This window comes from Papillibacter cinnamivorans DSM 12816 (assembly GCF_900176335.1).
Lineage (GTDB): Bacteria > Bacillota > Clostridia > Oscillospirales > Oscillospiraceae > Papillibacter > Papillibacter cinnamivorans.
This window is the reverse complement of sequence record NZ_FWXW01000001.1, coordinates 341,845-398,062: the sequence shown is the minus strand read 5'-3', so window position 1 is coordinate 398,062 and position 56,218 is coordinate 341,845. Positions and strand designations below refer to the sequence as shown.

58 protein-coding genes and 1 riboswitch (2 of these 59 running past the window's edge) are annotated in these 56,218 nt (G+C 56.0%); of the genes, 11 read left to right on the top strand and 47 right to left on the bottom strand.

The features are described 5' to 3' along the window. From B9A13_RS02025 to B9A13_RS02010, 4 genes are all read left to right on the top strand, one after another. On the top strand, positions 1–899 hold the 3' portion of the coding sequence (locus B9A13_RS02025; RefSeq protein WP_159447993.1) for a CPBP family intramembrane glutamic endopeptidase. The gene continues 34 nt to the left of window position 1, outside the view; 899 of the gene's 933 nt are visible here — the last part of the coding sequence; its start codon lies off the left edge, out of view; it ends in the stop codon at positions 897–899. 150 nt (positions 900–1,049) lie between these two features. After that, complete coding sequence (locus tag B9A13_RS02020; protein WP_084233356.1) at positions 1,050–1,358, top strand: AbrB/MazE/SpoVT family DNA-binding domain-containing protein; 309 nt, start codon at positions 1,050–1,052, stop codon at positions 1,356–1,358. Continuing rightward, positions 1,345–2,070 carry an ABC transporter ATP-binding protein gene (locus B9A13_RS02015; RefSeq protein WP_084233355.1) on the top strand — a complete coding sequence of 242 codons (726 nt, stop codon included), beginning with the start codon at positions 1,345–1,347 and terminating at the stop codon, positions 2,068–2,070. Before B9A13_RS02020 ends, B9A13_RS02015 begins: the two co-directional genes overlap by 14 nt. 13 nt (positions 2,071–2,083) lie before the next feature. After that, positions 2,084–2,812, top strand: coding sequence for an ABC transporter permease (locus B9A13_RS02010; RefSeq protein ID WP_341456012.1), 729 nt, complete (start codon positions 2,084–2,086; stop codon positions 2,810–2,812). A gap of 86 nt (positions 2,813–2,898) precedes the next feature. On the opposite strand, the gene B9A13_RS02005 is transcribed toward B9A13_RS02010, so the two are convergent. The 3 genes from B9A13_RS02005 to B9A13_RS01995 all read right to left on the bottom strand — a co-directional run bounded on the left by B9A13_RS02005 (position 2,899) and on the right by B9A13_RS01995 (position 6,441). Beyond that, a complete protein-coding gene (locus tag B9A13_RS02005; protein ID WP_084233353.1) occupies positions 2,899–3,549 on the bottom strand; it encodes a hypothetical protein in 651 nt (216 codons plus the stop codon). A gap of 31 nt (positions 3,550–3,580) precedes the next feature. Next, positions 3,581–4,399 carry an N-acyl homoserine lactonase family protein gene (locus B9A13_RS02000; RefSeq protein WP_084233352.1) on the bottom strand — a complete coding sequence of 273 codons (819 nt, stop codon included), beginning with the start codon at positions 4,397–4,399 and terminating at the stop codon, positions 3,581–3,583. Positions 4,400–5,034: 635 nt separating this feature from the next. Further along, a complete protein-coding gene (locus B9A13_RS01995; protein WP_084233351.1) occupies positions 5,035–6,441 on the bottom strand; it encodes a sigma-54 interaction domain-containing protein in 1,407 nt (468 codons plus the stop codon). Between the two features lie 395 nt (positions 6,442–6,836). Between B9A13_RS01995 and B9A13_RS01990 the strand changes: the two genes are divergently transcribed. Both B9A13_RS01990 and B9A13_RS01985 read left to right on the top strand, forming a co-directional pair. Further along, the gene (locus B9A13_RS01990; RefSeq protein WP_084233350.1) at positions 6,837–7,862 is read left to right on the top strand and encodes a ketopantoate reductase family protein; all 1,026 of its coding nucleotides are present in this window, start codon (positions 6,837–6,839) and stop codon (positions 7,860–7,862) included. Positions 7,863–7,919: 57 nt separating this feature from the next. After that, positions 7,920–8,771, top strand: a complete 852-nt coding sequence (locus B9A13_RS01985) for a beta-keto acid cleavage family enzyme (protein ID WP_084233349.1) — start codon at positions 7,920–7,922, stop codon at positions 8,769–8,771. A 180-nt stretch (positions 8,772–8,951) separates the two neighbouring features. On the opposite strand, the gene B9A13_RS01980 is transcribed toward B9A13_RS01985, so the two are convergent. From B9A13_RS01980 to B9A13_RS14240, 3 genes are all read right to left on the bottom strand, one after another. Continuing rightward, positions 8,952–9,860, bottom strand: a complete 909-nt coding sequence (locus B9A13_RS01980; RefSeq protein WP_200809664.1) for a DMT family transporter — start codon at positions 9,858–9,860, stop codon at positions 8,952–8,954. A gap of 160 nt (positions 9,861–10,020) precedes the next feature. Continuing rightward, positions 10,021–10,737 (bottom strand): SAM-dependent methyltransferase, encoded by a 717-nt coding sequence (locus B9A13_RS01975; RefSeq protein ID WP_084233348.1) that lies wholly within the window; start codon positions 10,735–10,737, stop codon positions 10,021–10,023. A gap of 326 nt (positions 10,738–11,063) precedes the next feature. Beyond that, positions 11,064–11,240: a hypothetical protein gene (locus B9A13_RS14240; protein ID WP_200809663.1), complete on the bottom strand. Its 177-nt coding sequence runs from the start codon at positions 11,238–11,240 to the stop codon at positions 11,064–11,066. 91 nt (positions 11,241–11,331) lie between these two features. On the opposite strand from B9A13_RS14240, the gene B9A13_RS01970 reads away from it, so the two are divergent. Beyond that, entirely contained in the window at positions 11,332–11,550 is a 219-nt protein-coding gene (locus B9A13_RS01970) for a helix-turn-helix domain-containing protein (protein ID WP_084233347.1), read from the top strand. A 72-nt stretch (positions 11,551–11,622) separates the two neighbouring features. Here the strand turns inward: B9A13_RS01970 and abc-f are convergent, their stop codons facing one another. Beyond that, positions 11,623–13,101 (bottom strand): ribosomal protection-like ABC-F family protein, encoded by a 1,479-nt coding sequence (gene abc-f, locus B9A13_RS01965; RefSeq protein ID WP_084233346.1) that lies wholly within the window; start codon positions 13,099–13,101, stop codon positions 11,623–11,625. Positions 13,102–13,537: 436 nt separating this feature from the next. On the opposite strand from abc-f, the gene B9A13_RS01960 reads away from it, so the two are divergent. Continuing rightward, positions 13,538–14,689, top strand: a complete 1,152-nt coding sequence (locus tag B9A13_RS01960) for a S8 family serine peptidase (RefSeq protein WP_084233345.1) — start codon at positions 13,538–13,540, stop codon at positions 14,687–14,689. A gap of 65 nt (positions 14,690–14,754) precedes the next feature. Here the strand turns inward: B9A13_RS01960 and B9A13_RS01955 are convergent, their stop codons facing one another. The 4 genes from B9A13_RS01955 to B9A13_RS01935 form a co-directional block, all read right to left on the bottom strand. Beyond that, complete coding sequence (locus B9A13_RS01955; RefSeq protein WP_242942749.1) at positions 14,755–16,122, bottom strand: glycoside hydrolase family 3 N-terminal domain-containing protein; 1,368 nt, start codon at positions 16,120–16,122, stop codon at positions 14,755–14,757. A 100-nt stretch (positions 16,123–16,222) separates the two neighbouring features. After that, positions 16,223–16,420 (bottom strand): hypothetical protein, encoded by a 198-nt coding sequence (locus B9A13_RS01950; protein ID WP_143806843.1) that lies wholly within the window; start codon positions 16,418–16,420, stop codon positions 16,223–16,225. A 34-nt stretch (positions 16,421–16,454) separates the two neighbouring features. Next, a complete protein-coding gene (locus B9A13_RS01945) occupies positions 16,455–16,949 on the bottom strand; it encodes an HNH endonuclease (protein WP_084233343.1) in 495 nt (164 codons plus the stop codon). Positions 16,950–17,236: 287 nt separating this feature from the next. Continuing rightward, positions 17,237–18,130 (bottom strand): LysR family transcriptional regulator, encoded by an 894-nt coding sequence (locus B9A13_RS01935; protein WP_084233341.1) that lies wholly within the window; start codon positions 18,128–18,130, stop codon positions 17,237–17,239. Between the two features lie 110 nt (positions 18,131–18,240). On the opposite strand from B9A13_RS01935, the gene B9A13_RS01930 reads away from it, so the two are divergent. Further along, positions 18,241–19,224: a YeiH family protein gene (locus B9A13_RS01930; protein ID WP_084233340.1), complete on the top strand. Its 984-nt coding sequence runs from the start codon at positions 18,241–18,243 to the stop codon at positions 19,222–19,224. A 200-nt stretch (positions 19,225–19,424) separates the two neighbouring features. On the opposite strand, the gene B9A13_RS01925 is transcribed toward B9A13_RS01930, so the two are convergent. Both B9A13_RS01925 and B9A13_RS01920 read right to left on the bottom strand, forming a co-directional pair. After that, positions 19,425–19,754, bottom strand: coding sequence for a Rieske (2Fe-2S) protein (locus B9A13_RS01925; RefSeq protein WP_159447992.1), 330 nt, complete (start codon positions 19,752–19,754; stop codon positions 19,425–19,427). 185 nt (positions 19,755–19,939) lie between these two features. Continuing rightward, entirely contained in the window at positions 19,940–20,455 is a 516-nt protein-coding gene (locus B9A13_RS01920; protein ID WP_084233338.1) for a PDDEXK-like family protein, read from the bottom strand. Positions 20,456–20,711: 256 nt separating this feature from the next. On the opposite strand from B9A13_RS01920, the gene B9A13_RS01915 reads away from it, so the two are divergent. Further along, entirely contained in the window at positions 20,712–21,887 is a 1,176-nt protein-coding gene (locus B9A13_RS01915) for an IS110 family RNA-guided transposase (protein WP_084233337.1), read from the top strand. Between the two features lie 261 nt (positions 21,888–22,148). Next, positions 22,149–22,231, bottom strand: a riboswitch (glycine riboswitch). 212 nt (positions 22,232–22,443) lie between these two features. Next, positions 22,444–24,630 carry an ArnT family glycosyltransferase gene (locus B9A13_RS01910; RefSeq protein ID WP_084233336.1) on the top strand — a complete coding sequence of 729 codons (2,187 nt, stop codon included), beginning with the start codon at positions 22,444–22,446 and terminating at the stop codon, positions 24,628–24,630. A gap of 108 nt (positions 24,631–24,738) precedes the next feature. Here B9A13_RS01910 and spoIVA read toward each other — a convergent pair whose 3' ends face one another. The 34 genes from spoIVA to B9A13_RS01750 all read right to left on the bottom strand — a co-directional run. Next, positions 24,739–26,007 carry a stage IV sporulation protein A gene (gene spoIVA, locus B9A13_RS01905; protein WP_084233335.1) on the bottom strand — a complete coding sequence of 423 codons (1,269 nt, stop codon included), beginning with the start codon at positions 26,005–26,007 and terminating at the stop codon, positions 24,739–24,741. Between the two features lie 128 nt (positions 26,008–26,135). Further along, positions 26,136–27,677 (bottom strand): DUF3794 and LysM peptidoglycan-binding domain-containing protein, encoded by a 1,542-nt coding sequence (locus B9A13_RS01900; protein ID WP_159447991.1) that lies wholly within the window; start codon positions 27,675–27,677, stop codon positions 26,136–26,138. Positions 27,678–27,737: 60 nt separating this feature from the next. Then, the gene (gene spoVM, locus B9A13_RS14640; RefSeq protein ID WP_423241257.1) at positions 27,738–27,809 is read right to left on the bottom strand and encodes a stage V sporulation protein SpoVM; all 72 of its coding nucleotides are present in this window, start codon (positions 27,807–27,809) and stop codon (positions 27,738–27,740) included. Between the two features lie 115 nt (positions 27,810–27,924). After that, on the bottom strand, positions 27,925–28,077 hold the full coding sequence (locus tag B9A13_RS14235; protein ID WP_200809662.1) for a hypothetical protein: 153 nt from the start codon (positions 28,075–28,077) through the stop codon (positions 27,925–27,927). A gap of 230 nt (positions 28,078–28,307) precedes the next feature. Continuing rightward, positions 28,308–28,973 (bottom strand): thiamine diphosphokinase, encoded by a 666-nt coding sequence (locus tag B9A13_RS01895; RefSeq protein WP_159447990.1) that lies wholly within the window; start codon positions 28,971–28,973, stop codon positions 28,308–28,310. Then, on the bottom strand, positions 28,970–29,848 hold the full coding sequence (gene rsgA, locus B9A13_RS01890) for a ribosome small subunit-dependent GTPase A (protein ID WP_084233332.1): 879 nt from the start codon (positions 29,846–29,848) through the stop codon (positions 28,970–28,972). The genes B9A13_RS01895 and rsgA overlap by 4 nt, the downstream gene beginning before the upstream one ends. 1 nt (position 29,849) lies before the next feature. After that, entirely contained in the window at positions 29,850–31,796 is a 1,947-nt protein-coding gene (gene pknB / locus B9A13_RS01885; protein WP_084233331.1) for a Stk1 family PASTA domain-containing Ser/Thr kinase, read from the bottom strand. A 33-nt stretch (positions 31,797–31,829) separates the two neighbouring features. Beyond that, positions 31,830–32,564 (bottom strand): Stp1/IreP family PP2C-type Ser/Thr phosphatase, encoded by a 735-nt coding sequence (locus B9A13_RS01880; protein ID WP_084233330.1) that lies wholly within the window; start codon positions 32,562–32,564, stop codon positions 31,830–31,832. A gap of 177 nt (positions 32,565–32,741) precedes the next feature. Next, entirely contained in the window at positions 32,742–33,785 is a 1,044-nt protein-coding gene (gene rlmN, locus B9A13_RS01875; protein ID WP_084233329.1) for a dual-specificity RNA methyltransferase RlmN, read from the bottom strand. Next, positions 33,782–35,113: a 16S rRNA (cytosine(967)-C(5))-methyltransferase RsmB gene (rsmB, locus tag B9A13_RS01870; RefSeq protein WP_084233328.1), complete on the bottom strand. Its 1,332-nt coding sequence runs from the start codon at positions 35,111–35,113 to the stop codon at positions 33,782–33,784. The genes rlmN and rsmB overlap by 4 nt, the downstream gene beginning before the upstream one ends. A gap of 2 nt (positions 35,114–35,115) precedes the next feature. Further along, positions 35,116–35,808: a zinc metallopeptidase gene (locus B9A13_RS01865; RefSeq protein WP_084233327.1), complete on the bottom strand. Its 693-nt coding sequence runs from the start codon at positions 35,806–35,808 to the stop codon at positions 35,116–35,118. Between the two features lie 16 nt (positions 35,809–35,824). Then, positions 35,825–36,766: a methionyl-tRNA formyltransferase gene (gene fmt, locus B9A13_RS01860; RefSeq protein ID WP_084233326.1), complete on the bottom strand. Its 942-nt coding sequence runs from the start codon at positions 36,764–36,766 to the stop codon at positions 35,825–35,827. A gap of 3 nt (positions 36,767–36,769) precedes the next feature. Next, positions 36,770–37,270 (bottom strand): peptide deformylase, encoded by a 501-nt coding sequence (gene def, locus B9A13_RS01855; RefSeq protein WP_084233325.1) that lies wholly within the window; start codon positions 37,268–37,270, stop codon positions 36,770–36,772. A gap of 41 nt (positions 37,271–37,311) precedes the next feature. Then, a complete protein-coding gene (gene priA / locus B9A13_RS01850) occupies positions 37,312–39,786 on the bottom strand; it encodes a replication restart helicase PriA (RefSeq protein WP_084233324.1) in 2,475 nt (824 codons plus the stop codon). Positions 39,787–39,912: 126 nt separating this feature from the next. Continuing rightward, a complete protein-coding gene (gene rpoZ / locus B9A13_RS01845) occupies positions 39,913–40,098 on the bottom strand; it encodes a DNA-directed RNA polymerase subunit omega (RefSeq protein WP_084233323.1) in 186 nt (61 codons plus the stop codon). Between the two features lie 3 nt (positions 40,099–40,101). After that, positions 40,102–40,707, bottom strand: a complete 606-nt coding sequence (gmk, locus tag B9A13_RS01840) for a guanylate kinase (protein WP_084233322.1) — start codon at positions 40,705–40,707, stop codon at positions 40,102–40,104. After that, positions 40,700–40,963, bottom strand: a complete 264-nt coding sequence (gene remA / locus B9A13_RS01835; RefSeq protein ID WP_084233321.1) for an extracellular matrix/biofilm regulator RemA — start codon at positions 40,961–40,963, stop codon at positions 40,700–40,702. Before remA ends, gmk begins: the two co-directional genes overlap by 8 nt. A gap of 99 nt (positions 40,964–41,062) precedes the next feature. Beyond that, complete coding sequence (locus B9A13_RS01830) at positions 41,063–41,953, bottom strand: YicC/YloC family endoribonuclease (protein WP_242942748.1); 891 nt, start codon at positions 41,951–41,953, stop codon at positions 41,063–41,065. 136 nt (positions 41,954–42,089) lie between these two features. Next, positions 42,090–42,626 (bottom strand): hypothetical protein, encoded by a 537-nt coding sequence (locus tag B9A13_RS01825; RefSeq protein ID WP_084233320.1) that lies wholly within the window; start codon positions 42,624–42,626, stop codon positions 42,090–42,092. A gap of 19 nt (positions 42,627–42,645) precedes the next feature. Beyond that, complete coding sequence (locus tag B9A13_RS01820; protein ID WP_084233319.1) at positions 42,646–43,266, bottom strand: J domain-containing protein; 621 nt, start codon at positions 43,264–43,266, stop codon at positions 42,646–42,648. Further along, positions 43,259–44,149 (bottom strand): DUF5685 family protein, encoded by an 891-nt coding sequence (locus B9A13_RS01815; protein WP_084233318.1) that lies wholly within the window; start codon positions 44,147–44,149, stop codon positions 43,259–43,261. The genes B9A13_RS01820 and B9A13_RS01815 overlap by 8 nt, the downstream gene beginning before the upstream one ends. Positions 44,150–44,235: 86 nt before the next feature. Then, positions 44,236–44,652: a SoxR reducing system RseC family protein gene (locus tag B9A13_RS01810; protein WP_084233317.1), complete on the bottom strand. Its 417-nt coding sequence runs from the start codon at positions 44,650–44,652 to the stop codon at positions 44,236–44,238. A gap of 122 nt (positions 44,653–44,774) precedes the next feature. After that, positions 44,775–46,004: a CdaR family protein gene (locus tag B9A13_RS01805; RefSeq protein WP_159447989.1), complete on the bottom strand. Its 1,230-nt coding sequence runs from the start codon at positions 46,002–46,004 to the stop codon at positions 44,775–44,777. Next, positions 45,997–46,869, bottom strand: coding sequence for a diadenylate cyclase CdaA (cdaA, locus tag B9A13_RS01800; RefSeq protein ID WP_084233315.1), 873 nt, complete (start codon positions 46,867–46,869; stop codon positions 45,997–45,999). The genes B9A13_RS01805 and cdaA overlap by 8 nt, the downstream gene beginning before the upstream one ends. Positions 46,870–47,005: 136 nt before the next feature. Beyond that, a complete protein-coding gene (locus B9A13_RS01795) occupies positions 47,006–48,145 on the bottom strand; it encodes an aminotransferase class V-fold PLP-dependent enzyme (RefSeq protein WP_084233314.1) in 1,140 nt (379 codons plus the stop codon). After that, complete coding sequence (locus B9A13_RS01790) at positions 48,142–48,396, bottom strand: putative Se/S carrier protein (protein WP_084233313.1); 255 nt, start codon at positions 48,394–48,396, stop codon at positions 48,142–48,144. The genes B9A13_RS01795 and B9A13_RS01790 overlap by 4 nt, the downstream gene beginning before the upstream one ends. Positions 48,397–48,640: 244 nt before the next feature. After that, the gene (locus B9A13_RS01785) at positions 48,641–49,243 is read right to left on the bottom strand and encodes a TetR/AcrR family transcriptional regulator (protein ID WP_084233312.1); all 603 of its coding nucleotides are present in this window, start codon (positions 49,241–49,243) and stop codon (positions 48,641–48,643) included. A gap of 307 nt (positions 49,244–49,550) precedes the next feature. Next, a complete protein-coding gene (locus B9A13_RS01780; RefSeq protein ID WP_084233311.1) occupies positions 49,551–50,363 on the bottom strand; it encodes an alpha/beta fold hydrolase in 813 nt (270 codons plus the stop codon). 38 nt (positions 50,364–50,401) lie between these two features. Further along, a complete protein-coding gene (locus tag B9A13_RS01775) occupies positions 50,402–51,718 on the bottom strand; it encodes an acetyl-CoA hydrolase/transferase family protein (protein ID WP_084233310.1) in 1,317 nt (438 codons plus the stop codon). Positions 51,719–51,899: 181 nt separating this feature from the next. Beyond that, positions 51,900–53,162, bottom strand: a complete 1,263-nt coding sequence (locus B9A13_RS01770) for an ABC transporter substrate-binding protein (RefSeq protein WP_084233309.1) — start codon at positions 53,160–53,162, stop codon at positions 51,900–51,902. A 200-nt stretch (positions 53,163–53,362) separates the two neighbouring features. Continuing rightward, positions 53,363–54,082, bottom strand: a complete 720-nt coding sequence (locus B9A13_RS01765) for an ABC transporter ATP-binding protein (RefSeq protein WP_084233308.1) — start codon at positions 54,080–54,082, stop codon at positions 53,363–53,365. A gap of 171 nt (positions 54,083–54,253) precedes the next feature. Beyond that, positions 54,254–55,075, bottom strand: coding sequence for an ABC transporter ATP-binding protein (locus B9A13_RS01760; protein WP_084233307.1), 822 nt, complete (start codon positions 55,073–55,075; stop codon positions 54,254–54,256). Beyond that, positions 55,068–56,126, bottom strand: coding sequence for a branched-chain amino acid ABC transporter permease (locus B9A13_RS01755; protein ID WP_084233306.1), 1,059 nt, complete (start codon positions 56,124–56,126; stop codon positions 55,068–55,070). Before B9A13_RS01755 ends, B9A13_RS01760 begins: the two co-directional genes overlap by 8 nt. 11 nt (positions 56,127–56,137) lie before the next feature. Further along, a protein-coding gene (locus tag B9A13_RS01750) for a branched-chain amino acid ABC transporter permease (protein ID WP_084233305.1) crosses the window boundary here: on the bottom strand, positions 56,138–56,218 show its 3' portion. 795 nt of this gene lie beyond the right edge of the window; the window shows 81 of its 876 coding nt (coding positions 796–876); the start codon falls outside the window, past its right edge — the gene reads right to left on this strand; the stop codon is at positions 56,138–56,140.

Below are 56,218 nucleotides of genomic sequence, written 5' to 3'. Positions count from 1 at the left end.
TTTGCCTGTTTCTTGTTCTGACATTCGCCGTCAGCTGGCCGGTGTTCCTGCTGACGCCCATAACCGGACAGAGTTACGGGAGCGCTATGTCCATTGTCTTTACCATGTGCGCCATGTTTGTCCCGTCGCTATGCAACATTCTGACCAGAATCATCACCAAGGAAGGCTTCGGAAAGCTGTGCCTGAGGCCGAATTTCAAGGGGCATGTCAAGGCGTACGTGCTGATCTACTTTCTCCCCGCGGCGCTGCTGCTTATCAGCGGAACGGTCTATTTTCTGGTTTTCCCGGGTTCATTCGACCCGGAACTCACCGCGCTGCAGCAGATAGCCGCTTTAAGCGGAAAAACCGGGTTTACCGCAGACCGTCTGCTGCTCATCTCCATTTTGCAGATTGTTCTGATCGGGCCGGTAATCAACATCATACCGACGCTGGGGGAAGAGCTGGGCTGGAGGGGATATCTGCTTCCCAAGCTGCGGCTGTTTCTGTCAGACAGGGCGGCGCTGACGGTCACGGGGGTTATCTGGGGCCTGTGGCACACTCCGGTGATTGTACTGGGGCACAACTACGGTACCGGGTATCCGGGGTACCCCTGGCTGGGAATCCTGGCCATGATCGTGTTCTGCTTCGGACTAGGCGTTTTGGAAGGGTATATCTCCATCCGGATGAAGAGCGTGATCCCTGCCGCCATGATCCATTCCGCAGTGAACGCGGGGGCGGCGATGCCGGTCTATATGATGAAGGGGTCCTATTATTCCATCCTGGGCCCAGCGCTGACCGGATTTGTCGGCGGTATTCCAATGACGGTACTGGCGGTGATTCTGCTGATAAAAACCGGCAGAGGCGGACTTGGTTTAAACGGCGAAACACGCAGGAAATCCCTGACGACCGAGGAGAAGTAGCAGTTAAGCAAAAAAGAAAGGACAGGAATTCCTGCCCTTTCTTTTTTGCTGCTGAACATTTATAGGGGGTATTGACAAAAAAGCGGAAATAGTATAATTTGTTATACAAGTATAACTAATGCAACTAGTCTTATTGAATGGAGGGGCGGTATGGGCAAGTCAAAAGACGGCAGCAAATATATGAGCTCGGTCCGGGTGGGACCCAAGGGACAGATCGTGATTCCCAAGGAGGTCCGGGACATGTTCAAAATCAAACCCGGCGACACGCTGCTGCTGCTGGCCGACGCGGAAAAGGGAATCGCCATCGAGCGGATGGAGATTTTCAGGAGAATCGCCGACGCCATTCTGGGCGGGAAGGCAAGGGCGGTCTATCCCGAACACAGCGAAGAAGACAGCCTTACCTTTGCAAGGGAAATTCTCAAGGCGGAAGAAAAGGAACCTGAAAATGAAAGCGATTGAGACTTTGGGACTGACAAAGCGATACGGAGCGAAAACCGCGGTGGACGGCCTGAACCTGGAGATCGAGAGGGGCGAGCTGTTCGCTTTGCTGGGGGTAAACGGCGCGGGAAAGACCACCACCATCAAGATGATCTCGGGCCTTACGAAGCCTACCGGCGGCGACGCCCGGATTCTGGGATACAGCATCGTCTCCGAACCCATCCGGGTGAAAGAGAGGATCAACGTCTCGCCGCAGGAGACCGCCACCGCACCCAATCTCACAGTCCGGGAAAACCTGGAGCTCATCGCGGGAATATACGGAGAAAGCCGGGAACGGTCCCGGCGGAAGGCGGAGGAGATGATCTCCGCTTTCGGATTGGGCGAATTTGCCCATGTCAGATCCAAGACCCTGTCGGGAGGGCTCATGCGGCGGCTGAGCATCGCCATGGCTCTGATCTCAGAGCCGGAAGTTCTTTTCCTAGACGAGCCGACCCTGGGGCTGGACGTGATTGCCCGGAGGGAACTCTGGGCCGCCATTGAGAAGCTGAAGGGACGGGTTACGATGATCCTCACCACGCACTACATGGAAGAGGCGGAAGCGCTGTCCGACCGGGTGGGCGTCATGGCGGGAGGGCGGCTGAAGGCGGTGGGCACGGCCGGGGAGCTCACCGAAAGAACGAAGGCAAAGAATTTCGAGGACGCCTTTATCGCGCTGGCGGAAGGGGAGGGGTGAGGCTGTGAAAACGATGGTTTTCGCGTCCCGCAACGCCAAGGAGATTTTGCGGGATTTCCTCAACCTGGCTTTTGGCATCGGGTTTCCGCTGATCGTGCTGCTGCTTCTGAGCGCGATCCAGGCCAACGTCCCCGTAGAGCTGTTTACCATCGGGCGGCTGGCCCCCGGGATCGCGGTATTCGGGCTTTCCTTCGTCTCCCTGTTCTCCGGGATGCTCATCGCAAAGGACAGGACCAGCTCCTTCATGCTGCGCCTGTTTACCTCCCCCATGCAGCCCCGGGACTTTATTTTCGGATATGTCCTGCCCCTGCTGCCCATGGCCGTTGCGCAGACAGCGGTCTGCTTTGCCGCGGCCATTGCCCTGGGGCTTCCCGTCGATGTCCATATTCTGTACTCCATAGCGGCCATCTTCCCCGCGGCGGTTTTGTTTATAGCTATCGGGCTTCTGTGCGGGAGCCTCTTCAACGACAAGCAGGTGGGAGGCGTGTGCGGGGCGCTGCTGACCAACGTGAGCGCGTGGCTCTCCGGGACCTGGTTCGACCTGAACCTGGTGGGCGGCGGATTCAAAAAGGTTGCGGACGCGCTGCCCTTCGTACATGCGGTGGATGCCGGAAGGGCGGCCCTTGCCGGGGATTGGAGCTCTCTGTGGCCGAACCTGTGGTGGGTAATGGGGTACGCGGCGGTAATTTTGGCGATTGCCGTGGCGGTATTCCGCCGGAAGATGAACGGCGACGTCAAATAAATTTGATCAGACGGGAGGAGCCCGCCGGAGCAATTTGCTCCGGCGGGCTCTTTATGCATACAAAAGGATACATAACCGTAAGTAGATTACTTCACTGCGACGGCAGAACTCTTCGGAGCTTCTGGAAGGCTGAAAAACGGTTTGCCTGTAGGAATATTCAAACCGCAAAAACCAAGCATTCCAGACAGGAAAGAGTAAATCCCGACACAACCATCGATAAACAAAAACCATCCTGCAAGCAGGGGAAAGTAAGCGGGGACGGACATTGCACCGGAAAGACCAGCAAACATCACACCTAATCCACCGAACAGGAAAATCAAAAAGTCCACTTTTGAAGCGTAGCGGAGCCCGGGAAGTATGAGCAGAAGACATGCCCCTATAATAGTAAACAATATACCGCATATTGTATAGTCAAATGGGATGCCATGGGTTAGTGAAAGAATCATCAAAACATGGGTCAAGCCTGCGGCACTGCCAAACGCGGTAGCAAAAATTGCAAAGACATTGCCTGCAAAGTCATTTCCCCGTGTAAACAGGATTATCGCACCTATGATGTAAATGGGGAAAACCCCAATTTGTAATACACCGATCGCTAGAATGGAACCTTCCTTCAGATACCCCATATAATTTGCCCAGAATACAAAGCAGAGGATTGAAAATACTAGAGTTACGACCGGAGAGGGATTACCGTTCAATGGCTTTTCTGAGATCTTGACTTGAATTTCTTTCTCATACATATCAGATCTGGTTCCTTTCTATAACTTAAATTTAACCCCAGTATTTTCGGAATATATTTCCCGGCTCATGCGATGTGATAAAGTATTCAGGTTCAGGTTTTTCACCGAGAGACAACTGGAGATAATGGCTGTCATAGGATGCGAAGAAATCATTAGCAAACGCACTCATAAGAAAACGCTGGTTTTTAATGGGGGTGATATTTACTACTCTGCCATCCATAAGAGTCATTTTATCCAAGGTTGGGAATAAACAACAGAGGGAAGCCGGGACATCGCCTGTCAATACATACCGGCCTTTTTCGGTGGGAACAACAATCGTCTGTCCGCCCAGAGAATGCCCTTTTGTAAGATATAGCTCGAGTCCGTTACTCAGTTTGATGTTTCCATCTACTAGAATTAGCTGGCTCAGATTTCTGACCCATTCTTTTGTATCCTCAAAATAATCCGCACGGGCTTGTTGGAAACCATAAGGGTTCATAAGGTTTGCGTACTCGGCTTTTTGAATATAAGTTGGTACGTCCATGAACAGGTGACCGTTTCCGCAATGGTCATAATGCAGGTGCGTATAAATGACCGCATCAATATCTTTTGGAGTCAGCCCTTCCTCCGCAAGACCATCTAAAAGCATCTTTGTGGAGCCTTTCGGTTTACAGTCACCCACTTGCATCCGGTCGGTATATCCGTCCTTCATCCCGGTATCGACCATTATATTTTCTCTCCCATTCCTTAGCAAGAAGCAGGTAAAGGGAAAATCAACAACCAGATCGGTGTCTACGCCCCCGCCCCCCACAATAACCTTAGGAAATGTCAGCTGACCGGCATAAATCGCTTTAATCTTCCAATAATTCATAATAACCTCCCAAATACTATGTTTTAAATAATGTATGATGGTTCGGAATCAGAGCACTTCCAGTAAAAAATCGGAATATATATCAAGGGCTGCGGTTACTTTGTATATTTAAAATTGGATGTTCATGCCGTTATTCAGGGCGGATGGGTATCTCTTATATACGACTTTCTGGAGCAGCCCTTATTTGAAGAAGATTCCATTCTTTTTTCAGCAGAATCCTGATTATTGTAAATACTGCCGTTCAGATAAAAATCATGTCGGGTTTTTGGACCATCTAGCATAATCCCGGAGTATTGATAATTTTTTTTATCAGCGCTTTTAACCAACCATCTAGTAGTAAATCTAATCATTGATGTTTTTCCTTCATAATGAATCTATTAATTTTCTGCGGAGTTCGTTATTGTTTTGTATGTCTCTTATATGTGCAAACGTCATGCCAACTTACACAGTTGAACTGGAAATAGATTTAGGAGGAGATCCGTACCGAAATGCAAGTAACGATAAGCCATGTCTAAATCAATTGCTTGCAGCTTGCAGGAACTTATGAGTCGAAATTGGAAATATGAATCGGGAGCGATTCATATTTTGAGTTGCTCCCGATTCATATTTCCAATTAATGAAGATATTTGCGAAAATCATAAACCATATTTCTTTTTTCTGCGCATAATGAGAGATTGTGTAGTATTTAGTGTTTTCGCTGCCTCACGGGTGCTGCGGGTAGAGTTCAGCACATATTGAAGACAATCACGTTCACATTGCGCCATATAATTGTTCAGCGAGATACCCCTGATCGGCATTTGTGAGTGCCCAGACATGTCAAAAAAAATAGGGGCAGGGTATTTTTGACCGCTTGTATGGCTCTGGTCTGAAGCTATGGACTGAATGTTTCCGATTTCAATATTGTTTCCGGCACTCATTACCACCGCACGTTCAATGAAATTTTTCAATTCCCGTACGTTCCCGGGCCAGTTGTAATTCAGCATGTTTTGGATGGTTTTTTCTGTGAGCACGCGACTTTTACCATATTTTCCACAGTAATATCTGAGAAAATATTCAGCCAACGGAACGATATCTTCTTGCCGGTCCCGGAGGGTAGGGATCGTCATGGGAATGACGTTTAGCCGGTAGAATAGGTCTGCCCTAAATTGCTTCTTTTCTACTAGAACTTGTAATTCCTCGTTAGTGGCTGCAATAGTACGAAAATCTATAAACCGAGTTTTATTAGAGCCAAGACGGATAATCTGTTTTGTTTCAAGGGCACGGAGCAGTTTTCCCTGTAGGTTCAGCGGCAACGAGTTGATTTCATCCAAAAAGAGCGTGCTATGATCCGCGTCCTCAATGATCCCTCTTTTTTCTGCCGCCGCGCCGGTGAAGGCACCTTTTTCATATCCAAACAATTCCGCTTCCAGCAGATTTTCCGGTAGCGAGGCACAGTTTACAATCACCATTTTATTTTTACCGCGCGGGCTGTGGCTGTGAATATAATTGGCGACCACTTCTTTTCCCGTCCCTGATTCACCATAGAGCAGAACTGCGGAATCCGTTTGTGCAATATATTTAGCCATGTCCAGTAGGTTTTTCATTTCAACACTTTCGGAGATAATGGCATCTGAAGTTTTTTCTCCCTCCATATTGTATGAATCGTAGTTGGAAATAACTCCTTGCAGCAACGCGTTACGATAACTGTCATTCATGGTAGTTACGTCTCGGCAGATTGCTAGAATGTTCCTCACATTCCCTTTTTCATCAAATATCGGAGTCGAGATGACAAGCTGCTGATAATGCTTTCCTCCAGAAATGTCTACATTTTGAAGCATATTGACCGTATTTTTATTGCGGTATACGATATCCGAGATGAGCACTTTAATTTGGCCTTCTTTCAAGAAATCATACACATTGTATCTGAGCAGTCGCGTTTTTGAAATCCCTGTCATGTTGACATATTTGCTGTTTACAAAAATATAATTTCCCTTGTCGTCCAGAATGTAAATACCATCTGTCATATTATCCAATATTGTTTCAAAAAACTTGACGTCCTTCATTTTCCATCCTCCATTCTATACAAATTTTAAGTAGCATTACATTTTAATTATATATAAAAAAATACAACAGGAGAATTTTATCGACAATATTTACAAACAAGAATTGGACGGAGTGGCAATACTGGCATAACGATTGCATTGTAATTGGAAATGAGATACGGAAGCACACTGTTTTTAACCGCAATTCTTATGCCAGCATTTTCGACTTCCTTTACATATTAGGGTACACAGATATCGATTTTCCCTGTACAGTCTATCCTAGTGCCTTAATCCGACGTAAAACAAAGGAGCCTATATTGTCAAAAACGGGCTGGCAGTTGGCAGAGTAGCTCCCATATCCAGCCGTAAAACGGCATATTACTTTAACGCCACAAAGTGGCAGAATGGAGACAAGTATGAGAGTGGCAATTCTTGGAGCAGGCGCCATGGGAACCGTTTTGGGAGCATTTATGACAAAGAACGGCTGTAAGGTCGATATGATCGATTCTTATACCGAACATGTCAAAGCGCTCAATGAGAAGGGCGCGAAAATCATCGGGTTTGCAGATATGACCGTCCCAGTAAGTGCCCTTACTCCCTGCCAGATGGAAGGTACCTATGATCTGGTGTTCCTCTTTACAAAACAAACCACAAACGAAGAAGTACTGCGCAATCTTATTCCCCATCTAAATGCTGCCAGTACGGTGTGCACCCTGCAGAACGGTGTGCCCGAAGTGTATGTGGCGGAAAAGGTTGGAGGTGACAGAACCGTAGGCGGCACAGTCCTCTGGGGGGCAACTTTTATTGGACCCGGCGTTTCGGAACTGACGCAGGATATTTCCCGATTGGCCCATCTATTTGAAATTGGAGAAATTGATGGGAAAATCAGTGGGCGGATAAAAAAAGTTGCGGAAATCCTGGGGTATATGGGCCCTGCGGAGATTTCATCGGAACTTATGGATTCCAGATGGACAAAGCTAGTGGCCAACGCATGCATGAGCGGTATGTCTGCAGCTTGCGGCTGTACTTTCGGTGAGGTTTTAGATAACCCGAAGGCAAGAGCCTGCCTGTGCTATATCGGGAATGAAGTAAAAAAAACGTGCGAAGCCGACGGGCATAAGCTCCATACTCTTCTCAACTATGATCTTACCCCGCTTTCGTTTAAAAAGCCGGAAGACTTTGAAGTATCCCAGAAGATGTTTATCAATATTTACAACGGTTTGCGCTCAGCTAAGGCCAGTATGCTGCAGGATCTCGAAAGAGGCAAAAAGACTGAAGTTAACATGCTTAACGGTTTTGTCAGTGACACTGCCAGAAAATATGGAATCGCTACTCCGTTCTGTGATACCGTTGTCAAGGTTATCACAGGCATCGAGAGCAGACATCTGCCGCTGAGTATGGATAACCTAAAGTACTTTAAAGTGCCCGGTTTTCAGGAGTAAATAGAATGTGATTTCTACCTGTTATCGTAAATATATAGAAAATAAGGTCGTGAAATTATGAGTAAAGATTTGGAAAACAGAGTTATTATTACCGCCGCGTTGACGGGCGCCATTACTCCCAAGACTCTTAATGATAGTATCCCAATTACGCCGGAAGAGATTGCGGAAGACGCATACAAGTGCTGGAAAGCCGGAGCAAGTATCGTTCATCTGCACATGCGGAACGAGAACGCCATCGGAACGATGGACAAGGAAAGATTTAAAAAGACGGTCTCGCTTATTCGAGCGAAGGCCGACTGCGACATTGTGATCAACTGCACGACCTCCGGCGATCCTGACGCAAACGATGGAACCCGTATGGCGCACATCAGAGAAATCAAAGAAATGGAGCTTGCTTCTTACGATGCGGGTACCTTTAATTGGATGCCCAGTTTTGTTTTCTACAACGGACCTGAGTTCCTTGAAAAACTAGGAATTACTATGAAAGAATATAACGTGAAACCGGAAGTTGAAATATTTGACATGGGTATGCTCAACAATGCAAAATACTATCTGAAGAAGGGCGTTCTAAATACTCCTATGTACTGCCAGCTTGTAATGGGCGTCGGCGGAGCCATGGAAGCCACTGTGGAGAATCTTCAATATTTAGTCAGACATCTTCCCGAAGGCACAGTCTGGTCGGCCTTTGGCGTCGGATCCGCACACCTTCCTATTATGTACGCGGCATTGGCTTTAGGTGGACACATCAGAGTCGGACTGGAGGATAATGTTTATTATGCCAAAGGGGTAAAGGCTACCAATCCTCAGCTGGTAGAGCGCGCGGTGCGCATTGTGAAAGAATTTGGCAAGGAGCCGGCATCTCCTGCCGAAGCGCGCGAGATTCTCGGTTTAAAACCCCTTGTCAGATAAGCCACGGGGATAAACCGTGACGGTACTGGTAGCCATCCCTGCGGTGTTCACGTGAAGTATGAGCGGCAAATACAAATAGTTTCAGGGAAACCATATTTGCATGACCGGACAGATAAACTCGCCGGAGCGTATTGCTCCGGCGGGTTTTGTTTACGGGGAGATCCTGAAAAGCGGAAAACGTTACTTTTTGCTGGGCGCGGTTTCGGATGGGATAACGCTGCGGGCAGCACCGAAATGGAAGAGAAGAAGCCCGCCGATGATGACGGCGCCGCCTATGACGGTGGCGGCGTCCACGGGTTCGCCGGCGATGAGAAGCCCCATGAGGCTTGCCAGAAAGGGCGTCACAAACATGTAGTTGCTGACGGAGGAGGTGTTCTTCGCCTTTGCAAAGGCCTTGGACCAGGCGATGAAAGCGACGGTGCTGGAGAAAACGCCCAGGATCAGAATGTAGAGGAAAGAGACCGCCGGGGCACTTTTCAGGTCGCTGATAGCTCCGGGGAGGAACAGGGTCAGCATGGCTGTCCCCATGAAGATGGAAAACATGGAGGTCTGCAGGGCGGAATAGACGCGGGTCAGCCGGCGCTGGAGGAGATTGTAAACGCTCAGAAGCGCCGCGGCGGCGACCAACCACGCGATTCCCCCGTTTACCACGAGGCCGCCGCGCAGCACCGTCAGAACCAGGACCCCCGCAAAGGAAACGCCGATGGCCGCCCACTGCAGGGGACGCAGGGTTTCTTTTATGGTGAAGCGGGCAAGGAGCGCGGTGATGACGGGGGTGAGGGCAATAATTACGCTGCTGGTGGAGGAGCTCACCGTTACGCAGCCTATGTTGAAGGCAATCATGTAGAGGAAAAAGCCGGAAGCCCCGGCAACGATAAACCACGGAAGATCCTTCTTTTCCGGAGGCTTAACCTTCCACGCGAACGCAAGGATCAGCAAAACCACGGAAGCGGTGAGATACCGCAGAAAGCCCAGGGAAAAAGGGGAGAAATACCGCAGGGCCAGGCGGGTGAAGACATAGGCCAGAGACCAGAATACAATCGTGGTGGCGGCGTAGGGGTGGAAGCTGTCTTTCCATTTCATCGTCATTCCCGCTTTCGTCCGGTATGGCTTACCCGGATCCGCGCCGGGTACTACGCCGATTGTAGCACAAAAAGGAGGAATCTGGTAGCCTGAAAAATCCGGAACAGAACAGCGGATATTAAACACCGCGGCGGCAGCCGAAGCTGCCGCCGTGAGGCGATTTTTCCTATTTCCGCCGCAGGATCATGGCAAGGAAATTCATATATTTACCCGCGCCGGCCTCCATGGCGGCCCTGTCATTGACCGCGTACTCGTTGTCACAGGAGAGCCAGTCGTTCCAGCACTCCTCGTTGCCCTCCATCTCCCCGAGATGGACGATTTCGGCTTCTCCGGTTTTTTCCAGAATGCGCCGCCAGTATGCGGCGTCGTGAATGGTATCCAGATCCTCGGGACGCCAGGAGCGCAGCATTTCCGCCGGGAGATTTTCATGGAGGTCCTTTTTCATGCCGGGGACCGTGATGAGAAGATATCCTCCGTGCTTTACCAGGGGGAGCAGGTGCTTTCCCAGGTAATCCGGATCCAACCCGAAGTATTGGTAGGAATCCACGCTGATCACGGTGTCGAAGAATTCATCGGCAAAGGGAAGAGCGTGAGCCTCGGCCTGAAGGGGGATGATCTGCCGGGAGGTGAGCCCCAGGCTGTCGAAGTACTTTTTATTTTCGGTAGGCGGAATCCACAAGTCGGCGGCGAAGACCAGCGGGCCGTATTCCCTGACGATGAAAACGGAAGTGACCCCCTGGCCGCAGCCCAAGTCCATTACGGTTTCTTCGGGGGAAACGGGATGGAGGGCACAGAGCTCCTCCAGAAGTTTCAGGGGATTGGGCCCCATGATCCGCTTTCTGAGCTCGTTCCAGGCGTATTTGTTTGCTCTGATATATTTCATAATCAGCATTCCTCTCAGTTAATTTGGGGGGAGAAATGAGGGGGAACACGCGTCCATGAAAAAGAGACACGGCAATTTGCCATGTCCCAACAGAGCGCACCGATGCCCACGCCACTCTGTACGGAACAAAACCGCACGACAAACCGGAGCGGCCCCCGCCGCCCTTTTTGCCGTTTTTGCAGTTTACGCGCGTTCCTTACAGAACCGTCTCCAAACAGACATCTCCCGTGATTATGATACTATTATTTTAGCACGGCGGGGGAGGCGAGTCAACGCGGATATCCCGTTGGTTGACCGGATGATATCAATCCGCAATATAAGAACAGTTACGGTTTTTTCCCACCGCTTTCGCCCATCCGCTTTTTCTGTTTCAGGACTTTCAATTCGGGTTCCGGGGAAGAAAGATACAGTTCCTCGCACTCCCGCTGGGCGGCGACGATACGATTCACGGCCTCTTCCGAGGCCCTGACCATTTTAAGATACATTTCTTTATAGTCCGCCATATGAACACCCCACAGAGTATATAGTAGAACAATATGTTCAATAATGCAATAGAACATATTGTTCTTTTTTATACTGATTAGGGTGGTGCTGATGGAAAAATACGATCGGATTCGAAGCTTGCGGGAGGACGCCGATTTGACGCAGGAAAGGGTCGGCGCAGCCATTAACGTCCCGCAAAGGACGTATGCTTACTATGAAAGCGGCCAGCGGATGATACCGCCGCGCGTTCTCTGCGCTTTGGCCGACTTTTATCACGTGAGCGTGGACTACATTCTCGGGCGGACAGATAAGAAGAAGCCCTGCCGCTGATGCAGGTATAAAAAAGCGCGGAAACGGGGGAGACCCCGTTATTTCCGAGCTTTTTTCATGGCCCTTTCCGGGCTATAACCGGACCGCTTTTGTGGCGACGCTGCGGCAGAAGGAGCTGTCGTGTTCCACGAAGAGGATTGTGGGTTTAAATGATAACAGAAGCTCCTGGATCTGAATCCGGGAGATGACGTCGATAAAATTGAGGGGTTCGTCCCAGACCAACAGGTGAGACGGTTCACTAAGGCTTTTGGCAATGAGCACCTTTTTCTTCTGCCCGCCGCTATAGTCCCCCATGTCCTTTTCAAACTGCGCGCGGGAGAAATCCAGTTTCCGGAGGATGGCCTTGAACAGGCTCTCGTCGATCCCGCTTTCTTGTGCAAAGTCTTTAGGGCTTCCCCGGAGAAGGGAGGTATCCTGGGATACATAAGAAATGAGAAGACGGCTTCCTTTTTGGAAGGTACCGGTATAGGAAAGACCCTCTCCGCGGACGAGCTTCAGGACGCTGGATTTGCCGGAGCCGTTGGGGCCCAGAAGCGCAACCCGGTCTCCCCGGTCCACCGCCAGGTTTACGTTCCGGCAGGCGGCCTTTTCTCCGTAAAAGATCGAGACATCCTCCAGGGCAACGAGGCGGTTTGCGTGATAGGGAAGCTGGGCGATCTTGAGGGCCTCGGAGGCCTCGAGATTTTTGAGAAGGGCGGATTTTTCCTCCAGGGCGGCCTCGCGCCTTCCTTCGATGGCCCTGGACCGGCTCATCATCTTGGCCGCCTTGTGCCCGATGTAGCCCCGGTCGGGCCGGAGGCCGGAATTTCTGGTGGCGAACTTCGTCTTTTCCACCTTGTCGGACCAGCCGGAGGTGCGCTGGGCGGCGGCTTCGAGGCGGCGGATGTCCTTTTTGAGCTTTTCGTTTTCGGAAAGCTCAAAGGCATCCTGCCGCTCCCGGTTTATGAGCCAGGAGGAGAAATTGCCCCGCTGGATCTCGATGTCCGACCGGTTGATGGAAAGAATGTGGTCGACGCAGCCGTCCAGGAAGGCTCTGTCGTGCGAAACCAAAATGAAACCCTTCTTGCCGTTTAAATACCGGCTCACAAGCTCCCGCCCACGCATGTCCAGGTGGTTGGTGGGCTCGTCGATGAGGAGGAAACGGTTTTCCCGGAGAAAGAGGGCGGCCAGTAGGACCTTCGTCCGCTCCCCGTTGGACAGGGTTTCGAAGGGACGGCGCAGCACCTCTTCGTCCAGCTCCAGGAGAGACAGCTCCCGGGCAAGCTCCCAGGGCAGGTGACTTTTGCTGATGCCCTCCACGATCTCCAGGGTGTCTTTGCCAGTATCGGGAACATCAAAGGGGAAGTATTCGAAGTCCACCGAGGCGGCTATCCTTCCGGAGTAAGGATATTTGCCCATAAGCAGGTTTAAAAAGGTGGTCTTGCCCCTGCCGTTTCTGCCGGTGAAGCCCAGCTTCCAGTCGGTGTCCAGCTGGAAGCTTACATTGTCGAATATGGTGTCGGAGCTGCCCTCGTAGGAAAAGGTGAGGTTTGAAACGGAAATCAGCGACATGGCTTTGTCCTCCATACAAAAAATGTAAGCTGCAGGGAAGTCGTTCCCTGCAGCTCAAAATACGCCGATGCCCGGCGAAAAGACCGGACAAAGCCATCTATTCCGAGTCGACAGAATCTGCAACTTTCCTGCATGGCACGACAAAACCGGCGGAACGGTACCGCCCGGGCGCTTTGTCATGCCTGATACGTTCAGCAGGATACGTTGCGCATCTTTTCAGCTCCTAACTTTGTGTGTGATATGGAAACAGTATAGCACGGAGAGAGGAATTTTTCAAGGACAGCGAATTATTACAATATGATTAAGCATTCTTTAAGTTTTATGCTGAAAGATTGCGAATGTCAGACGCGACTGGTATTATTTGTTATATAAGGTTTTCTTTTGAACAATCATTTACAGCCGAACCCGGCAAGTTAACCGTAAAGAAGGTGCTGATATGAGAAAACCTGCCATATTGATAATAACCGCAGCGCTGGTTTTAACGTCATCCTGTACAAACAGTACGGCGGAGAGCGGTTCCCTGGCCGTACAGCCGTCCGAACAAGCCTCCGAAACTGCAGCTCTGACAAAACGGATCGAGCCTTACAGCGATGTCCGAATGGTAAACGGATCCATCGTGCCAGACGGAATTCAGCCGGAAAAAGGCAATTACTCTCCGGAGGACATAGCCACCTTTTGGTTTAACAGGGACACGGTATTTCCCGAAGGCGAAGACCTTGCGGCGGAGATTCTGGAAAACGGGAAAAACCCCGGTCTTGGCGTCCGTTCGTTGCATGAACGGGGTATTACCGGGAAAAGCGTAAAGGTCGCAATCATCGACCAGAACCTTGCTCAGCCCTTCCACTCGGAATTTGGGGACAGAATCGTGCAATATAAGGATTTTGGTACCGGGCAGCCGGAAAAAAACGGTTCCATGCACGGGCCTGGCGTGGCAAGCCTGCTGGTGGGGCAAAGTTGCGGTGTAGCGCCGGACGCGGAGCTGTATTTTGCGGCAGCGCCTTCCTGGTCAAGAGACAGCGCATATTACGCCGATGCGCTACGCTGGATTATTGAGACCAACCGCGACCTGCCGGAGGAAGATAAGATCCGCGTTGTGTCCGTTTCTGCCGCTCCCTCGGGAGACGGTTCGCCATTTATAAAAAACACAGAAATGTGGGACGATGCCGTAGCGGAAGCACAGAAAGCGGGGATCCTGGTGCTGGACTGCAGGAGGGGCTGCGATACAGGGATTATCGCGCCCGGCTATTACGATCCCGAAGAGCCTGATGACGTCACGCATTTTTCCACAGGGTTTCCGCAGGAGCCTTACGAAACCCGGATGGACGGTGTAGTATTCGCTCCGACGTCTGCCAGAACCACAGCGGAGGAATATTCCGCAGGACACGAATCCTATCAATACACAGGGCAGGGAGGATTGAGCTGGGGGATCCCCTACATTGCGGGCGTACTTGCCCTCGGCTGGCAGACAGATCCTTCGCTGTCAAATGAAGAAATCTTGTCTTTGCTTTTTGAGAGCGCGTATATCGATGAAAACGGCAATAAAATCGTTAATCCCACTGCGTTCATTTCAGCCGTTGAGGCGCGTTAAAAATCGAGTTTATATATTGGGAAGGAGCAGGATTTGCCTGCTCCTTCCCAATATTCCGTGTTTTACTACAAAATCCCCAAAGAGATTTTCAGAGCCAAAATGCGGAGGGCCGAATCGTCGATCCGTTCGCGGGTGATGCCGCCGCTTTGCGCCGCTTCCAGAACGGCTTTGTACTGGGTTTCATAATCCGTGCAGCAGAGCAGATCGTTTCCCGCCTCCACGGCCAGAAGGGCGGCGGAGCCGCTGCCGGTAAAGTCCGTCACGGCCTGCATGCTCAGATCGTCGGTGATGATCACGCCGTCAAAGCCCAGGTCTTCCCGGAGGATTCGGTGCACCTCGGGGGAAAGGGAGGCGGGGGAAGAGGCGTCCATGCACTTTACCACGTTGTGGCAGACCAGAACCGCGCCCGCCCCGGCCTGGATACCCGCTTCAAAGGGAAGAAAATCGGAAGACTCGAAGGTTTCGAGGGGACGGGAGTCGTAGGCGCTGCCCGTGTGGGTATCCGCGTTGTTCCCGTAGCCGGGAAAGTGTTTCAAAACACAGCCCACGCCGGTGCCGGCCATAGTCTCCACAACGGTTTTCACGTATTGGGAGGTCTGTTCGGCGTCCTTCCCAAAGGAACGGGCATAGATAAAGTCGGAAGGATCCGTGGACACGTCGCACACCGGGGCAAAGTTCAGGTTGACGCCCAAGGACTTCAAAAGCGCGCATTTTTCCTTTGTATCGCCCTCAACGGCGTCCCACCCGCCGGAGGCATAGAGCTTCTGGGGGGACTTGAAGGGAGCGGAGCGGTACTGGGAGTAAAGGCTGATGCGGTTGACGGTGCCGCCCTCCTCGTCCACGCCGATGAGCATGGGGATATTGGAGGAGCTTTGGCAGCTCTGAATGTCCGCGGAGGCCTCGCCGGGGGTTTTGTCCTTAAAATCGCGGGCGAAGAGGAGATAGCCGCCGAACTGGTATTGAGCCTGAATTTCAGCAGCGTTCTTCTCCGGGCAGCGCACGATGAACATCTGGCCGACCTCGTCTTCCAGGCTGAGGGTCATGAGGATGTGCTGCGCCTTTTCCCGGGGGGTCAGGCCATCGAAGTTTCCCACCTGGATATAGCCCAGAGCCACCGTTTGCTCCTGAGAATTGTCGTCAAGCTGCCCATAATATCCCACCGTCACGGGGTAGCCGATGCGGATTCCGTCCTCCGTCACCCGTTTGTCCACGTCTTCGGTGACGAAAGAGTACAGCTTTCGGTTGTCGGTAATGAGGATCAGGGTGTTCATGCTGGCATCGTAAACGGTGCCGGAGACGGTTTTGAGTTCTTCGGTGGGCTGGGGAGTTGCCGTGGGCGAAGGCGAGGGGGAGACGCCCGGCGCGGCGCCGGAAGCGCATCCGCCCAGCAGTAAAAATACCATTGCGAGAATAATCCATCTGTTTTTTTTCATTTTTTTTCCTCCCGGGCGGCATAGATCGTATGTCCGCCGGCGGCCCGGCACCGAGGCGGGCCGAGCTTTTTTTCGTTTGCTATGCAGTATCAGAGCCGTTTTATACCAGAGCTTCTTTTTTATCTATCTGAGAGAAAAATCCCTCGATGCAGTAGAGAGTGAATTTTTCGGCGTGGCTTTCCTCCATGCACTTTTGCTTCAGGCAGCAGGGGCACAGCTCTTTGAGCGTCTTATCCAGGGTACCGGCGCGCTCGTGCAGGGAATATAAGTACTTGATACTGATATGCGATGAACCCAATGATAAAAATCGGCCTGGTTTCCGCCCCGCGTCGTTATCCTCCTTGGCGGGCAGGGAGCCCACCGGCGTCGTCTGCCTTGCGGGACGAAAAACATCCTCGATTTTTATTTTCATTATTTCCATCGCATATCAGTATGAGATATTTTCCTTCCGCGATACGGTGGTGATTGTTCTTTTCCTGGAGGCCCTTCCATTCGTACAGGCCCTTTGCCCCTTTGCCGGAATTGCATGCTTTGCACACCCGCACCACGTTGTCGGTCACATCCTCGCCGCCGCGGGAGCGGGGGAGGATATGCTCCGTGGTCAGGGTTTCCGAACTGCCGCAATATATGCAGACATTGGGGTTTTCCATTTCGAGCAGCCATTCGCGCACCGAGGTGGACCAGACGATTTCACCGCCTTTCAGTTTGTTTAAAAAGCTCATGCGCAGCGCCCACTCGTTTTTTCTTCCAGTGGCCGCGCCGGTCATGATAGCGGCGTACTGCCAATAGATCAGGTCCCTGACCGTCTTTACTGCCGGAGGCGGCATACGCTCAACTCCTTTGCTATTTCCGTATGGCAACGAAAACCTTTAAATAATGAAATCCCGGGGCACGGCATCCCGGGCGCCTTCCCGCGGGAGGGGATATTTAGCCTGCCGCCGGGCCGGGCCGACCCCAATTGGATTATATCACATAACCGGCCGGTATGCCGCGCAATCTCGGAGCATACCAGAAAAGCCGCGCCGGAAAATTTGGGCTCCGGCGCGGCTTTTTTCATCGGGGGCACCCGGCGAAACCCGGGCAGAACTCCGGGAAACCGGTGCCGTTCAGACCGTCATACGGCAGCGTTCGCGGCGTCCTGACGCAGGCAGACATCCATGAAATCTTTCAGCTGCCGAGTGAGAAATTTATTCTTGTGATACACCATTTTGAAGGCGCGCTCGAACCGGATGCCCTCCACGGGCCTCACAACGAGCTGTCCCGATCTCACTTCTTTTTCTACGGCGCGCCGGGATATGACGGAAACACCCAGACCGGCGATCACCGCCTCCTTGATAGCGTCCGTATTGCTGCAGGACCAGCTCTCTTTCCAGGAAAGACTGCGGGACGCCATGACGTCCTCGAACATCTTCCGGGTGCCGCTTCCCACTTCGCGGACGATGAAATCCTCTTTTTCAAGCTCTTCCGGCTTCACCGCGGAGACGCGGGCAAAAGGATGCCGCGCGCCGCAGATGAGCACCAATTCGTCCTTCATAAACGGCACGCTCAAAAGGTCGCGGGATTTGATCTCCCCCTCCACGAGACCGAGATCGGCTTTATCCCCCAGAAGCCGCCCCTCGATCTGCTCGGTATTGTCCACGACAACCTCCATCCCGGTTTCGGGATTTGTCCGCTTAAAGACGGAGACCAAAGACGGCAAGAGATAGGCTCCGACCGTGACACTTGCGCCGAGACGGATAAACCCCATCTGCTGCAGTGCTTTCATGTCCTTTTCAATATCCGCGTTCATCCGGATCATGTGCCGCGCGTAGCTCAGCAGCCGATCCCCCGCCTGAGTCAGGTAAAGCCTGCGGTTCAGGCGCTCAAACAGGCGGATGCCGTAGTATTTTTCCAGCTCGGAAATGACCTGGCTGACGGCGGACTGGGAGATGAAAAGCGCGCCTGCCGCCTCCGTCATACTCATGGTGTCGCAAACGGCGACAAAAACCCTGAAATGCCGCAGAGTCAAAGCAATCCGCCTCGATTCATTAGTTAAAAATTATTAAATCAATAAAATAATAATATTTTACTTATTGATTGTCAAGGAGTATGCTAAAGGCCATAGAGGGGGAGATCCGATTGAAAACAATTACCGGAAAACTGCCGGGGATTCTGCTGGCGGCTGCGATCGCGGTCCCGGCCTGGCTTCTGGGGAAGGCGTTTCCCGTCGTCGGGGGTCCGGTACTGGGAATTTTGTTCGGCATGGTGCTGGCATTCTGGAAAAGACCCGCCGGATTTGAGGAAGGGATCGCTTACACGTCGAGAAAGCTGCTGCAGTACTCCATTATTCTTTTGGGCTTCGACATGAATCTCTACAATGTGTTCCGGGTGGGCAGCCAGACGCTGATTCTGATGTGCTTTACACTGACGGCCGCTTTTCTCACCGCTTTTATCGCCGGAAGGCTATTGAAGGTGGAAGGCAAAACGGGGACGCTGATCGGGGTGGGCACCGCCATCTGCGGCGGGTCAGCCATAGCCGCGGCGGCTCCGGTGATCCGCGCCGGCGAGGACGAGGTGGCGCATTCCATATCGACGATATTTCTTTTCAACGTCATCGCCGCGTTTCTCTTTCCGGCTCTCGGGCATTTTTTTGGCATGAGCGACAACAGCTTCGGCCTATGGGCCGGGACCGCCGTGAACGACACCTCTTCGGTTGTTGCGGCCGGATATTCCTTCAGCGACGCCGCCGGCAATCTTGCGGTCATCGTGAAGCTGACCCGGACCCTCATGATAGTACCGGTTACCCTTGCACTCGCTTTTTATACCTCGAAAAAAAGCGCGGGGAAAAGGGGAGAGTATTCGTTTCTTAAAATATTTCCCTGGTTCGTGCTGGGGTTTTTAGCCGCTTCGGTGATCAACACGTTTGCGGCGCTGCCCGGCGGCGCCGGCGCCGCCCTTGCGCAGGCGGGGAAATTCGTCATCGTCATGGCCATGGCGGCCATCGGCCTGAAAACAGATCTGAGGAAGCTCGTGAAAAATGGGGCAAGGCCGATTCTGCTGGGGCTGATCTGCTGGTTTGTACTGTCGCTGACCTCGCTGGGGGTCCAGTATTTTGTGCTGTGAGGCCGGGCTGCGCAGCGCGGAAATGGGAAAACGGAAGGCCGCCGATGGAAATCGGCGGCCTTCATACGGGTGGGAGATCGGAACCGGGAATATCCAACAATACCAATGGTTTGCAGGTACCCGGCAAACAGAATTTCCGCCAGAATTTTCGCTCAAGACGGTTTTACCCATGAACAGAGAATTATAACCGGCTTTGGCACTTATTCGAGGCCGATCAGGACGTCGTCACCTTCGATTTTGACGGGGTATGCCCGGGTGTCGCTGACTTTGAGATTGAAAAAAGCAATTTTTCCGTTTTTGATTATCTTCCCGGTTCTTATATCAAATACGGAACCATGTTTGGGACAAGCAATACTATATCCTTCCAGTATTCCGTCATAGAGAGAGCCGCCCATATGAGGACACGTATTGTCAATCGCATAGTATGTACCTTGGAAATTGGTCAGCAGCATCACTTTGCCATTGAGCGCAATTTTCTTTTTCTCGCCGTCTTTTACTTCGCCTGTCTGGGCAACTTTATAGTACTGCATACGATCGCTCCTTTCGTTTGATAGACTGAGTATATCATAAAATAACGATACCGATACAATGATTCCCATATTCCAGCCCCGGGCTTTTGTAAACCGCTAAGTCCGCCGATTCGGAGTGACAGAACCCCAATCTGCGGCCGGATGGTGCTGTGATCGTAGCTTGATGGGAATGGTTATCAAGTCAATTATATGCCTGCCAAAGTAAATAACTCTTCAATTCTATTTTTCGAAAACCTCCAGCTTTCCGGAATGATATCAATGGTTCCGCGAGCAGAAGCTCTGTCACTCCAGACTTGATTTTCATATAATATAGTTTCACCGCGACCGGCAGCAGACTCTTTAAGCCTTTGGGCGATTTCGTCCGGCGTTGCAAGATATACTCTGGGCATAGCATCTATTGCAACATTTTCAAACTGCACAAGGCAAAATATTGTTCCGCGGTGATGCCCTGCGAGCCATTTATCCACAGCTTCATGGTATGTAGAATCTTTCTTGTAGCCTTGCGTCAGACCCCAGCCGCCATCCTGACTTCCTTTGACCGAAATCTTCAGCATCTGGGTGCCCTTAACGACAATCAGGTCGTACTCCGGCTGATTTGCTCCGTATTGTACCGACACATCATAGCCGCAGCGCGCAAAGAGACCGGCCGTAAAGGCCTCTGCTGCAATTCCAACATGCCAAGAACTGGTTTGTTTCTTCATGCTAATCCATACCTCCTTGTATTATAGAGTAGTAGTTATTAGAGCCCCTCTCCAAGGGCTTGTGCTACACTGTAAGGGATGCTGTGGATTGGTTTGAAACCCCTACCACGCGATGGTTCACGAAAGGTTCCAACCACAGCCCTTTGCAGGTTTGTTAATCAGTTAAATACCGCCCGACGGTTTATGTGGAACAAGGTTACAAGAGCAAAGTGTCCTGTGGATGCAGCATCATAATTTTACCGCCGGAGGTTTTGCTATGATTTCTGTTGGAATCGACGTTGCCAAGGACAAACACGATTGCTTCATCATCGACTCGGAAGGGGAAGTTCTTGCGGATGTGTTCACCGTTCCAAACAGCATGGATGGCTTTCACCGCCTGCTGCAAAGGATCCGAGACTGCTCCTCGCCCCAAGACAAGATAAAAGTAGGACTTGAGGCTACCGGGCATTACAGCTGCAACATCCTTGGGTTTCTTCTTGACAACGGTCTTCCCACCTATGTCTTGAACCCCTTGCACACGAACATGTACCGGAAAAGCCTCAGCCTCAGAAAGACGAAGACAGACCGTGTCGATGCGCGAACGATTGCGGCTATGCTTTTGTCCGATGTGGGCCTCAAGCCCTACACAGACACAGCTTACCACAATGAGGAGCTAAAGTCACTCACGAGATACCGCTTTGACAAGGTGAAAGAGCGCGGTAAGCTTAAGCAGTCTATTGCCCGCCTGGTCTGCATCCTGTTCCCTGAACTGGAAAAACTGGTGCCGACGCTTCACATAGTCTCCGTTTACGCCTTGCTGGTGGAATTCCCCGGAGCCAAACAGATTGCCCAGGCACATCTGACGCGGCTGAAAACGCTTTTACATGACGCTTCCAGAGGTCGCTACGGACGGGACCTGGCCGTGAATATTCGGGATACTGCCAGAGCTTCCGTCGGTTCTGAAATGCCGGCGAAGTCGCTGGAGCTGCGGCACACCATCCGGCTTATTCGGGAACTGGATGCCGAGATTGCGGAAATCGAGTCCGCCATCCGGCACATCATGGACGAGCTTCATTCGCCCATTACGACGATCCCGGGTATTGGCACCCGCATGGGGGCCATGATCCTTGCCGAGGCTGGCGACTTCTCCCGGTTTGATTCTCCGGACAAGCTGCTGGCCTACGCCGGGCTTTCACCTTCAACATACCAATCCGGGCAACTCAGGAATTGCTATGCCCATATGGAGAAGCGCGGCTCCAGATACCTGCGTTACGCCATATTCAATGCCGCAAAGTATGTCTGCCTCTGGGATCCGACATTCTCTGCCTACCTTGCTAAGAAACGGGCGGAGGGCAAGCACTACAACGTCGCAATCTCTCATGCTGCCAAAAAGCTGGTACGGCTCATTTACGCCTTAGAAAAGTCCGGAGAACCTTATCGCTTGGCAGCGTAGCTTTCACTCAATAGCCGGCATGGGGCTTTAATGCGCCCCTGCTTTGCTATACCTTTTTGAGCCATCTGGTTTTTGTCCACAATCCTTAATTCAGGGCTTGACTTTTAATAGTTAATCTTTCATTCGGACGGGGTTTTCCCGCCGTTAAAAAGCAAAAAGACGTGCGGCCGCGATCTGCGCGGCGCGCACGCCTCTGTTTTTTTACCTGAAAGATTCCCCGCAAGGGTTGCTTCTTCGGTGCATTTCTGCTTTCCAGAGCTTCGTCGGAATCCGGTACTTTTGCCTGAGAGCTTTTGCGAGTTCCCCTTCGGCGACGCATTCGCGTTCTCTCCCGAATTCTTCATCCGAATATTCAGTTTACGGGCGATAACCCGCCCGGTTTCTTTCATTGTATGGTCTGGCCAAAGGAAAGTCAACGGGGATTTCGGCGAAAAGGGGGAAAATATTGCGGATCTCTTGTTGAAAATTTACAGATCGTTAACGGACTTGTGATAATTGAACCATTCCCCGGGGGTATACTGTACTCCGTATCATCCGGGATACGGGGGGTCAGCGTATGAAGACGGCAGCCAAAGCAATTGGGAAGGAAAAAATAATCCTTATCGGGATTCTTTTTCTCGCGGGGATTCTCACCTATTGGGGATTCTGGGACATGGGATACGGCAACGAGTATTACACCGCTGCGGTAAAGAGCATGCTTCAGAGTCCTCATAACTTTTTCTTCGTGTCCTTTGATCCCACGGGTTTTATTTCCGTGGACAAACCCGCTCTGGGGCTCTGGATCCAGTGCCTTTTCGCGGCGGTATTCGGCGTGCACGGGTGGAGCGTTATTCTGCCGGAGGCTCTGTGCTCCGTCGGGTCCGTGGCGGTGCTGTATGCAATTATCAAGCGGAATTTCGGCCCGGCGGCGGGGCTTTTCTCGGCCCTTCTGCTGGCTTTGACCCCCATTTTCGTCGCGGCGGCCCGGACCAACAACCTGGACCCCTCTCTGGCACTCGTCTGCCTGCTGGCTGTCTGGGCGCTGGATATCGCGGCGGAGCGGGGAAGCCTTAAATACCTTTTATTATCCATGGCCCTGGTGGGAATCGGCTTCAACATCAAGATGCTGGAGGCCTACCTCATCGTACCGGCTTTATTTCTGACCTATCTCATCACCGCACGGACGGGGGTCCGCAAACGGATCCTTCATCTGATTCCGGCAGTGGCCGTGCTGCTGGCGGTTTCTTTGTCCTGGGCCGCGGCGGTGGACCTCACGCCTGCCGACGAGCGGCCCTATGTGGGCAGCAGCAACACCAACTCCGTTTTGGAACTTGCCCTCTATTACAACGGCATCGAGCGGGTGGTTTCCCTGATCCGGAGCGGCGGAAGCAGCCAGCATATCGGAACGGCCGATACCGGAACACTGTCCGAGGGGTCTGACGGCGGCCGCGTGGCGCAGGAAGGTGCGTCTTTCACTCCGGGAGAATCCGGACAGCCGGCGGGAACGGGGTATGATGATTCCCTGTCCGGAGGGTACGACGACGGGCGGCGTACCGACGTCGGGAGAGCGTATTATGCTCCGGACGGGTACGGGCAGGGTGCTGAAGACTACGGTGATTTTCTTCCCGGCGGCGGGAGCGCCAACGCCATACCCGAGGGGTTCGGCGGCGGCGGAGACGGGATCGGCCAGGTTCCGAGACAGGAGAACGGCATCCTCGGCGGCGTAAATCCCTTCGGAACCGCGGGAGGCGCAGTCTCGGAAGGGACTTATATCGGGACCTCCGGAGAAGCCGGAAAGGAAGGTTTCCTCCGGTTCTTCAACAGCAGCATGTCCGGCCAGATCACCTGGTTTTTGCCCCTGGCGCTTTTCGGTATCGGAATGCTCGTTTTGAGCCTCGTCCGGAGCAAAGACGCTCTCCGGCGGACCGCGCTGCGGCAACTGGTACTGTGGTCGATCATTTTTATCACCATGTACGGATATTTCAGCGTGGGGAGCTTTTTCCACCTCTATTATCTCAGCCTTTTCGCTCCGTGCATCGCCGCGCTGGGAGGAATCGGCCTGTGGGAGATCCGGCGGAGGCTCCTGGCGGCACCGGAGTTTCGCAGCCGGGATCTGGCGCTGTTGTTCATCGCGCTGGGAGCAACCGCGGCGACGGAAGTGCTGATCCTCAGCTATCACATGGACTGGTTCTGGATTTTTGTCCCCATCCTTTGCGGCGCTATCGGAACCGGAGTCCTTCTCCTGACGGTTTTCCGCCGGAGCGTAAGATGGCGGAGGGCCTCCCGCCGGGCGGCGTCCGCGCTCATTGCGGCGGGAATCCTGGCGGCTCCCGCTTTCTGGTCCCTCACCCCCATTCTTTACGGGACCTCGTCCGTGCTGCCCTCCGCCGGCCCCTCGGCATACCGGCTGGGCTCCTCCATATCGGCAATGGCGGAAGAGCTGAACGCTTACCTTGAGAACAAATACAACGGTGAAACCTACTATCTCGCGGTCACCTCCGCGGCGGACGCCGAGCCTGTAATCCTGGGGAGCGATCTGCCGGTGATGACCACCGGCGGCTTCCGGGGCACCGACGAAGCCATCACCCTGGAGGAGTTCCAGGCCCTGGTGGCAAAGGGTGAGATCCGGTATTTCTGGCTTCGGAACAGTATTGGAAGAAACGAGATTGCCCAATGGGCGCAGACGGTGGGCTCCAGAGTTTCCCTCACGGGAACCGGACTAGGAAGCGGAACCCTGTACGACCTTTCCGAGTATACCGGATAGACCGGCTTATCCAAAATAACAGCAAACGGCCGCTGCAATCAACGAAAACTGCAGCGTCCGTTTTGCCATATAAAAACCGCCTGGCGGCGGATCGATTATGTTCAGTATTTATACTTTACACGTGAGAATACGCTCCGATGAAAGAGGGTTTTGCTTCCGTTTGCTACGTACATTCTGTATTGACGGAGCGGAAGCTTTGAGACGGACCCCGTACCGGCCTCCCTGACGGACGATCTCCGGTTCCTCCAGAATAAGCTCGTCGGCGTCGGGGGTTACGATGCCGTACCCGGTGGAACGGACCTCCTGGAGGGCGGCCGCCACCTTGTCATATTCCCGCTTGACCGAGGACAGACCGGTGAGAAGATTCATGAGATCGCCGTCGTCGGCAACGGCAAAGCCTGACTGATTGCTGAGGGTGGTGTAGAAAAGCTCCCGGGGAAGGGCGAGTATCGCCGTGGCGATCCCCATGCCGAGATTGATGCTGCCTATCTTGGCAGAGCTGATGCTGCCCCCCTCCCCCATCTTTTCAATGGCGGACTCCACATCCCGGATGCGGCGCATTTCTGCCGCGCCCCCGCGGATGGCGGCGTAGAGCTCGTTCTTGATGGGGTTTCCATGGGGCAGAGCATCCACCCAGGGTGGAAGGAAAAGGTCCAGCTCCTTGACCGGAAATTCGTAGAGAACCCCCCGGAGAATATCGGTGATGTCGGATTCCCGAAGCTCCAGGCAGTTGGCGGTCATGCATGTCACCTGGTACTTGGCGGCCAGCTCGTTGCGGATGGCGACGGCTCTGTCGGAATTGGGGCTGGCGGAGTTCACCACCACCAAAAAGGGTTTTCCCAGTTCCTTGAGTTCCCGGATCACCCGGTCTTCAGCGGCAATGTAATCCTCCCTGGGAATCTCGGTGATAGTCCCGTCGGTGGTGATGACGATGCCGATGGTGGAGTGCTCCGCGATCACCTTCCGGGTGCCGATCTCGGCGGCTTCGGTCATGGGAATCTCATGGTCGAACCAGGGCGTGGTGACCATGCGGGGGTACTCCCCTTCCATGTGCCCCGCGGCCCCCTCCACCATGTAGCCCACGCAGTCGATGAGCCGGACGGAAAAAGCGGCGCCGCCTCCCAGATTGATCTGCACGGCCTCCTCGGGGACGAATTTGGGCTCCGCCGTCATAACGGTGCGCCCGGAGCCGCTCTGAGGGAGCTCATCCTTGGCCCGTTCCCGGCGGTAGACATTGTCTATGTTGGGAATAACAAGGGTCTCCATGAAGCGCTTGATGAAGGTGGATTTTCCGGTCCTCACCGGTCCCACCACTCCGATATAGATATCACCGTCGGTGCGCTGCGCGATGTCCTCATAGATTTTACGATTTTCCACGCATTTTTCCCCCTCACGGACTTTTACCGGAATGCCGCGGGCGGCATTCGGCGCAGTTTATTCATTTCATCAGCGGCGGGACCCGCCGGAATCGGAAGAGTGCCTGGGCGTATCGGACCTGCGGCGGTTCAGCGCTTTTTGGGGATGAGGAGCAGGCGGCCCTCCGGCAGACCCTCGGATTCGGCCAGTTCGTTGGCCGTCATGATATCCTTCACCGTAGTGTTGTATTTTTTGGCGATGTCCCAGAGGCGCTCCTGCCCTCCCGCCATGCGCAGGACCACGGAGGGACTGCCGGAGAGATCCTTGGGAGAAGCCGTGTTCATGCGGACATCCCGGATACAGGCGGTTTTGCTGCCGCCGGTGACCAGAATCTCAAAGTCCACGGAAAAGCGCAGTTCGATCCCGCTGGCGGAGGGGGTGGCGAAGATTTCTCCCGGGCAGGAAGCCATCGCCCAGACGCGGCTGGTTTCCGGAGCCTCGATCCGGCAGGAGGCGGGAGTGCGGCGGGAAACCTCATAAAGCTCGTTGTCCTCGGCCATGTACACCGCGGTGACTGTGGCCTCGGCGCTGAGGGTGACCATGGTTCCCTCCCGGGTCTGGGTGGTTTCTCCCATGCCCACGGCTGCGTCCAGCACCGAGCGGGTCAGCACTCCCGTCTCCACGGTTTCCCGCAGGGTCTGGCGGTGAACCGTTTTTTCTATCAAAGACGGGAGAGCCAGTGGCTGAAGGTCGGCGGAGAGCTCATAGACCGTGGAGTAGAGGTCGGTTATCATATCCAGGGGCAGGTTTTCACTGATCACCGCCTGGGATTTTAAATTCAGGGTCACCGTGACGATGTGGTTTTCGTTGGGGGAGGATTCCCCGCCGATCTGGAATTCCGCGCCGGAGAGCATGAGGATAATATCGCAGACCGCGTCTTCCCCCGCGCCCTCCGATTCCAGAATCTGAGAGAACGGAAGCTCGTATTTTCCGCTGGTCATGTCTCCGGCGGTGCTCCGATAGAGAATTTCCACATTGGCGATTCCCTTGAAAACCAGCTTGTTGCCAATGACCTTGGCGTCTCCGGAGGAGAGAGACACATGGGTGCGCAGGATCTCTTCCACCCCGGGCTTGGCGGAGGATATGTTCAATTCATCCACAAATGTAAAGTCCTTATCCTTTACGGACAGAACCAGGTACGCGGTCTGGGTTTCCCGGAGGATCTCCAGGCTCTTGGCCTCGGTTCCCTCCACGTCGGAGCAGAGCTCCATTTCCATGGGCCGGTAGGCACAGACGCACAGAAGGATGTTCGCCCGGGCAAGGACTTTCCGGGGATTGAGAAGGCGTGTCTCAATCGCCTGCAGGCAGGGGCGGACCACCAGAGAAGTGGTCTGGGTGAGGTCCCGGTTTTCCAGCACGCAGGTAAAGGGGATGGACATTTCCAGGCGCCGGATCCCCCGCTCCCCGTCGGGAACATAGAGAACGCAGGTTTTTACCGTGCCGGTAATTTCAGCCCGGCCATCCTGCGTATCCTTGCCCCGAATCAGGACCTTTCCCTCGGTGTCAATGATCCGCAGGATATCCGGGCAGGCATCGGGAACGATCATCTCCATGGTTTCCTCGTGAGCCAGCGTAGTATCCAAAATCCTTTCACAACAGGCTAACTTTCTTTTTTTGAGTTCCAGCTCCATATTTGTCCTCCCCTTGTCGCTCATTTCAATACGAGTGTATGAGCAGGGACGAGGGGTTATTCATCGAATTCCAAATATTGCACGCAAAATTCCGGTGAAGAGCCTGGGCGATTTTACCACTACAATCTTCATACAAAGCACCTTTCCGCCGCATAACGCGCGGCAGCCGCCCGTTGCGGCCGGCGGCGGGCCGAAAATGTCTCTTTCCGCCGCGCCGGGCGCTCCGGCGGGCCGGGAACGGCGGATTTCATCTGCAGCCGCGGAAGTAGAAATATGCCATAACCACCAGCGCGAGGCCGAAGACGGCCACCACAAAGCTGGAGGGAAAGACGGAGGCCAGAAGAATCCCCAGCCCCAGCGCGGCGGCGCATAAAACGATTACCCGAGTGCCAATGAACATATGTATGCCGCCTTTCGTCATACTCAATCATATTGCGGAAGCAATACGGCTATTACAGTATATACGAAGGAAGAAAAACCGTGACTTTGGACGCCTGGAGTCCGGCTCCGTTTCTTACCGGCTTGCCGGAGACTCGCTTTTTCTTCTTTCAGCGGAATAAACCGGGAGGCCGCCATTTTAGGCGGCCTCCCGGTTTTTGACTATTTGACGGGCGGCGGCAGAACCGAAATTTATTTAAGCCTGAATTTATGGACCAGACGGGGGCAGATGCGGCCGCTGCGGATCAGAAAGGAACGGCCGGAGTCCACCTCCACGGAAAACTCCGAGGAAAGGGGTTCGTTGCTGATGCTCAGGGTGTCCCCTCTGCAAACAGTGGCATCGATGAGAGGGTATCTGACGCCTGAAAGAGTGACCCCGGTTAGCTTCTCATCGATGGGCTGAAGGCCGAAATACCGGTAGGGCGGGTCGTTTTTTACGGTGATCCGGCCGCCGGAGAAAAAGGAAATCTCATTTTGCGGGTCCACAAGCAGCCCGGACGCGCCAAGCCCGGCGATGGTTTCCAGAAGAAAGAGATTCGCGAGATAATGGTCGGCCCGGCCTCCGCTGCAGCCCAGGAGAATCAGGCGATCCGCCCCCTCTTCCAGAGCCAGGCGGACGGCCGCGTGGGCGTCGGAAAAATCTTTTTCCCGCCTTAAGGGGACGAAGCGAAGATCCGCCCGGGGAGTCCCTCCGGAGTCCCCGTCTCCCACCAGAATCTGCGGATGCAGGCCCGCGGCCAAAGCCGAGCGGAGCCCCCCGTCGGCGCAGATCACCAAGGGGTCTTCGGGAAAATACGCCCGCGCAAAACCCCAGTCCTTATGGGATACGGAACCGAAAATCACTGCCGTTTGACTCAAAGCTGCTCCCACTCCTTCTTATCCTTCAGGAGCTCATAAAGCTTCCGATAGCTTTCGTGACGGCTGGGCTGAATTTTGCCCTGGGCCACCGCCTCCAGAACGGCGCAGCCCTGCTCCTTGGTATGGCTGCAGTCGGAAAAGCGGCATTTGCCCAGATAGGGCTCAAATTCCGGCATCCCCCAGGGGAGCCGGGCTTTGGTGTTCAGGTCCAGAAGATCCGCGTCGAAGGAAGAAAATCCCGGGGTATCGGTGACGACGGCACCGCAGGACAAGCGGAAGAGTTCCACATGCCGGGTGGTGTGCCTTCCCCGCCCCAGTTTTTCGCTCACCTCTCCCACCCGAAGGTGAAAGCCGGGCTCCAGGGCGTTTAAAATGCTGGTTTTCCCCACCCCGGAGTTGCCGGTGAAAACCGAGACCCGGCCCGTTATCAGGGGTATCAGCTCCGAAATACCCTCCCCGGTCTCCGCGCTCACCCGCGCCACGGGAAAGCCGGCCTTCCGGTAAAGCCCAACGAGAAAATCGCCATGATTCAAGTCGCATTTGTTGACGCAGACCACCACGCCGCAGTTTCTCAGGCGGGCCACCACAGCCAGCCTGTCGATGAGAAAGGGGTCGGTCTCAGGAATGGCGGCGGAGGCCACGATGACCATCTGGTCGATATTGGAGACGGCAGGGCGCAAAAACTCGTTTTTCCGGGGCAAAATCCGCTCCAGAATCCCCTTTCCGTTTCCCAAAGGGGTTATTTCCGCACAGTCGCCCACCAGGGGGGTCTCTCCGTCCTTGCGGAAGCGGCCCCGGGCGCGGCATTCCAGGATGCCGTCCGCCGTGTCCGCGTAATAAAAGCCGCTGAGGGCCTTGAAAATTGTTCCTTCCATATCAGCTAAAGGTGATCTCCCGGCTGTCGCTGAGCACCCCGTCGAAATACACGTACATCCACTCAGTGCCCGTGCCGGACAGGGAGACGGGGATGGACCCGAGATTTTTATTTACCGTCTTGTCGAAGACAACGGCGTTATCCAGTTCCACCACCACATGCACCACGCCCTCGCCGGAGGGAAGGCCGATGGTCTGCGTCAGGGTGACGGGGGTAATTACGGGCTTCTCGCTGGGGGTGACGGCGGGTCCTACGCTGATTTCAAAATTAATGGCGGTCCCTTCGGGGACGGAGGTGGTGGCGGCTACGCTCTGGGAAAGGACCGTGCCGTCTTCAGAGCTGTCTTCCACCGGCGTCAGGGTGCCTTCCTTCAGATTGAGTGCGGCAAGCTGGAGCTCAACGGTTTCAATGGGAAGGCCCACAAAGGAAGGAACGGTGACCATTTTCACCTCCGGCCCGGTGCTTACCACCACGACGATCTCCGCATTTTTCGTAAGCTCGGTCCCATAAACCGGCTGGGTGGAGACGACATACCCTTTTGTAATGGTGTCGGAGGCGGCCTCGCTGGTGGTGACGTGGAAATCAAAGCCCATATTGTCCAGATATATCAGAGCGGACCGGTATTCGGTGTTAACCAGATCCGGCATGGACGCGGTCCTGGGCCCCAGACTCACCACCACGGTGATTTCTGTGTTGCGCTTGACCTTCCGGCCGCTTTCCGGGTCCTGGGAGAGGATGACGCCCGCCTCCGTCTCGTCACTGTACTGGGGTTCCCCCTCCACAATGGTAAATTCGCTGTTATCGTCGGAAGAGCGGACGTCCTCCAGACGTTTCCCCACCAGTTCCGGTACCGTCAGCTCGCTGGTGGCGGAGAAAAAGCTGCGGAAGATAAAGAACCAGAGGGAGAAGATAACGACCAGCACCACCACTACGGCGGTGACCATGACGGCCCGCTTTCTGCCGGAGCCTCTCCGGACCTGCAGATCCTCATACTCCACGTCTTCGCTGTATCGCAGACGGGGATTGATGGCTTTTCGGCGGCCGGAATTGGAGATCACCTGGGTGGGTTCTCCGGTATCCGGCTTGTTCATGAAGTCTGCGGGAGTGTAGTCGAAGATGATGCTGGGATTTTTCCGGAACTCCTCCAGGTCGGAGAGCATGGCGTCGGCGGAGGGATACCGCTTTTCCACATCGGAAGCCATGGCTTTCATTGTGATGGCCTCCAGGGCCTCGGGAATTTCGGGATTCAATTCCCTGGGGGACAGAGGGACGGAATTGATGTGCTGAATGGCCACGGATACGGGAGAGTCCCCCTCGTAGGGCAGGCGGTTGGTGATCATCTCGTAGAGGACGACACCGGCGGAATAGATATCCGAGCGGGCGTCCACATGGCTTCCCCGGGCCTGCTCCGGCGAAATGTAGTGCACCGAGCCCAGGGCTTCCTGGGTGAGGGTGTTCTGGGAGGAGGTGAGGCGCGCAATGCCGAAATCGGCCACTTTGACGCTTCCGTCCCGGAGAATCATGATGTTGTGGGGCTTGATATCCCGGTGGATGATCCCGCGGCTGTGAGCGTGGCCCAGGGCTTTGGTGATCTGAATGATAAAGTGCAGCGCTTCCCGCCAGCTGAGCTGGCCGCGCTTTTGCATGTACTGCTTGAGGGTGATGCCGTCGATGAGCTCCATGACGATATATTCTATGCTGGAAGAGCGGCTCACATCATAAACGGAAACAATATTGGGATGAGAGAGCATTGCCACCGCCTTGGACTCGTCGTGAAACCGACGGCGGAAATCCGCATCCTGGGCGAGATCGCTTTTCAGTATTTTAACGGCAACCAGACGGTTGAGCCTGTGGCAGCGGGCCTTGTAGACCACCGCCATGCCCCCCGTGCCGATCACCTCCAGAATTTCGTAACGATTGTCGAGAAGCTGGCCGATATAATTATCCATCGACGCTTTTCCCTCCCTTCTGAATTCCGGGCCTTACAGCTGCAGAAGAACCACGGTTACATTGTCGGGCGCGCCCCGGGACAGGGCGATGTCCAGCAGCCTTCCGCAGCAGCCGGGCAGGTCCTCGCCATGGAGCACCTCATATAAAATCTCCTGATCCCGGACCTGATTGATGAGTCCGTCTGAACACAGGAGCAAAAAATCTCCGCTTTCCAGAGAAACGACAAAGCTGTCGCACTCCACCCGGGGTTCTGTGCCCAGGGCGCGGGTGATGAGGTTCTTGCTGGGATGGAGCCGGGCCTCCTCGGGCGTAAGGTCCCCCCGCTCCACCATATCCTCTACCAGAGAATGGTCCTTCGTAATGCGCTGAATCCCGCCGGGGGTGATGCGATAGGCGCGGCTGTCCCCCACGTTGACAATCACGGCCTGGCTGCCGGTAATCACCGCGGAGACCAGAGTCGTCCCCATGCCCTTGCATTCGTCGGACAGTCCCGCCTTTTCGTTAACAGCCGCGTTTGCCCGGTTCACGGCGGCAACGGCGATATCCGATACCTGCTCGGCGCTTACGCCCGGCACAAGCGCAGGCTCCAGCGAAGCGAGAAAGGTCTCCACCGCGAGGCTGCTGGCCACATTTCCGGCCCGGGCGCCGCCCATTCCGTCGCAGACCACCAGAGCGGCGCGTCCTCCGTCCTCAAAGAGCCGGATGGCATAGGCGTCCTGGTTCTGCTGCCTGACTCTGCCCTTGTCCGTGATTCCCCACGCTTTCATCCCGATTCCTCCAGCTGCCGCTACAACACCGACCCTGAAGAAAACGGGTTAAGCCCGCAGCGGGCTCCCGCATTCCCCAGGCCTTCCGGCCGGTGCTGGGCAACGATCTATAATACCGGCGGGCGGATGCCCGCCGCGGATCCATCCAATTCATATCTATAGCGGCACTCTCTCGTCTTATGCTCCGGGTTCCCTTCCGCCGCTCTCCAGGAGCTGGCGGCGGCGGAGCTGGCCGCAGGAGGCGTCTATTCCTCTGCCCAAGCGCCGGCGGACCGTTACGGTCACCCCATGGGATTCCAGGCGGGCCTTGAATTCCCCAAGGCGCCTGCTGGGTACCAGGCCGATCTCCGAAACGGGATTGAGGGAAATGAGATTCACATGGCCGGGGGCGCGTTTCAACCGGGAGGCGAGCAGATCCGCCTGCCAATCGGCGTCGTTTACCCCGTCGATGAGGGCGTATTCATAGGAGATCCGGCGCCCGGTCTGCTGAAAATACCGGCGGCAGGCGTCCATAAGCGCGTCCACCCCGGTGCCCCGGTTGACGGGCATCAGGCGGGAACGGGTCTCGTCGTCGGGGGCGTGGAGGGATACCGACAACGTCAATTGTAAATGATAAGTTGCCAGTTTGTCAATTTTTTCGATAAGCCCCGAGGTGGAAAGAGAAATGTGGCGCATGCCGATGTTCATCCCCTGAGGGCGGTTTACCAGGTCCAGGAAACGAAGGACGTTTTCGAAATTGTCCATGGGTTCCCCGATGCCCATGAGAACGATGTTGGAAACAGGCAGGCCGGAATCCAGCTGGGTGAAGAGCACCTGATCCAGGATTTCCGACGGGGCGAGATTGCGCCGAAAGCCGCCCAGGGCGGAGGCGCAGAAAGCGCAGCCCATGCGGCAGCCCGCCTGGGAGGAAACGCAGACGGTGTTCCCGTGGCGGTAGCGCATGAGGACGGTTTCGATACAGTTTCCGTCCGAAAGGCGCCAGAGATATTTCACCGTCCCGTCTTCCGGGTCGGTCTGCTTTTTCACTATTTCGGGAACGGTTACGAAAAAGGTTTCCCTCAGCTTGTTCCGGAGGTTCTGGGGCAGTTCTGACATTTCGTCAAAGGACCGGGCGCCCCGGTGCAGCCTGCGGAAGATCTGTTCCGCCCTGTAGGAGGGTTCTCCCAGCTCCCGGAGAACGGTCCCGATTTCCTCGGGGGTCATGGATTTGATGTCGGTCATATGTTTTTCCTCATGCGGCAGATGAAAAACCCGTCGGTGCCGTGCCGGTGTGGCCAGAGGGTGAGCATGCCGCCCGGGACTTCCCCGAGGCCGGGCAGACGGAACGACTCCGGCGCGAAGCCGGGGGCTTCATCCAGAAAGGCGCGGACCACGGCTTCGTTTTCCTCCCGGCGCAGGGTACAGGTGGAATAGAGCAGGACGCTGCCGGGCTTTACGTAAGCGGAGAGATTTCGGAGGATGGCAAGCTGCAGGGACGGCAGGGTTTTCAGAGAGTCTGGGTCCTTATATCGGATGTCCGGTTTCTTGCGGATGACGCCCATGCCGGAGCAGGGCACGTCGGAGAGGACCAGGTCCGCGGAACCGACAAGGGAAGGCTCCGGTTTGGAGGCGTCCAGCAGAGCGGTTTCAAGAACGGAGATTCCCAGACGGCCGGCGCCCTCCCGGATGGCTTCCAGCTTTGCCGGATAGATGTCGCAGGAGAGGATGCTTCCCCGGTTTTTCATCTCCATGGCCGCGGCGAAGGACTTTCCTCCCGGCGCGGCGCAGCCGTCGATCACCCGGAAGCCGGGTTCCGGCGCGGCCGCCAGCACGGCAAGGCGGGAGGCGGGGTCCTGAATCTGAAAAAGCCCTTCGCGCCAGGCGGAAAGGCGCTCCAGACCGCCGGCGCCGGACAGCTTCATGCAGCCGGGCAGCCACGGATGGGGCTCCGCGGAAACCCCTTCCCCTTCCAGGCGGGCCGCAACTTCCTCCGGAGATGCCTTCAGGGAATTTACCTGGATCCAAAGCGGGGCGGGAGCGTTGTCGGCTCCCAGGAGGGCTTCGGTTTCCTCCGGACCCAAAACGGGCAGCATTTCCCTGATATACCACAGCGGATGGCTGTAAAGAACGGAAAGATAGGTCTCCCGGGGCTCCCGGGGCGGCAGGGGCAGGGCGTCTTTCCTCCCTGCCGCGGCGCGCAGCACGGCGTTGACCAGACCCGCGGCCCGGGGGTTCGAGTGGCGCCGGGCCAGCTTCACCGATTCGTTCACCGCGGCGCTCTGAGGAACGCGGTCCAGCATGGCAAGCTGGAAAAAGCCCAGGCGGAGGATATCCAGCACCTGAGGCTCCAGTTTTTTCAGAGAAACGGAGGAGAAGTGGGAGATCCAGAAATCCAGCAGGAGCCGGTTCTGCAAAACGCCGTAGCTCAGCTGGGCGGCGAGAGCCAGATCCCGGGGGGACAGCTCCGCCCGGGGGGCGGTTTTCCGAAGATAGACGTCCGACCAGGCTCCTTCCTTCCGGAAGGCGGCGAGGGATGCGTAGGCCAGCTCACGGGCGCTTACTTCCGCCATGCTCAGTTTCTCCTCCTGCCGGAGAAGAGGAGCATAAACCGAAGAAGCTGGGCCAGAGACACGAGAAGGGCCGCCACATAGGTGAGGGCCGCGGCGGAGAGGACTTTTCTGGCTCCCTCCACCTCGTCGTCCAGCAGCAGATGTCCGGATTCGATGGCCTCCAGGGCCCTGTGGGAGGCATTGAACTCCACGGGAAGAGTGACCAGCTGGAAGGCCACCATGAAGGCGAAGAATATGATGCCCAGGCCGAAGAGCGGCTGGGAATTAAACAGAAGGCCCAGAATGATGCACACAAAGGCCAGCTGGGAGCCGAAACGGGACAGGGGGATGATGGTCTGGCGCAGCCGGATGGGGCCGTAGTTCACGGCGTACTGCACGGCATGCCCCGCCTCGTGGGCCGCGACGCCCACGGCGGCGATGCTGGGCGAGTCGTACACTCCGGCAGACAGGCGGATCACGTTGTCCCTCGGATCGTAGTTGTCGGTGAGATTGCCGGGGATGCGCTGGATGTCAACGCCCTGGACCCCGTTCATGCGGAGGACTTCCCTGGCGGCATCCGCCCCGGTGGGCCCGTGGGCGGAGCGGATCTGGGAATACTTCCTGTAGTTGCTGCTGATGCGCCACTGGGCCCAGATCGTGAGGGCCAGGGCGGGAAGAAGTATGATCCAGTAGGTATAATCGTAATAAAAGTACATAGACACTCCTTCTTTTTTATAAAAGGCCGGGGCCGGCGGAGGTTCCCGGTAAAACGGGATGGCCCCGGAGATAGTCTGAAGCGGCCATCTTTTTTCCGCCCTCGCCCTGAAGGCGGGTGATACGAACGGCGTTTTGATCTCCGCAGGAGACGAGAATCCCTTCCCCGTTGGAGGAAAGCACCCTTCCGGCGGGGGCGGAGCAGGGTCCGCCGGGTCTGGCTTCCAGCAGCTTCAGGCGTTTTCCGTCCAGGCTTGTTCCCGCCGCGGGCCACGGGAGAAGACCGCGTATCTGATTTAGTATAGCCGCCGCGGGGCGGTTCCAGTCCACTTCGGAAAGTTCCCGGGAGAGCATGGGGGCATAGGTGGCCCCGGCAGGGTCCTGGGGAACGGCCGTGAGCTTTCCCGCGGCCAGAAGCGGCAGGGCCCGGCCGAGAGCTTCCGCGCCCAGGAGACTGAGCCTGTCGTGAAGCGCTTCGGAGGTTTCTTCCCGGCCGATGGGGGTCTTCATCTGGAGAAGGATATCCCCCGCGTCCAGAGCCTCGGCCATGCGCATAATGGTGATCCCGGTCTCCTCCTCCCCGTTTATAACCGCCCAATGGATGGGCGCCGCGCCCCGGTATTTGGGCAGGAGCGAAGCGTGGACGTTGACGCAGCCCAGCTCCGGCAGCTCCAGCACCGACGGGGGCAGCAGCTTCCCGTAGGCCGCCACTGCGATGAGATCGGGCCGCAGGCTCTTTAAAAGTTCCAGAGCGGCGGGATCCCGCAGAGAGGCGGGCTGGTATACCGGAGTGCCCTGGGACTCCGCCAGGCGCTTGACAGGGGGCGGCGCGGGCTTCATCCCCCTGTTTCTGGGCTTGTCCGGCTGGGTGAAGACGGCCAACACCCGGTGGCCGTCTTCGTAGAGCCGCTCCAGTGAAGGAACGGCAAAATCCGGGGTACCCATAAATACGATCTTCAAGGCTTAACCATTCCTTCTTTTTTTCTCTGCGGAATAATCCCGCAGTTCATCGTCGGACAGATACCGGCTCACGCGCTCGGTAAAAAGATGCCCGTTCAAATGTTCGGTTTCGTGGCACAGGGCCCGGGCGGTGAGGCCCTCCCCCGTCATTTCAAAGGGTTTTCCGAAGCGGTCCAGGGCCCGGACCTTGACGCGCATGGGACGGCGCACCAGACCCACGACGCCGGGGATGCTCAGGCACCCCTCGGGACCCTCCTGCTCCCCGCTCACGGACAGGATTTCGGGATTGATCAGTTCCACAAATTCCTCGTTTTCGTCCATCACCAAAACCGCGCGGCGCAGCACTCCCACCTGGGGAGCGGCAAGGCCCGCCCCGCTGGCGTCCACAAGGGTTTCCCTCATGTCGTCCAGAAGCATATGAAGATGACCGTCAAAGTTCGTAACGGGACGGGACTGCTTTAAAAGTGTGGGTTCGCCCCGGGTCAGAATTTTTCTCAATGCCATTGTTGTTCCTCCGATACTCATACTTGCGTTTCTACATCAGTTTATTCAAGACTGTCGCTGTCTGCAAACAGAGACAGGTTCCTGTTTTGTTTTTCATTCCGGAAGGTGCGCAGCAGCCAGCCGATCCACTCCCTGGTCTTGCGGTCGTTTTTTCCCATCAGGGTGAGGCGGTAGCGGTAGCGGTTGTTGACCTTCAAAACAGGAGCCGGGGCGGGGCCCAGCACCAGAAGCTCCGGCGCGCCGGGGTTTGCGCCCAGCGTCTTCTCCAGCATGCCGCGGAGGTTCCGGCAGCCACGGAGGGTCTCCGTCTCGTCCCGGCCGGACACCGTGAGGGTGAACAGATCCGAGAAAGGAGGAAAGCCGCGGATCCGGCGAAGGGCGATTTCCGAATCATAAAACCCCTCGTAATCCTGGGCGGCGGCAAAGCGGATGACGTCGTTATCCGGGGTGAAGGTCTGGAGCACGGCCCGGCCCTCCCGGTCTCCCCTGCCGGCGCGGCCCACCACCTGGGTGAGCAGGGAAAAGGTGCGCTCCCTGGCCCGGAAATTGTCCACATAGAGGGACAGGTCGGCGTTGATGACCCCCACGAGGGTGACATTTTCAAAATCCAGGCCCTTGGCCACCATCTGGGTTCCCACCAGCACGGGGATTTTCTCCTTAACAAAGCGGTCCAGGAGGACCTCATGGGGCCGAGAGGGGGAAACCGTGTCGGTGTCCATCCGGAGGATTTCCACGCCGGGAAAAAGGGCTTCCAGCTCCTCCTGCACCTTCTGGGTGCCGGCCCCTATGTACTTGACCAGCCCTCCGCAGTCCGGACAGCGGCCGGTATCCTTTTCCGAGTGCCCGCAGTAATGACACATGAGGCGGCCGTTGGCGGAATGATAGGTCAGAGGGACGCTGCAGCGGGGACACTCCGGGACCCAGCCGCACTCGCCGCAGGCCACCATCCGGCTGTTGCCCCGGCGGTTGAGAAAAAGGATGCTCTGGCGGCCCGAGCGGATGTTCTCCTCCAGCTCTTCCCGAAGGACCGAGCTGATTACCCCGCCGTTTCCCTCCTTCAGCTCGCGGCGCATGTCCGCCAGAATGACCCTGGGAAGGGGACGGTCGTTGTACCGGGAGGAGAGAAGAAAGGAACGATACAGACCCGTCTCGGCAAAATAAGCGGTTTCCACCGCCGGGGTCGCCGAGCCCAGAAGAAGGACCGCGTTGTCCCGGGCGCAGCGGTATTTGGCAATATCCCGGGCGTGATACCGGGGATTGTTTTCCGATTTATAGGAGTATTCCTGTTCCTCGTCCAGAACGACGAGGCCCAGGTTTTTCAGCGGCGCGAACACGGCCGAACGGGTCCCCACCACGATGTCCACCAAACCCGCGCGGATGCGCTTCCATTCGTCGTACCGCTCCCCCACCCGGAGGGAGCTGTGCAGAACGGCGATGCGCCCCGGGAAGTAGGAGGAAAAGATGGAAACCAGTTGCGGCGTTAGAGCGATTTCCGGAACCAGGACCAGGGCGGTTTTTCCCCGGGCAAGGACCCGCTCCAGAAGCCTTATATAAACGAGAGTTTTACCGCTTCCGGTTACTCCCCGGAGAAGGGCGGCGGCAGGTTCTCCCCTGCTGATGAGGGCGCTGATCCCCTCAAAGGCGGCTTCCTGCTCCCGGCTGAGGACAATCGGTTTCCCGGGCTGTCCGGACTCGGGGCGAAGGGGACGGCGGAAGACCTCCCGGGCCGAGAGGGCGACGACGCCGGCCTTCTCCAGACCCTTCACGGTGGCGGGGGACGCACCGGTAAAATAGCACAGCTCCTTGACGGAAAGGGAGCCCGCCTGGGCCAGAAGCTGCACCGATGCGCGGCGCAGGGGGGCGGCTCGCTTTCCGCTTTCCAGAAGCCCCAGGGCCTCTTCCGCCGGGAGGGCCAGAGAGACGACGCTTTCCATTTTATCGCGGACGCCGCGCAGAGCGTGCGTCTCGGAGAGAAGGATGTTCTTTTTTGCAAGAAGCCTCACGGCGGGGCCGGGGTCGTCCTCGCCGAAGGCCAAGGATACCGCGCTCCAGTCGGCCTCGCCGCCGTTGGCATACAGAACGTCCAAAAGACGTCTGGCGCCTTCCGAACGGGCGGCGGCCCCATAAGCCGCTTCCCTGTCCACCCCGCCTGCAACCTTCACGGTGTCTTTGAGGGAGAACCAGAGACCCGCGGGGAGCATTGCCTTCACAGCGTCGTAAAGGGTGCAGAAATACCGGTCGCGCATCCACAGGGCGATGCGGAGCCCGGCCTCGTCCAGCACGGGGGCCTCGTCCAGAAGGGCGGTGAGGGATTTTAAGCTGCGGGCGGCGGGATTCCGGGACAGGGCAAGGATGATCCCCTCGGAGCGCCGGTTGCCCCGGCCGAAGGGGACCATGACGCGGACGCCCGGAGCCGCCCCGCCGCAGAGGGCCGGGGGCACGGCGTAGTCATAGGGTTTATCTATGGCGTAAGCCGCCTCGGCAAGGGCGACCTTCGCCGTCAGTACGCCTTCCATCTTTTCCTCCCTAACCGATCATCCGCCGGAGAAGGATTTTGGTCAACGCCAAAAAGCGCGGATCCGGCGCGAAGCGCCCGACTGCCGCGCCATTTCTTTTTCCGGCCCCGGGGTATGCCGCCGATTTTACCTGTCGGCGGTTTTTTTACCGGCGATCTCATTGATCGCGGTGGTCACGGGCTTTTCCGACAACGGCTCCCCTTCGTTTTCCGCTTCCTGGGCAATGATCCGGGCACGATGGGCAATGACGTTGACCAGCCGGTAACGGTTGGGAACTTTTTTCAGAAGATCGTTCATAGCGGGATACAACATGGGTTATTCTACCTCCCTGATGAGATGTATTCTGTCCTTTGTGCGGCAATGCTCGGCAGTGATAATCGCGTCCAGCTCCGCCGCAGAGGAATTTTTATCGCGGTTGATTACAATGTAGTCGTATTGATCCATCCGGGCATATTCCTCACGGACTTTTCTCAGCCGGCAGGCGATCTTTTCCTCGCTGTCGGTGTGCCGGCTTCGGAGCCTGCGCTCCAGTTCCTCCAGAGAAGGCGGGGCGACAAAGACCAGAACGGCCTCGGGGCGCGCCGCTTTCACCTGGGCCGCCCCCTGGACCTCGATGTCCAGCAGAACGTCGTTTCCCAGGCTCATCTCCCCATCCACGAAATCGGCGGAGGTGCCGTAATCGTTATCCACATAGCTGGCGTGCTCCAGCAGCCGGCCGTTTTCCACCATATCGGCAAATTCCTCCCGGGAGACAAACCAATAATCCTTGCCGTTTTGCTCTCCGGGCCGAGGCTCCCGGGTGGTAAGAGAGACCGAGAAGCGCATGTTCCCGCGCTTTTCCAGAAGATCCGCAATGATCGTGCTCTTTCCCACCCCGGAGGGACCGGAAACCACAATCAGCTTTCCCCTGCTGTTATTCATCGATCTCCTCGTCCTCTTCTTCCTCCACATTCAGGCGGTTTGCCACGGTTTCCGGCTGTATGGCGGAAAGAATGACATGGTCGCTGTCCATAATGAGCACCGCCCTGGTGCGCCGGCCGTAGGTGGCGTCAATGAGCACGCCCCGGTCCCTGGCTTCCTGGATGATGCGCTTGATGGGCGCGGATTCGGGACTGACAATGGTGATGAGGCGATTGGCGGAAACCATGTTTCCAAAGCCGATGTTGATGAGCTTCATGCGTTATACTCCCCTTTATTCCGATTCCAAGATCCAATCAATCCGCGCCGTTACCGGGAAGGCGTCCGCGGCGTCCCCGGCCTTTCGCTGCCGGATAGGCTATTCCACGTTCTGGGCCTGTTCCCGAATCTTTTCAATTTCCGCTTTCATGTCGATGACGCTGCGGGCGATGGAAATGTCGTTTCCCTTGGAGCCGATGGTGTTGGCCTCGCGATTGAGTTCCTGGACCAAAAAGTCCAGCTTCCGGCCGATGGGAGTGCCGGAGCGCAGCATATCCCGAAGCTGGGAAACGTGGCTGCGCAGGCGGACGGTTTCCTCGTTCACCGCCACCCGGTCTGCAAAGATGGCGGCTTCCGTCAGGATTCTCGCCTCGTCCATCTGGACGCCGGCAAGAAGTTCATGCATCCGCTGTTCCAGCTTTGCGCAGTATTCCGCGACGGTCTTGGGAGAGCGCTCCTCCACCTGGGACACGATCCCTTCGATGGTGTTCAGGCGGGCCTCCATGTCTTCGGCCAGCCGGGAACCCTCCTGCTCCCGCATGCGGGAAAAGCCAAGAAGCGCCTGGTCCAGGACCAGAAGAATGTCACGGGTCAGGTTTTCCAAATCCTCCTGCTGCTTTTCCACCAGAAAGATGTCGGAAAAACGGGCGAGAACGGAGACCGAAATGTCGTCCTTCAGCCCGTAGTCGTCCCGAAGCTGCCGGAGGGCGTCCACATAGCCCTGGGCCACGGGCCGGTTCACGGAAACGGAAACCTCGTCGGTCCCGCAGCTCTGAATGGTGATAAAAACGTCCACCTTTCCCCGGGAGATGGACTCCTGCACCCGGGAGCGGATGGCGTCCTCAGCGTAAGTATAGATACGGGGAAGCTTGATGGAACAGTCGAAATAACGGTTGTTCACCGAGCGCAGCTCTACGGTGATATCCCTGTGCCCGACGATTTCCTGGGCGCGCCCGTAACCGGTCATGCTCCTCAACAAAATGGAATTCATCCTTTCCACGGTCCGCCGCAATCCGGAGGGCCGGCAGCAGTCGTAAAAGCGCGGGAAAACCGCGCGGAAACAATTGGGTATAATAATTCATTATACCACAAAATTAATGAAATAGCAAAAAAAGCTTCCGAACGGCTCAGACTCCGGGAGGACGGGTTCCCTTTCCCCAAAGACCGGCCAGTCTTCCCCTAAAGGAAAAGATGAGCCGGGAAAAGCCAAGATCGTATACGATAAAGGCCGCGTTTCCCAGAAGGAAAGCGAACAGGGCGAAATCCGCCACCGCCGGCACCGTTTCCGCAAAAAGGGTGAAAAAACCAAAGTACAGGACGAAGAGGAGGGCGTTGAACACGCAGAGCTTTAAAAACCACTCCAGGGGCAGCTTTCCCAGCCGCTCGATAAGGCTTTTCACCACGGGATAATGGCCGAAAAAGAGAAGGTAGAGGACGGCGGTTCCTTTGTCCGGGAGGAGAAGGAGCGATAGAATGCCCGTTACGGCATAACAGAACAGCCCTCCAGGGATGCCAAAGCGAATCACGGCGGCGGCGGGCAGAAGCCCCGCCACGGCAACCAGAGCCAGACGTCCCGTGGGAGCCACGGCGGAGAGAAAGAGGACGACCAAAGACAAGGCCGCCAGCACCGCCGCAAAGGATAGCGTTTTTGTGCGTTCCTTCATTTCCGGTTCTCCCAGTACTTTAACAGCAGGGAATGAGATCCCCGCCCATGCATTCACAGCAGCAGTCCGCGCAGACGAGAGAGGTACAGCAGTCGCAACCGCTCATTCCCATGGGATTGCCGTAACCCGCGGGCCGGTATGCCTGGCCGCCGGACTGCATATAATTGAGCGCCTGCCGGTATTCCGGATTGGCGGGGTTCATGCTGCAGGCGGTCTCGTAGTGACGGCGGGCCTCGTCCAGCCAGCCTTTCCGGTAGGCGATGCTGCCCATGAGAAAATGCCATTCCGCATCCTGGTTGGTGACGGTGCTGAGCATCTGCTCGGCCTGGGCGATATTGCCGCGGTTGATGTGCAGGCGGACGGTATAGTAAAAGGTCGCGTTGGGGGGCGTTTCATAGGCCCCGCGGGAGGAAGAGGAATAGCTCTCCTGCCGTCTGGGTCCTCCCCCGGCGGCGCGCATCTTCACAATGGCGTCGTAAGCCTCGTTGATTTCCTTCATTTTTTCCTGGGCGAGGTCGGACAGGGGGTTGTCGTGATAATTGTCCGGATGGTATTTTCGGGCCAGTTCCCTGTAAGCCTTTTTGATTTCCTCGTCGCTGGCGCCGGGGGACACGTTCAGGACCTGGTACGGATCATTCATTCTCTGTTCTCCTATCCCATTTCTTTGCCGGGGACCGAAAGCTGCCGTCAAGGACCTGCCGGGTGACCTGAGGCAGTCCCAGATAAATCATATTTTCCAGGATATCCGACCATACGCCGAAGTCCACCAGCTCAAAGGCCGAAGCCATAAGGCTCTGGGAATGGCGCAGGGTAGTCTCCAGAGAGGATAGCGCCTCGCCGGCTATGGGAGAAGCCGAAAGGGCATACCGAAGGGCCACGGGGTTGTAGTTCCCCTCTTTTAAATCCGCCGCGAGATCATCGCAGGCGTCAACAATATAAATCCATCTGCCCAGATGATAGAGAAGCTGCTCCAGCGGACGCCGCCGCTTCGGGTCCTCCACGCCCAAGGCCGAGAAACTGAGGATCCTTGCAAAGGTGTCGGCGGGCCTGTCCAAAGAATCGCAGCCATCCTCCTCCAGGGCTTTGAGCTCACGGAGGCAAAGAGAAACCTGCCTGTCAAACTCCGGCCGCAGCCGGGCGGCCTTTCGATAAGCCGGGTAAAAGAAAAGAGACAGGAGGCGATAGACGGCCGCTTTCGGGAAGGGACTGTCCGAAACGGAATCTTTCAGTTTCCACCAGAAGAGGATCATGCTGTCGTCGGCGGCAAGCTCAAGGGCACCCGTCCGGGCGCAGACGCATTTTTTCCGGAGCGGGCTGGCGGCGCATCGGAGATGCAGATAATCCGGCTGCGTTTCCGGGGAGAGCAAAATCGCCAGGAAGGTAAAATCGTAATTGAGAATCCACCGGGCAAAGGGCCCGTATCTGTTTTCGAGCGTATGGCAAAGGCCGCAGTAAGCCGCTTTGAACTGTTCAAAGTGTTTCACCTTCAGTTCGCCGCGCAGAGGCCTCACGTATCCGAACATGCCGATTCCTTTCCCGGCGGCGCGCCCCCGGCTTCCCCGCCGGCGGCCGGCCGGGAAGTGAATATTCGCACATGGGAAAAGCGGAACTAGGCTTCCGTTACCTCCGTGATTTCAAATCCGGAGGGCGAAGATCGCCGGAGTTTCCGGTCCCGCAGGACGGCGGGCGCCGTCCCCAGAATAAAGCCCGCGCCGGCGGCAAGGCTTCTGGCGGTTTCCGCCGAGGTAAAGGCCGCGCACAGGAAGTATCCGGCGAAAAAACAGGCAAAAGGGACGATAAACACCAGAAACATGGGAAAAAACCGGGAAGCGGCGCATTCCACCGTCACCCTGGCCCCTTCCCCGGCTCCCGCGGAGTTTACCGCCGTTATCCGGGCGGTCTGCCCCCGCCCGGCCCCGGAGACACCGCAGGAGGAGCAGGCTTTTTCGAAGGTCCCGGAGCGGTCCAGTTCCACTTCCGCAAGGCCGCCGTCCAAAATCCGTATTACCCTGGCGCTGCAGCGCATGGAAGCCCTCCCTCGTGCCGGACGGGCATATACCTGTCCCGGATCGTTTTCGCTGAAGACGCAGCGGAGATCGTTTCAAACGCATCGGCCGGGCGGGGAAAAACCACCCACCGATGCGCAAATCAGCTGGTGATGGAGACCACAACCTTATATTCTCCCACCGGGCCCGCATCGTCATACCCGTCCAGATATGCCTTGGCGGAAACCGTATAGCGGCCGGTGGCACCGATATCCTTCAGGTCGGCGACCAGATGGATTTTTTCAGGAGAAACGGTATTCAGGGATTCTTCCGGGCCGCGGATGGTGACCTGCACCGATTGGGTCACCAAGGAAGCCGAATATCCCTCCGGAACATCAGAAAGAATGATTCGGGTGGCGTCGTAGGTTCGGGTGGGAAGGCCCGACAGCCTGATATGCACCGTCGCCTGGGAGACGCCGCTGAGATTGTTGATCCCGGCGGGCAGGGTGATATTATACAGGAGATCGGAGGAAACCAGGATCTTGGAGAGATCGATGGCGGCGAGGGAAATGGAGTCGATATTCTTGAGGTCCTCGGCTTCGCCCGAAATGGATATGGTGGACGGTTCCACGGAATAGGTCATGTCGTCCTTTGTGGAACCGGGGCTTTCAATAAAAGTGACGTCCAGAGGCACGTCCTTCACCACCACGATGGGCAGGGTGACAAAAACCGTGGCGGGGTCTTCCCGGATATTGTCGGAGACAATTTCATTTCCGTCGGCGTCCCGCAAAGAATACCCCAGGGTGTCGGTGATGGTTTCGCTCACGTCGATACGGGACAGGGTGACCTGGGCATACTCCACCTTGGAGACCAGGGCCTCCTGCCCGCTGATTTCCACGGTGCCGGGGCTGAAGATAAATTCGTCGGCCACGTAGCCGTCGGCTACATTTCCATCGAAAACCCCGCGGACGGGAACGGTCTTGGTGGACATCTTGTCGATGACCACACGGACGTAATTGCTGCTGCGGGACAGGATGGAGATGCTGCTGGACAGAACGTTGTCGGAGAACACAACGTCATAGGCAAGGTTTTTGGTACCGACGGATTCCACGTCCGACAGGTCCACCCGGATCTGAATGTTCTCCTTGTCCACCCGGGAAATGGTATTGCGCTTGCCCTGGAGCTTTAAATCCACCGTGGCGTCCTTCCCCTCCACCACCATGAGGCCGCGCTCGGCCAGCGCGTCGTTTTCCCCTATGAAGCTCACGGGAATATCCCGGATGGTGGTTTCCACATCCGGGTTTTCCACATTGTCCACATACAGCCAGAGGGCCACGGCGATGAGGACGGAAAGCACGATATACAGGGGTCTGTTGCTGCGCTGCTTATCCATCGGCTTTTCCATCCTTCTTTGCCCGGAACAGGCCGAAAAAATCAAAGCCCTTTTTCCGGGTGGTTTCTTTTTCCGGGGCAATGAGCTCCTTGCGAAGAAGCTTTTCCAGGGTCTCCGGCGCCAGGTGCCGCTTGAGCATGCCGCCCACCGCCACGGAGATGGCGCCGGTTTCCTCGGAGACAATGGCAACCACGGCGTCGGAATGTTCGCTCATGCCGATGCCGGCCCGGTGACGCATGCCCAGGTCGCGGCTCAAGTTGGTGTTGTTGGAAAGGGGCAGGACACAGCCGGCCCCGGCCAGGCGGCCTTCCCGGATGATGACCGCCCCGTCGTGGAGGGGAGCTTTCACAAAAAAAATGTTCTTGAGAAGCTCCGCGGAGACCTCGGCGTTGAGAATGGTCCCGGTGCGCAGGGCGTCGTCCAGGCGGATATTTCGTTCAAAAACAATAAGGGCGCCTGTGCGCGAGGCGGAAAGCTCGGCGCAGGCGGTGACCGTCCGGGTGATGACTCCCTCCAGACTGGCGCTCTCCTCCCGGCTGAAGAGATTGCCCCAGGAGCGGCTCCCCATCTGCTCCAGGAGGCGCCGCAGCTCCGGCTGGAACACAATAACCAGAGCCAGAAAACCCAGCTCCACCGTCCGTCCGATGATGAAATTAAGGACGTTGAGCCCGAAAATGGAGGAAAGCCAAAGGGCGGCAACAAGGACGACGATGCCCTTGATGACCTGCTCGGAGCTGGTGCGGCGCACCAGAAGGATCAGCCGATAGACAAGATAAGCTATGATCGCGATATCGATGATATCGGCGACCCTCATTGTCAGCAGATATTTCCACAGCGTCTGCAGAATTTCGGCGATAAACTCCATCTTCAGCTTCCTTCACTGGCATTCTCCGCAAAGCCAAATGGACCGTGCGGGACGGCAAACCCTTCGGCTTTGCGGAGAACCGGTTTCTTTTACACTTTTTTATTATATAATAGGAAGCTTAAAATGGCAATACGGGCTATTTATTAATTTTCTTTTTTAAAAGATCCTCCGCGGCTTTGATCAGTTCGTCAATATCACGTTTGGTGCTGAAGGCGGATACGCTCATGCGAACCGTACCGCACTCCGCCGTGCCGGCACTCCGATGGGCCAAAGGCGCGCAGTGGAGTCCCGCCCGGACGGCGATCCCACGGTCGGAAAGCTCCGAACCTACCGTCTCGCAGTCCCTGTCGTAAAACCGGAAGGACAGAACTCCGCCCTGACAGAAGAGGTGCGGCGCCTTATAGACCCGGAGCCCGGGAAGACTTTCCAGAGCTTCCGCCGCCCTGCCCACAAGTTCTTTCTCGTGGCACAGGATCCTGTCGGTCCCGCGGCGCTTTACAAACTGGATTCCCTCAAGAAGACCCGCGATCCCTGGTAAGTTATGAGTTCCCGCCTCCAGGCGGTCGGGAAGGAAGTCCGGCATTTCGGCCTTTGCCGACATGCTGCCGGTGCCTCCCTCCATGAAGGTTTTTACGGGGGAGTCCCCGCAGAGCAGGATGCCCGTTCCCTGAGGCCCGTAGAGACCTTTGTGGCCGGGCATGGCGATAAAGGCGGCCTTTAGAGCCGACATGTTCACATCCAAAGCGCCGGCAGACTGGGAGGCGTCCAGGACAAAGGGTACGCCGCGTTCCCGGCAGAGGGCGGCAATGCGCTCCACCGGAAGGATGTAGCCGAAGACGTTGGACATATGGTTGCAGATCACCGCGGCGGTGTCGTTCGTTATCCGGCTTTCAAAGGCGTGAAAGGTACTCTCCGGCTCAAAGGGCTCGGAGGCGGCCACCAGGATCTTCACATTCCCGACGGCGTGCAGGGGACGCAGAACGGCGTTGTGCTCGTACCCGGAGATCACCACGCGGTCTCCGGGCCGGACCAGGCTTTTGACGGCGATGTTCAGTGCGTGGGTGGCATTGCAGGTAAAGACAACGTGCTCCGGGTCCGGGACGGAAAAAAGGTCAGCCGCCTCCTCCCGGCACCGGAGAACGGTTTCCGCCGCGGCCATGGCGGCCTCGTAACCGCCGCGGCCGGGACTTGCCAGATGGTTTACGGCATACAGAGCGGCTTTGCCCACGGCGGCCGGTTTCTGGAGGGAGGTCGCGGCATTGTCGAGATAGGTCATTGCGGCACCTCACGGTAACTTCCGTCGTCGGACATGACATATATGCGAACCGGAGAAAGGCCGGCTCTCTTCAGGCGCATCAGAGCGTCCGAAAGACGGTCTTCGGAGAGCCTGATGGAATAGCTGCAGCCTTCTTCCGAAAGGACCCTGGGAGAACGAAAAAGCTGAACGGAGATGCCTGCGCGCTCCAAAATTCTTGCCGCCCGCTGGGCGCAGGTGAGCGACCGGCATACAATCAGATATTTTATCATTGGCTGATTCCCCTCTCAGAATCATTTTATGCCGTCCCGGAGGGGTTCGTGAGAAACCGCCCCGACACGGAATGACGGAAACACAGGGCAATTCCAATAAAAAAAGGCGGGCCGAAGGGCCCGCCTGCGTACCTCCCGCCGTAAAGCGGCGAGAGAACGACAAACAAGTACATCTATTTCCGCGCTTTCGGGGCCGGATCGGCGGCGAAAATGCAGCGGAACGCATCAAGAATGAAAACCTTTCTTAGGTCTCCGGAGCGAATATGTTCCGGTCGAAGACCTTCATTACTTCATCCACGACGTAGTCGAAATTATCCGCGTCCTTGAACAGCACCCAGTTGAGGCCGATAAAGTTGGATACGCCCATGAGGACATAGCTCAAGACCTCGGAATCCACATCGATGAGTTCACCCTTGGCCTTGGCGGCGTCCAGCTGTTCCACGTAATATTTGGAGAAATTCGCGTAATAGTCGACGAAGAGCTGCTTGTCGATGTACAAAGATTCCCAGATGATATTGTACATGTGCTTGTGTTCCCGGATATACTCCAGCCAGCTTTTCAGGCCCATGCGCTCGGCTTCCCTGCGGTTTTTGCAGCCACGGATGGATTTGCTGATGTGTTTGCGGATCTCGTGGCTGTATTGGAGCAGAAGAAATTTATACAGATTGTATTTTCCGTCAAAGTAAATATAAAAGGTGCCGGAGGCGACGGAGGCCAGCCGAGTGATATCATGGATCGAAGCTCCGTAATACCCCTTTTCGAAGAAAACCTGTTCCGCAGCGACGCAGATTTTCATCAGGGTCTCTTCCCCGCGCTGTGTTTTCGGCCTGTTGACCAGTACGTCCATACATCCATACCTCAATCAATTCTGATTTGGAATCCCGGTATCCCGGACTCCTAAAGCCGCTCCGCATCGTATCCGGAGGGATTGGCGGCCCGCCGAGACATGAACCGAGTTTCAATACTGAACATTATAAAAACAGTTTTGCTCCTTGTAAAGAGTTTTGTGAAATATAAGTATTTTTCCAGCGCTTCGCTTCCAATTAGAAGTAAAAAGCGAGTTCAGAAGCACAAATCGGGTATTTTTAAGGGAAAAGCACGGGCGAACCCAGGAACGGCGGACTGTACGATTATCCGCCGTTCCCGGCACTTTTTCACACCGTGTAGAGGGTTTCACAATTATTGACAAAGCCCAGCACCAGACTTGCAAAGAGCATGGGCTTTTCGTACATGGAGGCGTGCCCGCAGTCGGGCATAAGGGCATAGGAGACGTGCCTGAGCCGGGAGACGATAAATTTCTGCTCCGGCGGGGGCGTGATGAAATCGAATTCGCTGGAGATCACCAAAGTTTCCGCCTGGATTTCGGAAATTCTGTCTCTGAGATCCAAAGTGCTGGCGCTGTCGGTAAGCCGAATCATGGAGGAGACGAAAGCTTTGTTGGAGAAGATGGGAATGAGAAGCTTTTTGCGGTTTTCCATCCACTCGTTGTTTTCCAGATAGAACTTGGGAGAATAGATCACCGGGATGGTGGTGTAATAATAGGCCTCGCCGTCGGAGGCGGCCCGGTTCCAGCCCTCGCCGATATCCCTGAGCCAGGGAGAAGTATAACAGGTAGTATTGGACAGGACGAGCCGGTCCACGCAGGAGGGATATTTTACTGCGAAATGCAGCGCCACTTCCCCGCCGTAGGAGATTCCCAGAATGTTTATCTTTTCGAGTTTCAGCTCGTCCAGAAGGGCGCGGATCAGATCCGCCTGGATCTCCTGGGTATAGGGTCCTTCCATTTTATCCGATCTTCCCTGGTCCAGCATGTCCAGGAGAATCAGCCGGTTCTGCCGGCTGAAGGGACGGACGAAGGGGTTCCAGCTCAGGCAGTTCATCATAATCCCGTTGAGGACCAGAAGAGGACTGCCTTCTCCGTGAGTTTCATAATAGATATTCTTTCCCTGAAATGTGAAATTAGCCATTGCGATTCCTCCGTTCGCGTTTCAATACTCGGGGGTTTTCAGCGCTTGTAGATGATGCCAAGTTCCAGAGCCTGCCGTTTCAGTTCGTCCCGGAAGTCCGGATGCGCGATGGAGGACAGGATCTCCACCCGCTCCCTGAGGTTCGTGCCCTTGAGCTGGGCGACGCCGTACTCGGTCACCAGATAGTCCACGTCGTTGCGGGACAGGGACACCGCCGCGCCCGCCTTGAGCTGGGGAACGATTTTGGAGACCTCGTGGCGTACTCCCGTCTTGGGATCCTTGACCATGGCGGTGGAGTACAGGGCGATGATGGATCTGCCGTTTTTGGACATCTGAGCGCCGATGGCGGTGTCCGCCTGTCCGCCGGTGCCTGAAAACTGCATGGAACCCAAAGACTCGGAGCAGCACTGGCCGGTAAGGTCCACTTCCAGGGTGGTGTTGATGGAAACCTGGTTGTCGTTTCTGGAGATAACGTAGGGGTCGTTCACCTCCGCGCCGTCACGGATCTGTACGGCGGGATTATGGTCTACGAATTCATACAGCTCCGGGGTTCCAAGCACCATGGTGGCGACCATCTTTCCCCGATCCACCTGTTTTTTCGAACCGTTGACGACGCCCATATTTGCAAGCTTCATAATACCGCTGGTAAGAAGCTCGGTGTGAACGCCCAGGTCGTTTTTATTTTCCAGCCCCCTGGCCACGGCATTGGGGATGCCGCCGATGCCCAGCTGGATGCAGTCGCCGTCGTGAACCAGGTCGGAGATGTATTTACCGATAACGGCGTCCTTCTCCGTAAAGGGGAGGTCCGGCAGGACGGGCACGTCGTAGTCGGCTTTTATCATATAGTCCACGTCCCGGACGTGGAGCTCCACGTCACCGTAAGTATACGGCATGTGAGGATTAATTTCCAGTATTACAATGTCGGCGGCTTCAATCATGCGCTTTTCATACGTATTGCTGATGGACAGGGAGACATAGCCGTGCTTGTCGGGCATGGTCGCGCTGCCGACATAAATATTCGGATGGATGTGGTCCAGACGCTTATACGCGGAGGAATGCAGGTGGCCCGGGATGAAGGAGGTATTGCCGTTTTTATGGGCCGCACGGAGAAGCGGGGTGTAAAACCAGCCGTCGATATTAAAGGAATCCTTGTATTCCGCCTTGTAGAGAGGAAGGTCGGCCATGGGAAGACAGTTGGTGAGGGTTACGTTTTTAACCCGTCCGGCAAGGGTATGCAGAGAACTCAGAAAGAGTTTGCCTTCGGCGGCGCCGAGGCCTGTGACGATCTGAAAATCGGACTGGACCAGCGAGAGCGCTTTGTCCAGAGATATTATTTTTGACTCGTACTCCAACATAGTGTAAAACTCCTTTCCGCCGCGATGCGGCATACCACTGCAACGGCGGAGCCGGAGAATTCCCGCGGGCGGACGGTAACCGCCCGCGGGACGCCGGATGCCGTATTGAAACCGACCGGGCCGGCTTTCGGGGATTGGTCCGATAGCCAGGCCCGGCTGCGGTCAGAGGAGAGTGGGTTTCTTACTTACCGAGAATGGTATCCACGTTTTCCAGCGGGTAGACAACCGTCCAGCCGGTGGAGGAGGAAGAATCCACCTTGGACAGGTTCATTTCCTGAGTACCGGCGCGCAGGCCGTTTGCATAGTCAATCTCTCCGCCGAAGGGGTTCTGAATAGGGGCGCTTTGCAGGGCTTCCATATAGGAGGCCCAGGTTACAGGCTGACCTTCCAGACGGCGGAGGCCTTCGCAGAAGAAGTAGGCGGCGATCCACCCGGTCTGGGCATAAGCGTTGTTGTCATAATCGTCAGCGATATGGGCCTGATACTCGGCCAGCGCGTCGGCGCGCTCGCCCTCGTAGGATACCCAGCCGCTGCCGTATACGTCGAATTTGCCCTGGATGACATCCTTAATCTGGTCGGCAATGGCGGGGGCAACGTTCACATAAGTGGTGATGACGTCCTTGTTCACATCCTGAGCGGCCAGTTCCTTGATGATGGTGGGGATGGTGGCCTGGATGGCGGCGCCCACGATGAAGTCGACATTGTCGTTCTTGATGGCGGTGACGGCCGCGCTCACGTCGGCAGCGCCCGCCGCGACCTGCTCGGATACAAGCTCAACATTCAGTTCCTTGGCCATGGCTTCGCAGCCCCAGAGGAGGTCCTTGCCGGCGTCGTCGCTGGTGTAGATGACGCCGATCTTCTTGGCGCCGAAGTTACCGACGGCACGGGCGACCATGATTTTGCCTTCGGTCTTGTAAATCGGCTGTACCGGGAAGAGGTTGTAGCCTTCGTCGTTGGTGGTTGCATTTTCAGCGTACAGCTGGCCGATGCCGGTTGCAAAGTACACGCTGGGGATACCGTAGGTCTTCAGGTCAGCCACAGTGGCGCCCACAACGGGAGTGCCGAAGTGGCCGACAATGGCGAATACCTTTTCATCTTCCACCATTTCCTGGAGGAAAGCCTTACCCTTGACCGGGTCAAACTCGTCGTCCTTGTGGAGGAAGGTGATTTTTCTGCCGTCGATGCCGCCGGCTTCGTTGACCATGTCAAGATACGCCTGGATACCGGCCAGGAAGGGCACGCCCACAGGGGCATACGCGCCGGAGGTGGCGGCCGTGTTGGCAATCTTGACCTCGGTGTCGGTGACGCCCTGGACATAGCTGGAAGCGGCATCTTCCGTGGGAGCCGCGGTGGGAGTGGCCGTTGCGCTGCCGCTTCCGCCGCCGCAGGCAGTGAGGGCGAGGACCATTAAGGCTGCCAAAAGAAGCGAGAGAAATCTTTTCATAGTAATCCTCCTTAATATATTTGGGTATACCTCAGTGAGGATTGACGCGGCCAGGCAGCCTGCCTTCCGTCCGCGGGAATTTGGGAATGCGTTTTTTCCGCAGACATTGTGACATATGTACCGGGCAGCGCTCAACCGTCACGTTCCCATGAATGAAACGCGCGGGGGCATTTACAGACAACACAGAAACATCCGACAAATCAGTTGGAACCGAGATAGGCCTCCATCAGCTTGGGGTTCTTGATGAGCTCGGAGGCTTCCCCGCTCATGCTGATGTTTCCCAGCTCGATGACATATCCGAAATCCGCAATCTTCAGAGTCTGGAGGGCGTTCTGCTCCACGATGACCACCGTGGTGCCCTCTTTCTTGATCTCTTTTATAATGTGGAAGATTTCCCGAACGATGAGAGGCGCAAGACCCAAAGACGGTTCGTCCAGCAGAAGGATCTTGGGATTGTTCATCAGGGCCCGGGCAATGGCGAGCATCTGGAGCTCGCCGCCGGAAAGCGTGCTGGCGATCTGCTTGCTGCGTTCCTTGAGGATGGGAAAATACCGATGGACCCTGTCAAAAGATTCGGCGATTTTCTTTCTGTCCGTCTGGGTAAAAGCTCCCACCTTCAGATTTTCCTCCACCGTTAGATCTCCGAAGATCTGCCGGCCTTCCGGAGAGTGGCTGATCCCGAGCTTCGTGATCTTTTCGGGATCCATATTGGTGATATCCCTGTCGTAATAGGTGATCGTACCTTCCGCCGCATGAACCAGGCCGGAAATGGTGCGCAGGGTCGTGGTCTTTCCCGCGCCGTTGGCACCAAGCAGGGCAACCACCGAGCCTTCGTAGACGTCGATATCGATTCCCTTCAGCGCCTTAATCCCGCCGTAATTGACTTTCAGGTCCTTGATGGACAGCGCCGTTTTTCTCATAGTTTGCTCCATTCCGCCGCTTTGCACCGGCACCGAGAGTTTTTAGGACCCCGCCACGCAAAGAAGAAATGGCGGGAGCTTTCCCTCCCCCGCCGACCGCGGCCGTCCGCAGTCCCGACGGACGGCGCGGAGCGAGCGGCAGGGTGAAAGGGGAGCCGTTTGGGGGGTAAATCAGTCTTCTTCCGCGCCGAGGTAGGCTTCCTGGACACTCTTGTTGTTCTGAATCTCCGAAGGAGTACCGTTGGCGAGAAGCTTTCCGAAGGAAATGGCGCAGATATGGTTGCAGATACTCATAACCAGGCGCATATCGTGTTCCACCAAGAAGATGGTGCAGTTATATTTATCGCGGATGGTATGAATGGTTTCAGCCAGCTGCTCGGTCTCCACGTCGTTGAGGCCGGCGGCGGGTTCGTCCAGAATGATGAGGCGGGGCTGGCACATCAGGGTGCGGGCAAGCTCCACTTTTTTCAGAATACCGTAGGGCTGACCGCCGGCAAGCTGATCCTTGAGCTCAACGATGCCGAGGTAATCCAGAACGGATTCGGCCTGCTGCCGGAGCTCCCGTTCCTCCCGACGCGCCTTGGGAAGCTTCAGGGCCTGGGAGAGAACGGAGGCCTTGAAGTCGATATGAGCTCCGATGAGGACATTGTCGATGATGGACAGCTCACGGATGAGCTCTACGTTCTGAAAGGTGCGCACCAGGCCCAGACGGATGATATCGTGAACTTGCTTTCCGATGAGATTTTCCACGGTGCCCTTGTTGGTGCGGAACCAGATCTCACCGGCGGTGGGCTTATAGAACTGGGTAATGCAGTTGAAAACAGTGGTTTTTCCGGCTCCGTTGGGGCCGATGAGCCCAAAGATCTCCTTTTCCTTCAAAGTGAAGGTGAGGTCGTCCACGGCTTTCAGTCCGCCGAAGTTGATGGAGAGATTTTTTACCTGGAGGATCTCATCCGGGGCGAGGGTATGTACTGCCGTATTCTTTTCAGCCATTGCTTTCACCTTTCCCTTTCTTCTTCCGGAAGAGGCCGGCAAGCTCCGGGAAGACCTTGATGAGCCCGTTGGGATAGAACATGATCACGCAGATGATGAGCACCCCGCTGAAGATGTAGGAAAATCCGTTGATCTGACCCAGAACGGGAATCTGCTTGAGGAGGAGGTCCGGGATGATGAAGACGATGGCGGCTCCCAGAATGGTGCCGTAGATGGAGCGAAGACCGCCGATGACGATAACCGCCAGAATGTTCAGGGACATGCCCATGGTCCAGGTACTGGGATAGGTATATTTGATGAAATGCACGTACAGGACGCCCGAAAGGGACGCATAAGCGGTGGCCAGCGCGAAAGCGAGAAGCCTGTATTTCAGGAGGTTCACGCCCATGGCCTGGGCCGCCACGACGCTGCCGCGCATGGCGTGGAATGCCCGGCCGGTCTGGCCGTTGACCAGGTTATAGGTGAGAATCATGATAATCACCAGGGCCACTACCAGCAGCACATATGTAGTGTCGCGGTTGAGCTGGAGGAAGCCCAGAATCTTGGGGTAGGCCGCGGTTTTGCCGGAGAACCCGTTGGTGAAGACTTCCAGCTCCTCGAAGGTCTTCCGCAGCACCTCGGATACGCAGAGTGTCACGATTGCCAGGTACAGGCCCTCCATCCGCAAAGAGGCAAGGCCGATGAGAATGCCGATGATGACCGGTACCGCAATGGAAATCACCAGAGACAGCTCGAAGGGCAGGCCCAGGTTGGAGGTGAGGTAGGCGGACATATAGGCCGCAAGGCCCATGAAGCCGGCCGTGCCCAAAGAGATAAGGCCCGAGTAGCCGAAGAGGAGGTTTAAGCCCATGGCGGCCACGGAGTAGATAAGGACGCTGCCTACCAGGGTGATATAGGAACTTCTGAGAATTCCCGCGCTCGACAGGAGGGGAACACAGGCGATGATGACGCCGAAAAGTACAAACTGGAAGTACGGATTGTGGAGAATCGTTTTCCGGCCGTTTTGCTGCAGGGTCTTCCCTGCTCCGGTTCCCATGATTTTACTGGCCATCTCTCCACCCCCTAGACTTTCTTGATGGTCTTCTTGCCGATAAGACCCCAGGGCTTAAAGACAATAAAGACGATGATGAGCAGGTACAGGAT

Excerpts from the sequence above, each read along its gene's own strand:
- gmk (WP_084233322.1), bottom strand. The coding sequence starts at position 40,707 with ATGAATAACAGCAGGGGAAAGCTGATTGTGGTTTCCGGTCCCTCCGGG.
- B9A13_RS01795 (WP_084233314.1), bottom strand. The coding sequence starts at position 48,145 with ATGACCTATCTCGACAATGCCGCGACCTCCCTCCAGAAACCGGCCGCC.
- B9A13_RS02005 (WP_084233353.1), bottom strand. The coding sequence starts at position 3,549 with ATGTATGAGAAAGAAATTCAAGTCAAGATCTCAGAAAAGCCATTGAAC.
- B9A13_RS14240 (WP_200809663.1), bottom strand. The coding sequence starts at position 11,240 with ATGGCGGACTATAAAGAAATGTATCTTAAAATGGTCAGGGCCTCGGAA.
- def (WP_084233325.1), bottom strand. The coding sequence starts at position 37,270 with ATGGCATTGAGAAAAATTCTGACCCGGGGCGAACCCACACTTTTAAAG.
- B9A13_RS01960 (WP_084233345.1), top strand. The coding sequence starts at position 13,538 with ATGAGAAAACCTGCCATATTGATAATAACCGCAGCGCTGGTTTTAACG.
- B9A13_RS01925 (WP_159447992.1), bottom strand. The coding sequence starts at position 19,754 with ATGCAGTACTATAAAGTTGCCCAGACAGGCGAAGTAAAAGACGGCGAG.
- B9A13_RS01790 (WP_084233313.1), bottom strand. The coding sequence starts at position 48,396 with ATGATAAAATATCTGATTGTATGCCGGTCGCTCACCTGCGCCCAGCGG.
- B9A13_RS01785 (WP_084233312.1), bottom strand. The coding sequence starts at position 49,243 with ATGGACGTACTGGTCAACAGGCCGAAAACACAGCGCGGGGAAGAGACC.
- B9A13_RS01805 (WP_159447989.1), bottom strand. The coding sequence starts at position 46,004 with ATGGATAAGCAGCGCAGCAACAGACCCCTGTATATCGTGCTTTCCGTC.
- priA (WP_084233324.1), bottom strand. The coding sequence starts at position 39,786 with ATGGAAGGCGTACTGACGGCGAAGGTCGCCCTTGCCGAGGCGGCTTAC.
- B9A13_RS02020 (WP_084233356.1), top strand. The coding sequence starts at position 1,050 with ATGGGCAAGTCAAAAGACGGCAGCAAATATATGAGCTCGGTCCGGGTG.
- B9A13_RS01975 (WP_084233348.1), bottom strand. The coding sequence starts at position 10,737 with ATGAAATATATCAGAGCAAACAAATACGCCTGGAACGAGCTCAGAAAG.
- B9A13_RS01775 (WP_084233310.1), bottom strand. The coding sequence starts at position 51,718 with ATGTTGGAGTACGAGTCAAAAATAATATCTCTGGACAAAGCGCTCTCG.
- B9A13_RS01830 (WP_242942748.1), bottom strand. The coding sequence starts at position 41,953 with ATGAATTCCATTTTGTTGAGGAGCATGACCGGTTACGGGCGCGCCCAG.
- B9A13_RS01865 (WP_084233327.1), bottom strand. The coding sequence starts at position 35,808 with ATGTACTTTTATTACGATTATACCTACTGGATCATACTTCTTCCCGCC.
- B9A13_RS01765 (WP_084233308.1), bottom strand. The coding sequence starts at position 54,082 with ATGAGAAAAACGGCGCTGTCCATCAAGGACCTGAAAGTCAATTACGGC.
- rpoZ (WP_084233323.1), bottom strand. The coding sequence starts at position 40,098 with ATGTTGTATCCCGCTATGAACGATCTTCTGAAAAAAGTTCCCAACCGT.
- B9A13_RS02000 (WP_084233352.1), bottom strand. The coding sequence starts at position 4,399 with ATGAATTATTGGAAGATTAAAGCGATTTATGCCGGTCAGCTGACATTT.
- pknB (WP_084233331.1), bottom strand. The coding sequence starts at position 31,796 with ATGGATAATTATATCGGCCAGCTTCTCGACAATCGTTACGAAATTCTG.
- cdaA (WP_084233315.1), bottom strand. The coding sequence starts at position 46,869 with ATGGAGTTTATCGCCGAAATTCTGCAGACGCTGTGGAAATATCTGCTG.
- B9A13_RS14235 (WP_200809662.1), bottom strand. The coding sequence starts at position 28,077 with ATGTTCATTGGCACTCGGGTAATCGTTTTATGCGCCGCCGCGCTGGGG.
- abc-f (WP_084233346.1), bottom strand. The coding sequence starts at position 13,101 with ATGTCGCTGATTTCCGTTTCAAACCTCACCTTTTCCTACGAGGGCAGC.
- B9A13_RS01825 (WP_084233320.1), bottom strand. The coding sequence starts at position 42,626 with ATGAAGGAACGCACAAAAACGCTATCCTTTGCGGCGGTGCTGGCGGCC.
- B9A13_RS01755 (WP_084233306.1), bottom strand. The coding sequence starts at position 56,126 with ATGGCCAGTAAAATCATGGGAACCGGAGCAGGGAAGACCCTGCAGCAA.
- B9A13_RS01810 (WP_084233317.1), bottom strand. The coding sequence starts at position 44,652 with ATGCGCTGCAGCGCCAGGGTAATACGGATTTTGGACGGCGGCCTTGCG.
- rlmN (WP_084233329.1), bottom strand. The coding sequence starts at position 33,785 with ATGACCGACATCAAATCCATGACCCCCGAGGAAATCGGGACCGTTCTC.
- rsgA (WP_084233332.1), bottom strand. The coding sequence starts at position 29,848 with ATGGAAGGAACAATTTTCAAGGCCCTCAGCGGCTTTTATTACGCGGAC.
- B9A13_RS01980 (WP_200809664.1), bottom strand. The coding sequence starts at position 9,860 with ATGACGATGAAATGGAAAGACAGCTTCCACCCCTACGCCGCCACCACG.
- B9A13_RS01985 (WP_084233349.1), top strand. The coding sequence starts at position 7,920 with ATGAGTAAAGATTTGGAAAACAGAGTTATTATTACCGCCGCGTTGACG.
- B9A13_RS01900 (WP_159447991.1), bottom strand. The coding sequence starts at position 27,677 with ATGGAGCTGGAACTCAAAAAAAGAAAGTTAGCCTGTTGTGAAAGGATT.
- remA (WP_084233321.1), bottom strand. The coding sequence starts at position 40,963 with ATGAAGCTCATCAACATCGGCTTTGGAAACATGGTTTCCGCCAATCGC.
- rsmB (WP_084233328.1), bottom strand. The coding sequence starts at position 35,113 with ATGGCGGAAGTAAGCGCCCGTGAGCTGGCCTACGCATCCCTCGCCGCC.
- B9A13_RS01990 (WP_084233350.1), top strand. The coding sequence starts at position 6,837 with ATGAGAGTGGCAATTCTTGGAGCAGGCGCCATGGGAACCGTTTTGGGA.
- B9A13_RS01815 (WP_084233318.1), bottom strand. The coding sequence starts at position 44,149 with ATGTTCGGATACGTGAGGCCTCTGCGCGGCGAACTGAAGGTGAAACAC.
- B9A13_RS01770 (WP_084233309.1), bottom strand. The coding sequence starts at position 53,162 with ATGAAAAGATTTCTCTCGCTTCTTTTGGCAGCCTTAATGGTCCTCGCC.
- B9A13_RS01880 (WP_084233330.1), bottom strand. The coding sequence starts at position 32,564 with ATGAAAGCGTGGGGAATCACGGACAAGGGCAGAGTCAGGCAGCAGAAC.
- B9A13_RS01970 (WP_084233347.1), top strand. The coding sequence starts at position 11,332 with ATGGAAAAATACGATCGGATTCGAAGCTTGCGGGAGGACGCCGATTTG.
- B9A13_RS01920 (WP_084233338.1), bottom strand. The coding sequence starts at position 20,455 with ATGAAGAAACAAACCAGTTCTTGGCATGTTGGAATTGCAGCAGAGGCC.
- B9A13_RS02010 (WP_341456012.1), top strand. The coding sequence starts at position 2,084 with ATGGTTTTCGCGTCCCGCAACGCCAAGGAGATTTTGCGGGATTTCCTC.
- B9A13_RS01760 (WP_084233307.1), bottom strand. The coding sequence starts at position 55,075 with ATGGCTGAAAAGAATACGGCAGTACATACCCTCGCCCCGGATGAGATC.
- B9A13_RS01780 (WP_084233311.1), bottom strand. The coding sequence starts at position 50,363 with ATGGCTAATTTCACATTTCAGGGAAAGAATATCTATTATGAAACTCAC.
- B9A13_RS02015 (WP_084233355.1), top strand. The coding sequence starts at position 1,345 with ATGAAAGCGATTGAGACTTTGGGACTGACAAAGCGATACGGAGCGAAA.
- B9A13_RS01955 (WP_242942749.1), bottom strand. The coding sequence starts at position 16,122 with ATGAAAAAAAACAGATGGATTATTCTCGCAATGGTATTTTTACTGCTG.
- B9A13_RS01910 (WP_084233336.1), top strand. The coding sequence starts at position 22,444 with ATGAAGACGGCAGCCAAAGCAATTGGGAAGGAAAAAATAATCCTTATC.
- B9A13_RS01820 (WP_084233319.1), bottom strand. The coding sequence starts at position 43,266 with ATGAATGATCCGTACCAGGTCCTGAACGTGTCCCCCGGCGCCAGCGAC.
- B9A13_RS01995 (WP_084233351.1), bottom strand. The coding sequence starts at position 6,441 with ATGAAGGACGTCAAGTTTTTTGAAACAATATTGGATAATATGACAGAT.
- B9A13_RS01945 (WP_084233343.1), bottom strand. The coding sequence starts at position 16,949 with ATGCCGCCTCCGGCAGTAAAGACGGTCAGGGACCTGATCTATTGGCAG.
- B9A13_RS01915 (WP_084233337.1), top strand. The coding sequence starts at position 20,712 with ATGATTTCTGTTGGAATCGACGTTGCCAAGGACAAACACGATTGCTTC.